Here is a 57,671-nt window from a genome sequence, read left to right as displayed (position 1 = left end):
ACCGCACTCGGATATGGACCATTCGATAAAAACATCTATGAATTGTCTGACGCCGAGAAGAAAGAAATCCGCAGCGTACCGGGTTCCCTGGATGAAGCTTTGGATGCACTTCAAGCAGACTATGAATTCTTGACAGAAGGCGGCGTATTTACGCAAGAATTCCTCGAGAACTTCATCGAGTTCAAGCGTGCCGAAGCCAAAGCGGTTAATATCCGCGTTCATCCGCACGAGTACTCCCTGTACTACGATCTGTAATAAACAACGTTAAAAAGCCCAGGGCATGATGCCCTGGGCTTTTTTTGTACACATGTAAGTCTGGCTAGGTTTAGGTTTTAGGTGCGGATTACCATGCCAAATGAGATCAAGGGCTATTTTCAAAGGCATTCATTACTAACGCTGCTCTTAGCTAAAACATACTCGTCACTAAAGCTTTACTCTCAAAAGTAACCATAGTTATGCGTATTGCTTCCGCAAGATTCACGGACGATGAGCTCAGGCTCAACGACAAAGGAGCTCACGGGTGATTGCTTATGGATTAGGTCGTAGAGCATGAGCGCTGCCAGGCGGCCGATTTTCTCTTTATTTTGCCGAATCGTCGTTAATTTGGGAGTTGTATATTTGCACGCTTCAATGTCGTCACAACCGATGATCGATACATCGTCAGGGACATTCAGACCGTGTTCCTGAAGCGCTTGGATGGCTCCAATCGCAATCTGGTCGGAGGCAGCAAAGATCGCGCGGGGGAGAGAACCCGCTTGAATCAGCCGCGTCATGGCTTTATATCCGCTTGCCTCATGAAAATCTTCACCGTTCAAGAACCATTCCGCACGGGCCGGAAGTCCAAAGCTTTCCATGGCGTTACGATAACCGGCCTCACGCATGTTGGAGATTTCAGACTCCTTGCTGCCTCCGATGAACCCCAAGTCTCTGAGGCCTTGAAGATAGAAATGCTCCACGACCTTCGAGGACATTTTATAATTATCGGACATGATATGCCCCGACATTTCGCCGAACAGTTCTATATCGACCCCAATGCACGGAATGTCGCTCTCATCAAGCTCCTTAATGGAGGGCTCGATTTCCTCGCCGGATATAATGACACAGCCATCCACCTGATAATGACGGCATCGGCCAAGGTAGTCGGCGTCATCCCCTTGGAATTTCTCATTCGAAAAAAACAGCAGATCGTAACCAAGCACCCCCATTTGCTTCTTAAAGGAATTGAGAACTTCAACAAAAAAAGGATGGGTAAAATCGACATTCAGCTTTCCCGCAAATATGATGCCGATTAAATTGGATTTTTTGGTTGCTAATGTTTTCGCGGAGTTCGAAGGGGTGTATCCCGTCTCTTTCATAATTTCCAACACCCGTGCTTTGGTTTCCTCGGACACATCACTGTAGTTGTTGATAATCTTGGAGACGGTGGATACGGATACCCCGGCCATTTTAGCGATTGTTTTAATGTTTAACGCCATGCGAAACGCCCCTTATTCTGTTTATGATGTCACTTCATAATTTTCGTAAGTTTTCGTTAATCATGATTGCCAATGATTTGTATGTGTAAGGTTAAGGAGAGAAAGAGCCGTTCTATACGTGTTTTCAACTCGAAATATGTTGTTTAAGAACACGATTTTATATGATCCGATAGAGTGATAACGGAAAATATATCGATGAAGCCTACCATTGTGATCAGTATTAACCAATCCGGTTGCAACGTATACAGCACATATCCGAAACTGTTTCGTAAATTAGTGTATCTGCTTTACCTAGGTAAGTCAATGAAGAGAATAGCCGGGATGCCTGTTATAGAAAGGAATTATGCTGAAATATGTTCAATAATGAAATATTGCGACAAAGAGAAAAAAAGCTTTGACAAACAAAAAATTATGAGTAATAATAGGCCTTGCGAAACCGCTTTCGGTATATTTCGCTGAATTACGAAAATTTATAATGAATGTTTCGTAACATCGAGATTGTACTGGACGAGAAAAAGCGAAAATGATGAATCCGGTTTCATAATGAATTGCACTTTAATTTCAGGGGGTAAAGAAATGATTAAGAAATTATCAGCAATACTTTTGGCGGGTGCTCTGACTTTCTCGCTAGCGGCTTGCGGAAGCAGCGATTCGGCCGATAAGGGTACACCTGCGAAAGGCGATAAAAAGGTCATCAAAATTTTACACTGGAAACAAGATAACATCAATAAAGCGGTTGAAGAGATCAACAAGAAATTTGAAGAGAAATATCCCGAGTATAAGATCGAGTATACCACTACGGGTCCTGATGACGAATACAAGCAGGCCCAAAGAGCGAGAATTACCGCTAATGACGTTGACGTTTTGGCTGATTTATCGGGTATGAGACTCTCCCCGCAGGAATGGACACCGGGTGCGAAAGTGCCTGATTGGCAGCAGTGGATCGATACAGGCTTGATCGCTGATTTGTCCGACCAAGCCTTCATTAAGAATTATAACGCCAACGATATCGAAAAAGCCGGAACTTATAACGATAAAGTGTATGCTATCCCAACGGGCAAGGTTGCGATGTCCGGCCTGTTCTACAATAAGGAAATCTTCGAACAGAATGGATTGAGCGTACCGAAAACATGGTCAGAGTTCATCAAGCTGAACGATGACCTGAAAGCCAAAGGCATTACCCCGATTGTTGTTGCTGGTAAAGACGTATGGCCATTGAAACTTCCTGTTTTCGCCCTGCAAGCAAAAATTCTGGGTGGCGGAGATCAGCAGAAATGGATTGAAGGCGTTTGGAAAGGCGAGACGGCTTACAACGATGAAGAGGCAATCGAAGTATTGGAAAAAATGAAGACGCTTCAAGACAATTACATGATTGACGGATTCATGGGGATTGATTACGCAACGGCGCCTTCCTATTTTGCCACAGGAAAAGCAGCGATGCTGGCTGATGGCTCTTGGGATGCTCCAACCGTCGCAGCAGCGAATCCGGAGCTGAAATTCGGTTACTTCCCGCTTCCGGCTACGGAAGATGCAGCCAAGAATTCCTCCTTTGTCGGCAAGTATGACGTAACCTGGTATGCAGCCGAGAAGGGACCGAACAAAGAAGGGGCTCTAAAATGGCTTGAGTTCTTCTCCGAGCCGGAAAATTACACCACCTTCGTGAAAGCTGCCGGCTTCATCCCGACACAGGATAACATTCAGACGGAGAGCGACTTTATTGACAGTGAACTGACTCCATATCTCGGAGAGTTCGAATTGGCGTACGAAATCATGATGATTAACCGTCAAAATATCGGCGAGCATTTGGCTGCAGAAGGCGTTCATACGGAATTCCTGGCACCGGGCGGCCCATACAAAACAGCAAAAGAGCTGGCTGACATTCAACAAAAAGAATGGGAAGCTGCCGCTCCAAAATAAAGCTTCTTCTATTATAAAGAGACCTATATAGAATGAACCATACTGTAGTCGGGGTCTGTGCAGCAGGCCCCGACATTTATTGAAATGGGATTTGCGAGGTGAGAGAGATGTATCCATTTGGAAAAGGATTTAACCGATTCATACCCTTATTGCTGCTGCTGATACCGATGGCGCTTTACATCGTCTTTTATTTTGGACCATCGATCCTGACGGTCATCTATTCCTTTACCGATGTCAAGAACCTCCCGGGCAGCACGTACCAATTTGTCGGGCTGGATAATTATAAGGAATTATTTTTCTCGGGGAACTCAGGAGAGCGGTGGCGTTCCATCGTAAACACCCTGATCTTTATGTTCGTTGTTACGATCGTGCAGAACGGGGTCGCTCTGTTTATCGCCGTCATCATTAACCAGCGCCTGAAAGGCGATTACTTCTATCGTGCCGTATTCTTCCTGCCGGTGGTTCTGGGCGTAGCCGTCGTCGCTTTGATCTGGGGGATGATGTTCGACCCGTTAAACGGACCGGTCAATCGCCTCTACGACGCGCTCTTCGGCTATCAGGACATGTTCTTCGGGAGCTTTACTCATGCGTTCGGCTATATTATCTTCGTCCAGATTTGGATGTACATGGGCTATTCCATGCTGATCTTTCTGGCCGGGCTCCAATCGGTCCCTAAAGATTTATACGAGGCGGGGCATATTGACGGCACCAACAAGTGGCAGTCCTTCCGTCATATTACCTTCCCCCTGATCGCACCGTCCTTTACGGTGAATATGCTGTTATCCATCATTGGCGCCATGTCGACCTTTGATATCATTTTGGCGACAACGGACGGTCGCTTCAATACAAGGACGATGGCGTATGACGTGTACAAAGAGACATTCCGGGGAAGTTTGGAAATGGGCCTTCCTTCGGCGTTATCCGTTGTTCAGTTCCTGATTATTCTCCTCTTTGTTGTGGTGGCGGTCAGACAGACGCGTAAGAGAGAGGTGGAGTATTGATGCGAAATTCCAAAACCACGCAAATTCTTTCTTACGCCGTTGTAGGTTTGCTGCTGATTCTGTATGTCGTTCCGCTGCTGCTTGTATTCAATGTATCGCTCAAATCCTTCAACGAGTATCTGCTCAACCCGATCGGGATCGTTCAGAACATGGAATGGGGCAATTACACGCAAGCATGGTCTGAAGGCAATTTCGCCGGTTATTTTGCGAACAGCTTGATATATACGGTAGCGGCGACGCTGCTGACCATCATCGTGTCGTTGTTTGCGGCGTTTCCGGTAGCGCGCGGATATGTGATGTGGAGCGGCTTTATTTATATGTTCTTTTTGCTGTCCCAGTTTCTTCCGAATCCGATGGTGGCCCAGTATAAACTCATGCTGTCCTTCAAGGAGAGCGTATCGTTCTTCGGGTATGATACCAAGCTCGGTTATATCCTGCTGAAAACGACGGGAACGGGCGTTGTGTTCATGATGTTTGTCGGTTACATCAAGTCGATTAGCCGCGATTTGGATGAGGCGGCAGGCATGGATGGTTCCGGTTATATCCGTTACCTGTTCCAGATCATTCTGCCGCTGATGAAGCCGGTTATCGCAACGGGCGTCATTCTGACCGCGATCGGAATCTGGAATGATTTTGTCGGCCCGATCATGTATCTCCCGAGTCCGTCCAATTATCCCATTACGTTCGGCCTGAAGGAATTCAGGGGGCAATACGGGAATAACTGGCCGCTGCTTGCATGCGGAATTACGATCGTAGCCGCACCGTTGATCATTCTGTACACGTTCATACAGAAATATCTGGTGGACGGGGCGCTGGCGGGAGCCGTCAAATCCTAAGGCATAGAGGGGAAGAAATCGCAATATGAAATCAACAGGATGGAAGTTTGAGGGGGACCAGGGTGTCTTTAAGATAAGTCATCCCGAACATCATAATTATTTATATTTTCCTTTAGTGAATGAGGCCGGCATGATGTCGGCCGTCACGCCGAATCTTCACGGTGAAATGACCAGCAGTCATAATACGTTTTTCATGCCGCCCGTTTCGGTGGAGGATCTTCACAATTCCAAGTCCGCGCGTAACTTTTGGGTGCATGTTGACGGGCATGGCGCATGGTCCGTAACCGGCAATTCAGCCAAGCAGAATGCAAGCCGGTTCATGAACGAGGAAGAAGAAAGCCAGCTGGAAGCCGGGTTTTTATGGCATAAGCTGACGCGGATTAATGGAGAGGCCGGACTGCAAGCGGAAGTAACAAGTTTCGTTCCGGTAACGGATGACCAGGTCGAATTAATGAAAGTGAAGCTGACCAACGTAGGCGAGCAGACGCTAAAACTAACCCCTACCGCGGCGATCCCGCTGTATGGCCGTTCGGCAGACGACCTGCGGGACCATCGCCACGTGACATCCCTTCTTCACCGGATCTTTGTCCATCGTAAAGGGATTGAAGTACAGCCTGCTCTCTCATTTGACGAGCGGGGTCACCGTATCAATCACGTATCCTACAGTGTGTTGGGTGCGGAAGCGGACGGTGCGGAACCGATTGGTTATTTTCCGGTGCTTGAAGAATTTATTGGGGAAGGCGGCGCGCTCGATTGGCCTGAGGCGGTCATTGCCAATAAGCAAGCGGTCGCGCAAGCAGGAGACTCCTTGGCGGGTTACGAGGCCATTGGAGGCCTGCGGTTTGCGGGGGTGCAGCTGCAGCCTGGTGAATCGAAGGCTTATGTTATGGCGATGGTCATTTCGGAAGATCGCGCCGAGATTGGAACACTTGCCGAAACGTATTTATCGGAGAGACGCTTTGATGAGCTGCTTGCGCAGAATGAAGCCTATTGGAATGATAAACTGAATGCCGTTTCCTTCCAGACCGGTGATCAGCAGCAGGACCTGTGGATGAAATGGGTAACCTTGCAGCCGATATTGAGACGTCTTTATGGCAATTCATTCCTTCCTTATCATGACTATGGCCGTGGGGGACGTGGATGGCGTGACCTATGGCAGGACTGCCTGGCATTGATGATCATGGAACCGTCCGAGGTACGGTATCTGCTGCTTAATAATTACGCGGGTGTACGGATTGACGGAAGCAATGCAACGATTATCGGAACGAAGCCCGGTGAGTTCATCGCTGACCGGAACAACATACCGCGCGTATGGATGGATCATGGTGCATGGCCATTCATGACCACGCTGCTTTATATGGATCAGAGCGGGGATTTGGATTTCCTGAATCAGCCGCAGACCTATTTCCGCGATGTATTCGTGAAACGCTGCAAGGAGAAGGACATAGGATGGCTGCCTGAGCACGGGAATCAGCTCTTAACCGTGGACGGTGAGGTATACGAAGGTACGATACTGGAGCATATGCTGCTGCAGAATCTGGTTCCGTTCTTTAATGTAGGGGAGCACAATAACATCAAGCTTGAGGGGGCAGATTGGAATGATGGTCTTGACCTTGCCCCGGATCGAGGCGAGAGCGTAGCCTTTACTGCGTTCTATGCAAGCAATTTGATGCAGCTTGGCGATCTGCTGCTGGCATGGCGGGACAGCGAAGGCGTGGAGTTAATTGAAATAGCAGAGGAAATGGCCGTGCTGCTCGATTCGCTAACGGCTCCCGTCTCATACGACGATGTGCAGGAGAAGCTGGGGCTGCTTGATCAGTATTATGAGTCAGTTAAAGTCTCCGTGACCGGAAACAAACGAAAGTTTAGCGTGGCGGATGTTGTTCAGGATTTGAAACGGAAAGCCGACTGGATCATCCAGCATTTGCGCGGCAAAGAATGGATGACGAGCCAAGAAGGATATTCGTGGTTTAACGGTTACTACAATAACGATGGAGAGCGCGTGGAAGGTGATCATCCCCTTGGCGTCCGGATGACGCTCACTGGTCAGGTCTTTGCTATTATGGGCGGAATAGCGGACAATGAACAGGTAGGGCAAATAACGAAGGCAGTTGATCGGTATTTAAAAGATCCGAACATCGGCTATCGCCTGAATTCGAACTTTGGCGAGATTCAGCAAAATCTCGGGAGGGCTTTCGGATTCGCTTTCGGCCATAAAGAGAATGGAGCCATGTTCAGTCATATGAGCGTCATGTACGCTAACGCTCTCTATAAGAGAGGTTTTGTCCGAGAGGGATACGAGGTATTGCAATCGATTTACGATTTAAGCAATGACTTTGAACGCAGCCGCATGTATCCGGGTATTCCCGAGTACATCAACGAGAAGGGGAGAGGGATGTATCCCTATCTTACCGGGTCGGCAAGCTGGCTTTTGCTGACCATGCTGACCGAGGTTTTTGGAGTAAAAGGAAATTGGGGACATCTGCTCCTGGAGCCGAAGCTCAGGCCTTCGCAGTTCGGAGCCGACGGTACTGCCGTTGTTCATACGCGGTTTGCGGGTAAAGAGCTTCAGATTGTATATAGCAATCCGAAGCGGCTGGATTACGGAAGCTATACGATTCAATCGGTTACGCTGAACGGCGAGAAGATTCAGCTGCGCAGTCAGAAGCAGGAGTCTGCCGAACTGGATCGCAGCTTGCTGTCCGCGTTATCCGATGACGAGTGTCAGCGGATTCTTGTCGAGCTTGCCTGACACACGAGCATACAATATTTCGGAAGCCCTGGCAGGCAATTCGGCCGGGGCTTCTTCATCATGAATGGAGCGATTGTTTTGGGACATCAATTAGCAAACGGACAATTGGAAGTTGATATTGCGGAAATCGGCCGTTATCAAGGCACGCGTTTTGACCGGACCGGTTTCATTACCCAGGTCAAATTAACCAAGAGCGGTCACACCTTCTGTGTACACGAGTTTGCGGAGGGTTTTAACGCCCAGGGCGGGTCTGGATTGTGTAACGAGTTTGGACTGCATGAGGGGATGGGGTATGCAGAGGCCGAAGTAGGAGGGTGGTTTCCTAAATTAGGGGTAGGGCTTCTTAAACGGGTCAGCGAGGACCCGTATCACTTTCAGTATACGTATCCGGTGGAACCGTTCGATGTGGATATCACTTCGGATGATGTGAGCATTTCCTATACGATTCATCCTAAGAACGTCAAGGGGTATGCGGCAAAACTCGTTAAGAAAATCTCGATTCAGGACACGGCAATGACGATAGATTATGAGCTCTGCAATGAAGGAAGCCAGAGGATCGATACGGAGGAGTATATTCATAATTTCATAGGGATTAACGAGGAGCTGGTAGGACCAGAGTATAAGCTGAAGTTACCGGTCCCTGTCCGTTTTACGGAGGTCGAATCGGATTATACATCGGATCTGCTATCCGTTCAGGAATGCGAGATAGGCTGGAACGCCAGACCGAACAAGCCTTTTTACGGAAGAATACAAGGCTTCAACGGCAGCGATTATTCCTATTCATGGGAGCTAACGCACACTGCCAGCAGGGCGGGAGTAAGGGAGATCAGTGATTTTCCGGTCGCGTATATGGCTCTGTGGGGGATGGGCCATGTCATCTCGCCGGAAGTGTTTATTCAACTGAGCCTGGCTCCCGGAGAAAAGAGAACCTGGAGCAGAAAGTATCAATTCTTCTGTTGGTAGCCGGACAATTTAATGTGAATAATTACACTTGAAGGTCTATGGGATTGTTGCTATGATTAGCGTTAATTAGCATTCATAGTAGAGAAAGGGTGGAGAGTCTTTTGAGCAAGAGAGCATACAATTTTAACGCAGGACCTGCTGCATTGCCGCTTGAAGTGTTGGAGCGCGCCCAGGCCGAATTCGTCAATTACGGGGATACCGGCATGTCGATCATGGAAATGTCGCATCGCGGTGCTGTGTATGAAGCCGTTCATAACGAAGCGCAGGAGCGCCTGCTGTCCCTGCTGGGGAATCCATCCGGCTATAAGGTGTTGTTCATCCAGGGCGGTGCAAGCACACAATTTGCGATGATACCGATGAACTTCCTGGGACAAGATCAGGTTGCGAACTATGTAATGACGGGAAGCTGGTCTGACAAGGCGATTAAAGAAGCCAAGCTGATCGGCGAAACTCATGTGGCGGCCTCTTCCGAGGAGAGCAAGTATATGGCTCTGCCTAGCCTTAAGGACATCCAGCTGTCGGATCGTGCAGCTTATCTCCATCTTACGTCCAATGAAACGATTGAAGGTACGCAGTTTAAGGAATTCCCGGATACCGGCTCGGTGCCGCTTATTTGTGATATGTCGAGCGATATTCTCAGCCGTCCGTTCGATTTGAACCAATTCGCCATGGTTTATGCGGGTGCCCAGAAGAACCTGGGGCCGTCCGGCGTAGCGGTTGTGATCGTTAGAGAGGATATGATTACAGATTCTCCTAAACATCTGCCAACTATGCTCCGCTACAATACGTATTTGAAAAATAACTCGCTGTACAATACGCCGCCGTCATTCGGCATCTATATGATCAACGAAGTGCTGAAGTGGATTGAGGAGAAGGGCGGCCTGCAAGGCGTTCAAGAGATGAACCGCAAGAAAGCCGCACTCATTTACGATGCCATCGATCACAGCGAAGGCTTCTACCGCGGCTGCGTGAATGCAGAGGTACGTTCCGATATGAACATTACCTTCCGTCTTGCTTCCGAGGAGCTGGAGAAGGAATTCGTGAAGGCTTCGGAGCAAGCAGGCTTTGTCGGCCTGAAGGGTCATCGCAGCGTTGGCGGTTTGCGCGCTTCGGTCTATAACGCCGTTCCGTACGAGAGCGCTCAGGCGCTCGTAGAATTCATGCAGCAGTTTAAGAACAGTCACAACTAATATCATATAAGATTACACCATGATAACCTTCCGCCGTTCGGCGGAAGGTTATTTCTGGATATCCCGGGAAATCGGGAAGGAATCGGTTATAATAAAAATAAAACAGAAGAAAAGGTGGACTTATCAACATGGCATTACACATCGTACTAGTCGAACCGGAAATTCCAGCCAATACGGGCAATATCGCCAGAACTTGCGCCGCAACGGGCACACATCTGCACCTGGTCCGTCCGCTCGGCTTTAATACAGATGACAAAACCTTGAAACGGGCCGGGCTGGATTACTGGTATGCCGTACATATTGAATATCATGATTCCTTTGAGGAGCTGCAGGCACTCTATCCGGAAGGACGCTATTTCTACGCCACGACGAAGGCAACCAAGCGTTATATGGACATTGATTATCAAGACGGGGATTTTTTGGTGTTTGGCAAAGAAACCAAGGGATTGCCGCCGGAGCTGCTAGCCGCGAATCGTGAGCATTGTATTCGCATGCCGATGACCGATAAGGTGCGTTCTTTGAATTTATCCAACTCTGCAGCGATTATGGTATATGAAGCATTGCGTCAATTGGATTTCCCGGGTATGGAATAAGTTATGCAAAACTTTGAGTTTTTTGGGGAATATCATCCAGTATACCTAGTTGATATTGAAAAAAACTAAGAAATTCTTAATTTCCAGCAGGATTCGACAACTTTTTATCGAACTATTATACTAGGCCCTTGTTATCAGTTCTGAACTGTGGTGTCAGAAATCACTTGTTGAAAATGAAAGAGGTGTACAATCGTTATGAAACCTGCTGGTGTTGTTCGTAAAGTGGATCAGCTGGGAAGAATCGTTCTGCCTAAGTCTCTACGCAAGAGATATCAAATGAACGAGGGGGATCCCGTAGAAATTCTTGTACAGGGGGACCATATCATATTGGAGCGCTATCGTCCGAAATGCGTCTTCTGTGGTTCTATGGACGGAGTAAGCGAGTTTAAAGAACGCTATATCTGTTCACAATGCATGTCCGAAATGCAGCAGCTTCCGAAACATGCCTAGGACCTTAAATGAATCACCTTTTGCGCATCGCTAATGAGCGGTGCCTTTTTTGTCCCTCAAAAAAATAAAACTCCCCCGATATACGAGGGAGACGCCTTACAGGCCTTTGGTTTTATCATCATTGTATGCCGCGGTCCAAATGCCAACCATGTAAAGGGCGAATACGAGCATGACGATCCAAAATGTTAATGAGAACGACATTCTTGCCACCTCCTGCTAAGCTAACCTTATTATAACCACCTTGAGCCAAAAAATAAACGAGAATATGAGGGCCGATTCTATCATTTGAAAAATAAGAAGTGCGTAGGTACCGGACGCAGACTTCCGTCCGATGGTTTGTTCACGACGCGGCCGTTTAGGATGAGGGATGCGGACCCGCCGCCATCCAGATTATACGCATCGATCACGCCCAGCTTTTTAAGCTTGTTTTGCAGCTCTTGCAGCGTGGCTCCCGATTTGCCCTTCTCATCATATCCTTCGGTAACCAGGATGAGCAGCTGATCGTCCTTGTAGTTGCCGATGACGGTACGCGGTGCGCGGCCGGGGGTCGTTCTCCATTTCTCGGGAATTGTCGTCTTGCTGCCGTTTTGGAGCAGCACGGGGACAAAGGTAGCACCGAACATGGGATCGAGCCGGTCAAGCTCGCTCTGGCTGTAGAACTTGCCACCGATCAGCTTGCCGGATTTGCTCATGCCGACAAAGGCAAGATCCTTAAAGCTCGGTTGAAACCCCGAGACGTATTTGCCATCATAATAGGTCGTGCTCAGTGGATGTCTGCCCCCGTTCCCGTCAGCGTATCCACCGGCATTAATCCCCGCGACCGCACCATGCCGGCTTACGGCGCGCATGGTGGTTTCGACGGACCCGGGTCTGCCGCTTTCGCTGCCAAGCGACATCTTCATCGCGGAAGGATCCTTCAGTTTGACCTTCATCGCATAGCCGTGATAGGTGCCCGGATTGATCTTGTACAATTCGATTCGAATCCGGTCACTGTTGACCGTTTCAATAGGGACACCCAATTTGGTTGTGATCCGTCGATTATAGATTTGCTCCGGGCGCGCGGCTTGCGATTCCGCTGTTTGCAGAATGGTTCCCACTGTGGCCGTCGTCTGCCGATAGAGCTTGGCCGTTTTTTCAATGGAGGATATCGTCTGTTCCGCAGAGACGGCGGCTTGATCCAAATCCTGTTTGATCACGGCTGATTGTTCCGATATGCTGCCGGATGGTATGTACTCGGCGGTGTCGTGCGACAGACGCGGCGGTTCCGTGATGAACCACATACACAGCAGCATTCCGATAAAAGGTGCAATGGCCAGCATAAACGTACGGTTTAACTGCTTGGGACGGATATACTTCAGTTTTCTCACTTCAGCAGCTCCATCTTGCGTTCCAGCTCTTTCAGCTGTTTCTCAACTTGGCTTAGTTGACTGTACAGCTTGTTGCTGTTGTCCGTTTTGCCGCTAGCCTGATCCTTGGTAAAGGTAAGCAGCTCATTAAACGACTGAACCTTGCTCTGCATTTCGTCCATTTCCTGAACCAGCTCGTTAAACCTTTGGTCGTACTCTGCTTTGAATGCCGCCATTTCCTGGCGCGTATCCTGCTGCAGCTGCACCACAACTTGCTCCTTCAAGTGATTGCTATATAGGTAGGCTGCGGTGGTACCCAGCCCGATGAGAACAATCCAAAATACCCAGAACCATTTGGTGGATGGCCCCTTTTGCTGCACTTCCTCACGGGATTTATAGGGGGTATTGTGTTCCTGGTCCAACATTGGCATTTCATCACCCCTCAAAAACTATCATTTTTTCCAAATTTCATTCTAACATGTCAGAATTACTTTCGCAAAGACGAACCAATAGCACTTGTTTTTATGAAAAATAGATTGCCTAGAAAGATAGAGTGGGATACAATCTGTATAGATTTGATTATCAAATAGGATACATATAAGACATTCGCCATGCATACCGTCAAAGGCCCTGCGCCTATAGGATTAATTAACCTAATTTCTATACGTATAACGGCTCTAAATTGCGTCTATCCATATCTGCAAACAACGAAGATTCGCAATACCGGATATGTAAGAAATTGACGGCGCTTACTTAATAGAGATACTAGAGATTCAAGTTTGTTGATACAGGAGGTCTATTAGAAAATGAATCAGGTTTGGCGGGTAGTTATCGTCGGCAGTCAACCTACAAGCATGCTGGGAACAAAATTGATTTTGGAAGAGCAGCAGGATCTGCTCGTTGAGGGAATGACATCCTCGGATTCAGAAGGGCTTCGCATGGTCGGGGATTTGCTTCCTGACTTGGTACTATTGGATTATCATTTGTCGGAACATACCTCGGAAGCCGTATTGGAGCAGATGAAGCAGCTGTCCCCGAAGACCCATGTCGTCATTATGACCGACAATGATGGCCTTCCTTTGCTGCAATCCTTGATCAGCCGCGGGGCAAGCGGCCTATTGTCCAAGCAGGCATCCACATTTCAGCTCATACATATGATTACCGGACTCCGGGAAGGCGTTGCCTCGCTGCCGCTCGACTGGGTAAGGCAAGGTATCTGGCCGTTAACGGCCTCTGCAATGAACGAGGGCGGACTCCAGCTCTCCGAGACGGAGGCTTTTATAATGGAACGGATTGTCCAGGGCATTACATACGACAAAATCGCCATGGAAATTCAGGTGAGCCGCCGCTCGATTGACAATTACCTTCGTAAAATCTATGTGAAACTCGGGGTATCCACCCGTGCACAGGCGATCGAGAAGTATGCGCTGTATACCCGTCAAGGCAGGCAAATATATGCCTAAGGCAGGATTAAGGTATAATATATACATATCAGGAATACCTTTTAGAGGTTGTTAAGAGGCTCCTGAATACAAAACCGAGGTTTTGATAACGGTTAGAGGAGGGACTTCCATGCAGTATTCCTTTGCTTCCCGTGCACAGACCCTTTTGTCATCCCCGCTGCGCGATATCAGGGAACTTGCGAAGCGGGATTCTTTTATTTCCTTGGCAGAAGAGCTGCCGGCCGAAGAGTTATTTCCTTTGCATTCACTGGCAGAAGCGGCGACCTCGGTGCTCTCCGAGGACCCGCTCGCCTTGCAGTACGGTGAGGCCGAAGGCTATGGACCGCTGCGCGAGTGGCTGAGCGAGGACTTTTCCCGCCGTAAAGGCCTGAGCATTCAGCCGCAGCATATTCTGCTGACTACGGGGACGCAGCAGGCCATCGATTTGCTGGTCAGGGTGTACGTGGACCCGGGCGATCCGGTGCTGGTGGAGAACCCCACCTCACCGGGACTGCTCCAGGTGCTGCGTCTCCAAGGTGCCGCCATCGTGCCTGTGGAGGGAGATCAAGACGGGATGCTGCCGGAGCACCTGGAGGCCATGATCCGGCAGCACAAGCCGAAGCTGCTTATGGCTGCGCCCAATTTTACCAATCCGACAGGCGTGATGTGGAGCTTGGAGCGGCGTCAGCAGGTGCTGGAGCTGTGTATCTCGCATGGACTTCTTATCGTGGAGGATGATTCTTACGGCGATCTTTATTTTGCGGACGCCAAGAATCCGAAACCCCGAATTCCTTCCATCTTCTCACTAGAGGAGCCGCAGGGAGGACATGTTCTGTATGTGGGCTCGTTCAGTAAAACGGTAGCGCCGGCGCTGCGTACGGGATGGGCTGCCGGGAACCGGCGCTTGATTGAGATGATGACGGCCGTGAAGCAGATGGCCGACTGGCAATCCAGCATGCTGAACCAGCGGATGCTGCACCATCTGCTGGAATCGAAGCATTTCAAGCTGGAGGACCATATCGGCATGCTTAATCGGGAATACGCAACGAGGCTCAAGCTGATGGTGGAGCTGCTGAAACGCAGCGCGTGGAAGGATTCGAAGTATGCGGTGCCTCCCGGGGGAATGTTTCTCTGGGTACAGCTGCCTCCGGGATTGAATGGGGATGCGCTCCTAAGAGCCGCTCTATTAAAAGGAGCCGCTTTCCTGCCAGGCTCGATGTGCTCGGCGGCAGATCGTACCCGTGAGTGTATCCGGCTGAATTTTACGCACCCGGGGCGGGATGAGCTGCTGCTCGGCATGAATCTCATCAGCGAAGCCGTGATGGAATTTACAGCCCGGAATTAGACATGGAAGGTTTCTTTATGCGAATCGTGTATAACATAGCAAAGCTGCTGATTGAGCCTGATTTCAGGTTCGGAATAGAATCAGCGGCTTTTTTTCATGGGCGAATATGTACTTGTTCGGAGTTCTACATGCAGAATCTATGATTTCAATACGGAAGCATAGTCTGCCAGAGCTTGTACGCCGGCCGGTGTCAACACGTAGCGACCGCGACTTACCCGACGGAACCAGCCGTAGTAATTGCGCTGCAGAATGTCAGCCGCCGATCCCACGCCGCTTCGATCCCGCACGGCCGCGGGAGAAATACCGGACAGCACCGCGGGTGTAACTTCTTGAAGCTCATGCCCCTCCTGCAGTTCGCGCGAGCTTCGCTGCTCCACTTCCGCCGCATTCATGGCAGCAGCAACGCGCAGCGTCTTCTCGCGATAAGCGGTAACCAGCTTGGCTCTCGTCACCCCGCCCGTGTTGTAATCGCCGCTGCGCTCCCGAAATTCATACAATAGGCGTTCCTTGCGCCTGATGGCGGTTCGTCCCTTCTGCACGGCGATCTCCGGCTCACAGAGCACCTCGACGAAGGGCGCTTTGGTTTTGTAGAAGGTGACCGTAATGAGTCCTAGTCCCAAACGTCCGCAGAGCCCCGTCAGCTCCGCCCAGCGCTGATTGACGGCTCCTTTCTTCGCCCGGCTCTTCTCGACGGCAAGGTAAACGTAGGGGGTCAGCTTTAACCGCTCGATGCCCTGGAGCAGAAGGGCCAGATTGAAGGTTTTTTTCAGCTCCACGATCAGCGGTTCATCGGCGCCCTCTTTCATGCCGACAAGGTCACAATTGTGTACTTCACCCTTCACTTCATAACCGTTTAGTTCAAAAAAGGCCTTCAGGGGAGCGTACAGCTCGGCTTCATGCTTTATCGCCATGATGACTCTCCTTTATTCGAAAGATGCTTTAATGTCAAGTTAATGTAATTTCAGTATAGCATGGGGACGGCTCGCATGGCGTACCCGAGTGTAGAATGGACCGGTGGTTAGATAAAATTGCATGCGCATGACTTCGAAAATAAGGTCAACTATTCCAAGCAAGTCGCATAGGTATGTAATACACTTTTTCGAAAATGGAATGTTTTCTAATGACGCTGTGGAATGGAAGCCAATCCCCATAAACAGACTCATAGGAGGTAGCGAAATGGATATTTTCGAACGCATAGCATCGTATCGGGCAGAAGGCGACCGTTTGGCGTGGAGCGGCACATTCAGGGAATACATTGAAATACTTAAGAAGGATCCCTCTCCAGCCATGACGGCACATGCCCGTGTATATGACATGATCGAATCCTACGGTTTCGAAGAGAGCGGGGGCCAGAAAAAATATAAGTTTTTTGAACAGGAAATCTTCGGTCTCGACCGGGCTGTCGAGAAACTCGTTGAAGAATATTTCCATTCCGCGGCCCGCAGGCTGGATGTGCGCAAACGCATACTGCTGCTTATGGGGCCTGTCAGCGGCGGGAAATCCACGCTGGTCACGCTGCTGAAGCGCGGCCTGGAGAAGCATTCCCGTACCGACCGCGGAGCGGTATACGCGATCGCCGGCTGCCCGATGCAGGAAGAGCCGCTGCATTTGATTCCGATGGAGCTAAGACCGGAGATCGAGAAGGAGCTCGGCGTCCGGATCGAGGGGAATTTGTGCCCGGCCTGCCAGCTTCGGCTTAAAACCGAGTACGGCGGCGATATCGAAAAGGTTGAAGTTGAACGGATATTAATCTCCGAGGAGAACCGGGTCGGCATCGGCACGTTCAGTCCGTCGGATCCCAAGTCGCAGGACATTGCCGATTTGACCGGCAGCATCGATTTCTCCACCATCACGGAATACGGCTCCGAATCGGATCCGCGCGCCTATCGCTTTGACGGTGAGTTAAACAAAGCGAACCGCGGCTTGATGGAATTCCAGGAGATGCTGAAATGCGACGAAAAATTTCTATGGAACTTGCTCTCCCTGACCCAGGAAGGGAACTTTAAAGCGGGCCGGTTCGCGCTGATAAGCGCGGATGAGCTGATCGTGGCTCACACCAACGAATCCGAGTACAAAGCATTTATCGCCAATAAGAAAAACGAGGCGCTGCAATCCCGGATGATTGTTATGCCGATTCCGTATAACCTGCGAGTCAGCGACGAGGAGAAAATCTACTCGAAGCTGATCGGCCAAAGCGATATGAAGCATATCCATATCGCGCCGCACGCGCTTCGATCTGCCGCGATATTCTCCGTCTTGACGCGTCTGAAGGAAACGAAGAAGCAGGGCATGGATCTGATCAAGAAGATGCGCATGTACGACGGTGTGGAAGTCGAAGGGTATAAAGAAGCGGACCTGAAGGAGATGCAGAATGAATATCTGGAAGAAGGCATGTCCGGGATTGATCCGCGGTATGTCATTAACCGGATATCCAGTGCTTTGATTAAGCAGGATCTTCAATGCATTAACGCGCTGGATATGCTGCGGGCGATCAAGGATGGGCTGGATCAGCATGCCTCGATTGCCAAGGAGGAGCGGGAGCGCTATCTGAATTTTATTGCCGCTGCACGCAAGGAGTATGATGATCTGGCGAAGAAGGAAGTCCAGAAGGCCTTTGTGTATTCCTTCGAGGAGTCTGCCAAGACGCTGTTCGAGAATTATTTGGATAACATCGAAGCATTCTGCAACTGGACGAAAATCCGCGATCCGTTAACCGATGAGGAGATGGATCCGGACGAAAGACTGATGCGTTCGATCGAGGAGCAGATCGGCGTCTCGGAAAACGCAAAGAAGGCTTTCCGGGAGGAGATCATGATTCGCATCTCGGCTTATTCCCGAAAGGGCAAAAAGTTCGAATATCACAATCATGAGCGCCTGCGCGAGGCGATTGAGAAGAAGCTGTTCACCGACCTGAAGGATATCGTCAAGATTACAACCTCGACGAAAACGCCGGATGCCGTGCAGTTAAAACGGATCAACGAGGTGAGCTCCAGACTGATCGAGGAGCATGGGTACTGCCCGGTATGCGCGAACGAGCTGCTGCGTTATGTGGGCAGTCTGTTGAATCGGTAATATCGAATAGAATAACGGAATGCCATGAGAAACCACTTGTGAAGTGAACTGACCCCATAAAGTTAGACATATTATTTTATTAGGCAATTTGTTGGGCATGAGTTCGGTACTGTACCGGACTCATGCCTTTTAGTTTTGCTTTAATTCGCTTGTGATTGTAATAATCGATATATGTAGAAAGTTCTTGTTTAAACTGCTCAATACTTTCAAATTCATTAATATATAGAAACTCAGATTTTATGATTCCAAAAAAGTTCTCAATGACCGCGTTGTCGTAACAGTTACCTTTACGGGACATACTTTGCTTAACACCGCGTTGTTCGAGGGCATGACGATACTGTTTCATCTGGTAATGCCAGCCTTGGTCAGAATGAATCAGAAGAGTATCTTCATCCGTTAGTCGATCGAATGCTTGATCTAGCATGGTTGAAACAAGGGAATAGACGGGTCTTGAACCGATCGTATACGTAATAATCTCCCCATTAAAAAGATCTAACACGGGGGATAAGTACAGTTTTTCTCCAAATAATTTAATCTCTGTTATATCCGTTACCCACTTCTCATTTGGCTTTTCAGCGGAGAAGTTACGCTCTAGAATGTTTGATGCAATCTTGCCAACCAAACCTTTATATGAACGATATTTCTTCATGCGTACTAGACACTTCAATCCCAACACGTTCATCAAACGCTGCACCTTTTTGTGATTCACATGGTGACCGCGATTCATTAACTCGTCTCGAATACGGCGATAACCATAACGCCCCTGATGCTCCTCATAAATCGCTTGAATAACGTCCTTTAACTCAGAATCTTTGTCCGGCATACCGAATGTATTCACCCAGTAGTAATACGTGCTACGTGGGATATCTGCGAGCTGGAGGAGTGCTTTCACCGAAAATTCGTTCCTTAGTTCATAGACTACTTGCGCTTTGTCTTGTTTGGTGATTTTTCCTTGTTTTGAACTAAGGTATTCAACTTTTTTAAATAAGCATTCTCCATACGCAAAAGTTCTATCTCTTTCTGTAAAGCCTCTACCGACCCCTTTACAGACTTTTGATCATTCAGTTGTTTTGGATCCTTTTTCATGGATGAACGCCCCTTTTTCTTTGGTTGTAGGGCATCTATTCCATGTAACTCTAAGCTTCTTTGCCAGCTTAGAATGGTACTATGACTCGCAATATTAAATACTGCAGCTGCCTCTCTAATAGACGTCCCATGTTCTTTTATATAATGAAGTACGTCTAGTTTATCCTGTACAGAATACGGTGTATAGCGCTTTTTAAAGACTTCTTCACCATGATGCTCATATTGTCTAATCCAATGTAAAAGGACAGTATGATGGAGTCCTAGTGATTTCGCAATCGATTTCATGCTTTCTGATCCATTTTGATAACGCATAACTGCTTGTAATTTTTCGTCCGAACTAAAATTAGCCATAGAAAAAACTGCACCTCCAATGTTAGATGGTGTCTAACAATTGGGGTGCAGTTCAAAGTTAGGGTGGTTTCTCATGTTTTGGGATGAAATGGCCCGGTTGGGTGGTGCAAATATATACACAATTAGGACTTTAGGATTATGTCTGTATGGTAAATATAGTCTATAATGGACCCTAAGTACTTGAACCTGTGATATGGATCACGCTATTTAGGAGTGGAGTTATCGAAATGATTGATGTTTCCCCGAAAAGACGCCAACAGTTGGAGTATATCGGATTGGATGAACAAGGGCTGGAGCTGCTGGCCAATCATCGCGACGTGTTTGCGAAGGTGGTTGAAGAGGTTGTTAACCGGTTTTACGCACAGATCGGGACGCATCCGCAGCTGATGCAGATTATCGAGCGCACCTCGACCGTGGAACGGCTTAAGGAGACCCAGCGGGTATACTGGATGTCCCTTGCGGCAGGAAGAGTGGATGACGCTTATATTGCCGAACGGATTAAAATCGGACAAGTTCACTCCAGAATCGGACTGAAAACGGACTATTACCTTGGAAGTTACATGGTTTATCTGGATATCGCTACCGACTTACTGAAGCAAATCGTACCGGATCAGTGGATCCAAGTGGTGCATGCCCTGAGCAAGATGTTTAATCTGGATTCCCAGCTCGTTCTGGAAGCTTACGAAATGAAAGAGAAAGAGAAAATCAACAATTTGGTATCGGATCAACAAAGAATGTTGGAAGCGATTACAAATGCGGTTCAAGAATTGACGGCCATGATCGTGGAGCTGGATCAAAGCGCGGCGTTAATGGCAGACAATGCGATCAAAACAGCGGAAGCACAGGATAAAGCGCATACGCTGACTTCCGAGCTGGGCGAAGAAATTCTGCATATTGAGCAGATGGGAAGTTTGATCAGGGAAATCTCGGATCAGAGCCACTTGCTCGGTCTGAATGCGGCGATTGAGGCTGCTCATGCCGGGGAATTAGGCAGAGGCTTCGAGGTGGTTGCCGGGGAAGTTCGAAAGCTGGCCACCCATTCCAAGAAGGCGATGGACGAGATTCAGGACAAGGTCAGCGGCATTATTCGCAAGCTGGGGCTTGTGGAGCAGGAATCAGAGAAAACATCCTTGAACGCACGAAATCAGGCGGCAAGCTCGCAGGAATTGGCTGCTTTTGTGAAAATGATGGAAAAGCTGGCCGATGATTTGGAATCACTTCAGCATGAATATGATGTTCAGAAGCATGATGTCCAAGAGGGAGCCATATCCCAGAAGGTAAGTGTATAACAGGGATCCAAGAAGCAAACGGATGAAGGATATCCCTAAACAACAGCAGCACCCCGCACATGGAGGAATCCCCCAGCGCGGGTGCTGCTGCTCTATGGCGCCATATTGTCTATCAAGGGCTGCGCTGTTAAATAAATCGCCGATGAAGCTTCTTGCCGTCGTAGGAGAACAGGATCGGTTTGCCCTCGATCATGCTGTGCAGATGCACGGGTTTGCCCCAGAGGCGGTAAACATAAGGGATGGTACGCTCCATATATTTCAGGTCAAGCTCTATGCCCTCATACAGATGCTTGATCATCAGCTCACCGGAGCGAAGATGATCGCCGTCGGTTACCACGAGAAACGGCGAGCCGCCGTTTACGCGGGAGACGACCAGCTGGTCGCGGATATTTTCCCACGCCTTGTCGGTGATTTTCCATTCCGGCCCTTTTTTCTCGAAGACATAGAGGTCCAGGTCCTCCACGAGTTCCTTCGTTAAATAATTGCGCAGGAAGGAAATATCGGAGTCGTATTCGCGCACATCAAACATCTTCTCCCGATCCCAGCGGCGTTCGATATCCTCGAAGATTTTCAGACCCAGGTAGTAGGGGTTCAGGCTGTGGCGCGACGGCTGCACGACCGAGGCGTTGAGCTTGGCGAATTCCACCGTTTCCTCGCTGGTCAGGTCCATCTCCCGCAGAATGCGCTGATGCCAGTACGAAGCCCAGCCCTCGTTCATGATTTTGGTTTCCATCTGCGGCCAGAAGTACAGCATTTCCTCCCGCAGCATACTCATAATGTCCCGCTGCCAATCCTCCAGAATGTCGGAGTGCTCCTGAATGAACCACATGATGTCTTTCTCCGGCTCGGGCGGGAAGCGTTTGGGTGCTGCCGGTGATTTATCGGCTTTGTCTTCGCCGTTTTCGTCCATATCCCATAAATCGTCATACCGGCCGGGAGGTTTCTGTCGCTTGGCTTCCTCCTTCTGCTCCTGCATCCGCCGTGCGGTGTATCGCTGCTTATCGAGTTTATCCGGCCTTACGATATGCGGGTCCACATGCTCTTGAATCGCCAGCACAGCGTCGATAAACTGCTCCACAGCCTCCGTGCCGTGCTCAATCTCGTAACGGGAGATACGCTCGGCAGTAGCCGACATGCTCTCAACCATATTACGGTTAGAGACGGAGAAGCGGGCGTTGTTTTTAAAGAAATCGCAGTGTGCAAGGACATGGGCCACAATGAGTTTATTTTGAATCAGGGAGTTGCCGTCCAGAAGAAACGCATAACATGGATTGGAGTTGATCACGAGCTCGTAGATTTTGCTAAGGCCGAAGTCGTACTGCATCTTCATTTTATTGAAGGTTTTTCCGAAGCTCCAGTGGCTGAACCGGGTAGGCATGCCGTATGCGCCGAAGGTATATATGATGTCTGCCGGGCAGATTTCATATCGCATAGGGTAAAAATCAAGGCCAAAGCCTGTAGCGATCTCGGTAATCTCCGCAATGGAACGTTCCAGTTCCGCGATCTCGTCTTGGTGCACGAGAATCCCCCTTCGTTATTAAAAACATGGTTCTTATCATTTATATGGAATCTTGCTGCAGATATGCGGGCTGACGAGGGGATGCCGGGAATATGTACGGGCTTCTGCGAAAAAAGAGTCCCGTCTCGTTCCACAGACGTAGCGAGCTGCCAGACCATGTAACGATGCCCCTCGGAAAGCTTTGCGTTATAATGGGATTAATCCAGCGGTTTGGCAGACTTCACCATTTATTAACCGATGGATAATAAGATGAGGTCAGGGAGGCAAATGAATGATCGAATTTCCTAAACCCGATGTGGAGCAATTTTTTCAAACTTATGGCATTCGTACCTTTGGAATCAGTGCAGACGAGTCACGGCTTGTATTCAGCAGCAGTCTAAACGGAAAGTTCAATTTATGGGCCATGGAGTTAGAAGGGGAGACGTCCTACCCTTATCCGCTTACATACAATGACCAGATCGCAAGCTTTATCAAGCTGGACCCGGAAGGGCGACATATCTTAACGGCGTTTGACCGTGACGGGAATGAAAATTATCAGTTTCATGCGCTGCGCTGGAACGGCGGCGAGCCGATGCCTTTGTTCGAAGGGGCCGATGCGGATGACAAACATTATTTCGTGCATTTGTCGGAGGATGGCAAGCGATTGTATTACGTCACATCGAAGGGGAATCCGTCCTTCCTGAATTCGCGCGTATATCATCTGGACACCAAGGAGGATCATTTGCTGCATGAAGGCGAGGTGACGTCGACCGAAATGTGTGCCGTGAGCCCCGACGAGAAAACCATCGCATATACGAAAATGTATGCCAACACCTACTATGTCAGTTACGTGAAGCGTGAAGGCGGCCAGCCGCTCTGCTTGACACCTTCCCCTGATCAGGTTCACATCTCGGGCGATGTGCTGTTCGCCAGCAATGACCAGGTCATTTTCGCAACGGATTACGAATCGGAATTTTCATATGTAGCCACTTACGACATTCCTCAGCAGAAGTTTGAACCGCTGTGCCGTTTCGACCGGGAGAGCATCCAGCTCTTGCGCTACCATAAGGATTCACGGACTCTCTATATCGTCACGGAAAAAGGGGTGGAGGATCGACTGTATGCCTATTCGCTCGACAGCGGGGCGTTAACCGCCATTCCTCTTCCATCGGATATCGTGGAGCAGCTCAACGTGACAAAGTCCGGCAATCTGTACCTGCTCGCCCGCGGCGCCGTGAAGCCGCTTAACATTTACCGTTACGCAGGCGGCTCATGGAGTATGATTACGAAGAACGTTTTGACAGGATTAACCGACGAGGACATGGTGACGCCGGAGGTTGTGACGTATCCTTCTTTTGACGGTATGGAGATCGAAGCGCTCCTGTTCCGAGCCAAAGACCATGTGGCGAACGGTTATACGGTTTTTTGGCCGCATGGCGGCCCGCAAGCCTCGGAACGCAAGCAGTTCCGTTCCATGTTCCAGTATATTCTGGCCAAAGGGTATCACATCTTCTGTCCGAACTTCCGGGGAAGCACGGGTTACGGCAGTTCCTTCGTGAAATTGGTGGAGCAGGATTGGGGCGAGGGACCGCGAAAGGATTGTTTGGCAGGCATGGATTGGCTGTTTGAGCAAGGCATTTCGAGCCGTGAGAAGCTCTTTGTGATGGGCGGAAGCTACGGCGGTTATATGACTCTGCTGCTGGCAGGACGTAATCCGGAGTATTTCAAAGCGGCGATTGATATCGTCGGGGTCAGCAACCTGTTTACCTTCTACAATTCGGTACCCGAGCACTGGAAGCCGATTATGGAGCGCTGGATAGGCGATCCGGAACGGGATAAAGAACGCTTTATCAAGGATTCGCCGATTACGTACCTGGATGATATGGTGAACCCGATGCTGATCATCCAAGGGGCTAACGATCCGCGTGTCGTCAAAGAGGAATCTGACCAAATCGTCGAAGCCTTGAGGGCGAAAGGCCGTGATGTGGAGTATCTCGTGTTCGATGACGAGGGGCATGGCATTACGAAGAAGGCCAACGAAAAAATCGCTTATGCGCGGATGGTCGAATTCCTGAAGCGCAATCAGTAAGAGACCGTATGAAAAAAGAGGCGTACCCAAGGTCCATTCGGACTCTGAGGTGCGCCTCTTCCCTTTAGCTATCTATAGTCTCGCTCGGATTCCAGAGCTTGATTCCATCGTCCTCCAGGATGCCTAAGGTCACATCCGAAATGTTCGGATCCTGGGTGAGCAGGGCGTTGATTCTCATTTTGGAATGGCCGGCCTCGGCCAGGGTCATTCCTTTCTTCAGTTCAATGTAGGCCTCCACATGATAGTTGCGGCCTTCCTGCAGGATGCGAAGACGATTGATGTCGCGGACATCCGGATCGCCGAGAATGATCTCGGAGATCTTCTCTTCCACTTCATTCGGTGCGGCGACGCCGATTAAGCCGACCATATTGTCATATCCGACCTTAAAGGCTACGCCCACCATCAGACAGCCGATCAGGATCGTGGCGATTCCGTCCAGGATGAGGAAATTGAAGAAATGCGCGAACACAATGGCAATCAACGCGAAGAGGGCGCCAAGCGTAGCCACGATGTCTTCATAGAACACAAGCCGTGTAGGCGGGGCAGCGCGGCCGGCATTTTTGAAAGCGGCGGGCAGCAGGGCAAATCCGGATGCTTGAACACGGGTTTCCTTCATAATCTCTTTCATAGCTTTCATCAGGATAGAGCCATCAATGATAACGGCAATGGCCAGCACAATGAAATTAAGCCAGAAATTCGTGGCTTCTTCCGGATGCTTTAACAGCTTGAAACCTTTCAGTATCGTTTCGTAGGCCATGATGGTGACCACGATCACCGCGACCATGCAGACCAGATTAATGACCCTGCCGAATCCGGTGGGGAACTTCTTGGTCGGCTTTCGCTCGGCCAGCACGCTGCCTACGAATACAAACCCCTGGTTTACGGCATCGGCCACCGAGTGCATGGCGGATGCAAACATCGTACCGCTCCCGCTAACGGACGCCGCTATCCCCTTGATTATGGCCAATCCCGTGTTGCCCAGTGCTGCAATGGCGGATGAGGTGTTTCCTTTTTTAATAAGCTGCCATGTGTTCTTCAATCCGAACCCTCCGTCTATTTTGTCGATTTCGATTTAAATCCGAAGTATATATTATCATATCATGCCAAATTAAGGGTATCCCCTATCCTCACGTGAAACATGATGTCATACATATTACTTAACATGTTTTTTGTTACATTAATCATTATTTACTCATATCTTCATTTCTTACCCAATACATTAAGAATATAGTGGAAAATAAAGGGATGTATGTAGTGAACACGGTTGGTAAGTGGTCTTTAGGAGGATGTGGCGAATCGAGTTACCGCTTGATGACAAAGCGTAAACTGCCTTGCAGCAAAGTGAAAAAACATAAGGAGGAAATGTTATGAAAGCGTTAACAAGTCCAGAGGCAGCGAAAGGCAAGGCGAATGAGGAATGGGGCCTGATTATATGCTCCAGATGTGATAAAATGGTGGACACGATTCCAACCGACGGAGTGAAGATCATTTATGGATATTGCGGAAAAGGGGAATGCAAAGGCACAGACCCTCAAAATTAATGGATGATCGTTAGCGGAATGTAAACAAAGCATGCTTTTTTGGGAGGAATCTTCCAGAAAGCATGCTTTTTTATGGATTTATAACCTTTTTTGATGGGTATTAAAAAAATGATTGATACCTAATTATGCATTTTTTAGACGAAAATATGTTGCATATATATTATATATGACGTATTATATCGGCAAGTAGAGGAAATGCACGCAGGAGGGATCACTATCGAACTGACGACAAGGCAGCAGGATATCGTCGATATCGTAAAAAAACATGCACCCATTACAGGAGATCAGATTGCGGAGATGCTGAATGTCAGCCGAGCCACCCTTCGTACCGATTTATCCAAACTGGTGGTTCTGGATTATATTGATGCCAAGCCAAAGGTCGGGTACTTTCTGGGAAAGCGGGGAACGCGCGACCGGGAGGAGAAGTTCCGCCTTCTCAAAATGAAGGTAGGCGATCTGCACGGTGTTCCGGTTATTGTGCGTGAGACCACGACGATTCATGAAGCCGTTGTATCCTTGTTTCTGGAGAACGTGGGGAATCTGATCGTTACCGATGCCGATGGTCATCTGGCCGGGATTGTGTCCCGCAAGGATCTGCTTAAGGTAACGCTTGGCAACCCGACGGCATCCTCCATGCCGGTAAGCCTGATCATGACCCGCCGGGCTAACGTGACAACCGTGCAGCCGGAAGATACGGTGCTGGATGCCGCCCGGAAAATCATCAACCATCAAATCGATAGCCTGCCGGTTGTCGTTCCGTCCGCTACGGGGAACCCGGGGGAACACTGGAAGGTTGTCGGTCGGATCACAAAAACGAATATTATCAAAATGCTGCTCGACATGGTAGCCGAGGAATAATGGGAGGAATCGGATGAATCAGGCATTAACTCATTTCATAGCAATCTGTTCGGACTCCATCGGGGAGACGGCTGAAGCAGTTGTGCAAGCTACCCTGCGCCAATTCGAGCTTCCGAATACAGAGATTAAACGTTATATGAACGTTCGCGACGAGGATGAATTGACCGAATTGATGGAGGAGGTGGCGCGGCGCGGAGGCTTTGTGGCCTACACGCTTGTGCAGCCGGAGCTTCGCGAGGTCATACGGGAGGAAGCCGTTCGGCTCAACATTCGTACGGTGGATATTATGGGGCCGATGATGCAGGCCTTTGCCGATACGTTCAACGACTATCCCAAACGGCTGCCGGGGCTGCTGCATCGCCTGGACGACAGCTATTTCCGGAGGGTCGACGCGATGGAATTCGCTGTCCAATATGACGATGGCAAGGACGTTAGCGCTATTTTGAAGGCGGACATCATATTGTTGGGCGTATCTCGAATCTCCAAGACGCCGCTATCGATGTTCCTCGCTCATAAAGGCTACAAAACGGTCAATTTCCCGATCGTGCCGGAGATGTCGCCGCCGTCGCAGCTCAGAGAAGTCACGAACGGGACGATCATCGGGCTTACGATCGAGCCGGAGCATCTTCTCAAAATCCGCAGCGAGCGCTTAAAGGTCATGGGACTGCCGCATCAGGTGCAGTATGCAGCCCTTGAGCGGATACAAGAGGAACTGGATTATGCCCTGTCGCTGTATGCGGAGCTTGGATGCCCCGTCATTGATGTTACCGATAAGGCGATTGAGGAATCCGCAGGACTGATTATGAATTATCTGAAATAAGGTGCATCGGTAAGGAAAAAAGCTGAAGGAGGGATTCATTCATGGAGAGTTCATTAGCATTGGAGCTTGTAAGAGTGACGGAGGAAGCGGCGCTGCAATCCGCCCGGTGGACAGGAAGAGGGGACAAGAACAGTGCTGATGAAGCCGCGACGGTTGCCATGCGCAAGCATTTTGATTCCGCAGCGATGGATGGTGTCGTTGTTATAGGGGAAGGCGAGATGGATGAAGCGCCCATGCTGTATATTGGAGAGCGCGTAGGGAACCGCAAAGGTCCGAAGATGGACGTGGCGGTAGATCCGCTCGAAGGAACGGAAACGGTGGCCAGCGGGCTGAACAACGCGTTATCCGTAATCGCCGCAGCTCCTCGAGGCACCCTTCTGCATGCGCCCGATATCTATATGCATAAGCTCGCGGTTGGACCCGAGCTTGCGGGCAAGCTGAGTTTGAATGATTCGATTGAGGTCACCCTTCGAAAAGCATCGGAGATCTTATCCAAGCCGCTGTCGGAGATGACGGTATCCATTCTCGATCGCGACCGACACAGCGCGATGATCAAGGCTTTGCGAGAGTCCGGGGTAAGAATCAAGCTGCTGAGCCATGGGGATGTTATGGGAGCAATCGAGACCTGCACGGACAGCGAGGTCGATCTCTATGTGGGCTCAGGAGGAGCTCCGGAAGGCGTTCTCGCTGCCGCTGCTTTGAAATGCCTGGGCGGGGAAATCCAGGGACGGCTCATACCGGAGACACCGGAGGATTTCATCAGATGCCAGGACATGGGGTTGAAGCATCCCGAGCAGCTGCTGACGATGGAGGATATGGTAGGCGGCGAAGGCGTATTATTCGTGGCTACGGGCGTGACGGCTGGCGATTTCCTGCGCGGCGTGAAGTTTATGCCGGGTCAGCGGGCCGAAACGCATTCCGTCATGATGTATTCCGGCACTAGAACCGTCCGGTATATCCGGAGCGTTCATCATCTGTTTCAAAGCAGTGAGACTTTAGCTGCCGCTGCATCTTCTTAATGCATAAGCAGGGTATCCATAATATAAAGGCACTCCAAAGGTTAGCTAACCTTCGGAGTGCCTTTATGCGTTGTTAACGGATTGGCGCTGCCGGATGCTTAACCGTGTCTCTTCCGTCCGAGCATCAGCCAAGCTCCGCCAAGCACAAGCAGCACAGCGATGACAGGCTGCACGACGGACAGATAATTCAGTACCGGTCCGATTGAGAATACCACGAAGAACAGCAGCGACAATACGGTCAGAATGTTAATCGGGATGAGCAGCCACTTGTTACGCGATCCGAACCAGTAGAACTCGAACAGCCCTGCCGCAACGGCCAGAATAAAGCCGGGCCACATGGAACCCCACGAGTCAAACAAGGAAGCGATTTGGCTGACAATACCGGCTGTGAGCAGAATGCCGCCCGGTATCAACAGTCCGATACCCTGTCGTCCAACCAGCGAGAAGTACATCCAGTGAAAAAACAGACCTAACGGGATCACGAACATCGTAGGCCAGAATGTGGCGAAGATGGAACCGGCGCCAACTGTTCCGCCTTGGTTTAAGAGCAAGTATGCGCCGAGCAGGATGAGCAGCGGTGCCAAGATTGTACGTTTCGTCATACAAACTTCGTTCCTTTCCTTTTGTAGATTGATTAATCCAAGAATACCATGCAATGAATGGGGATGTCCTCGGTCCTGCGGGGAATGTTTCACCTAGACTTTAGTCTAGGATGGCATGTTTAGCCAATAGGCAGGCCGTTTAATAAGGTGCTAAGCGGCTGTTAGGCAAGCCTGAATAAAGAAAAAACAGTCCTGCAGCAAAAGGGTTTCATAGCAGGACTGTCTTTTCCCATTGAAGGATATTATGAAGGCTTCTTGGTATACATGAGTCCAACGGTTTGAGGACCGCAGTGGCTGCATATGACGCAGCCAGCCGTAGAAATGCTAACCTGCCGTGCGCCTGTTTTCTCCTGCAGTTGCTTTTGCAGGAAGCGGGCTTCCTCCTCGGCCATGGTATGTACAACAACGATCAGATCATTGTCCATCTTATCCACTTGAGCCAGCGCATTCTGGATCATCTGATCCAGTGCTTTCTCTTTTTTGCCGCGTACCTTGTAAGCGGGGATCATACCGCCGTCCACGACTTTGATAACCGGACGGATTTTCAGCAGGCTGCCGATGATGTTTTGCATGCCCGAACAGCGTCCGCCTTTATACAAGTAATCCAGCGTATCGACAACGAATTCGCACTCCACTTCATTTACGGTGCGGCTTAATAACTCCACAATTTGCGGTATGGATGAACCTTCATTGGCTGCATGAACAGCCTTCATAACAAGCAGGCCGATACCGGAGGAAAGATTGCGTGAATCAAACACGGTAACCCGGCCCTCGGGCAGATCACCTGCGGCGATCAACGCATTTTGGTAGGTGGAAGAAAGCTCTGATGAAATGCTTAGGAACAGGATATCCTCGCCTTGCTCAATGGATGGCGTGAAGGCCGAAATAAAGTCGGACGGAGAAGGTGCCGCTGTTTTGGGCAGGCTGCCGATCTGGTCAACTTTGGCGTATAGCTGTTCCGGCGTGATGTCGACTCCGTCGCGCAAGGATTGTTCTCCGAATACGACGTAGAGCGGAACGATGCCGATATTATATTCTTCTATCCATGAAGGTGGTAAGTCGCAAGTACTGTCAGCAAAAATTCTAATTTTACCAGACATGAACATCTCCCTTTATCAACTAATTGAATCTTGTACTACTAGAATACCTTGTTTGATGAGAAAAGGGAATGCTCTTGTCGTTTTGGGTCGAGAGCTGAGCATACTCCAAAAAAGGCTGTAATTGTGCAACATATTCCATAAGTTTCCCGTTAATTCTAATGGAGGTGGTTTTATGGCTAAGCGTAAGCATTTGAGCAAAATGATCGCATTAACGACCGCTGCAATGCTGCTGATGGCAATAACGGCATGTGGAGGTGAAAACCCAACTTCTCAGCCGCCGGCTAATCCGAATCCCATAGTGGATGATGTCAAGGAACCGGCTGAACCCGTCGAAGAGCCGAAGATCGAGATCAAGCAGGGTACCGGTACCTATGTAGGTCAAATCGATAACAATTCCATTGAAATTGAAACAGCAGACGGTCCTACCGCGTTCCGGCTGGACGAAGGTATGGACCAAGTCATATCCAAACTACAGGGAGATGAATCCGTCTCGTATGAGTATTGGGAGCAGCCCATTGAGGGTGAAGAAGAATTGAAACAGCTGATTCTCACCAAGCTGACGGTGGAAGAGGAAGGCGGGGGCAAGGGTTCGGAGACCGCGCAGCTGCCTGCAACCAAAGAGTTTGAGCTTGAGCTGGAGGGCATGAAAGAGACCAAAACAGCTAAACTGGCAGAGGGCGACGGCTACGCGCTGTATATTTTTGATATCTTTTCCTTTGATGCAAAGACCAATAAGCTGACCATGAATGTGGATCAAGATTATTATGTTGAGATTACGAAGCTGCCTTCGGATTATAACGAGGATGAACTCAGGCTGGAAGCGAAGAAGGAGCTTGCCGATGCCGGTAAGGTTCGTGAAGCTGGCGACAATGAGAAGCATAAGGTCATGGAGGGTGCATCCGTGTATATGATAGGCGAAGGTGAGAGCCTGACCAAGATGTACATTGTGGATGAGATTGACGGACAGGGTTATATCTTCCGCGTCAATAACCCTCACCGCGAACCTTCCGAAGGATTTGCTACGCATGCTTTTACATCCTTGAGCTCGATTATGAATCAATAATACTCGCAAAAACAGCCTCTGCTGTTTGGCCATAAGGCTGAGCAGCGAGGCTGTTTTGTTATTCATATCGGATGGATGCATTCATTATTGCTTGGAGGTCTCCAAATATTGCTTAATAAAGCGCAGTGCATTTGCGTCACGTTCCGTGCCTTCACGAATGCCCGCAAACATTTCTTTCTTAAGGACAGGCAGTTGTTCGCCTAGCGGGCTGCCCATAATATCCACGGCATACACATGCTCCGAACCGTCTTCCTCATTTTTCCCCTTTACCAGCATCTCCGGCGTGAGCAGTTCCTTCAGCTCGCCTTCAACCTCGGCTTCGAGGGGGCGCACCATCCCTTGATTGCCAACCCAATCAAAGGCGGTCTGATCCATAATGTACAGGTCCGGGCGCTCGGTGGACAGTACAAGCAGTGCCTTTTGCAGCATGGCTGCATCCTGCGGATTGTTGGAATCCAGAGGCGGTACATAGTTAATGTTAACGGTTACGCGTTTCCAATCGGGGAATTGCGCCAGAATCGCATCCTCGATTGGTTTGAGGTCCTGTCCACCATCCTGATTCATATAAGATCCGAGGAACATGACTTCCAGATCAACCGGGGGCAGATTGGCCAACCGTTCTTTTTCGGCCTGATGGTTGAAAATACTAATCACGATATAAATGAGGACGCCGACTAGAGCAATACCGCCGAGCACATGAAATTTATAATAACGGAAGAAATGATCGGTTTTCTCCGCTGTCCCGGCAAACCTTTTATATTTGCCGTACCGTTTCTGATTCATCTCTTCCAAAGCTTTACGGTTCTCTTCTTCAAGGATGAATTTATAGGCTTTGGTGATGTCGGCAAACTCGGCTTCGATCTCCTCCGCCCGGTCCGGCTCCCGCCTTTGATGTGAGCGGGTTTGGCGCATGAGCAGCGTATACCGGTCGTCTAGCTGTTCCTTGGTTGCATCCTCCGGCAGACCCATTCGCTCATAGGCTTCTTTCAATTGGTCCATTCATGTCACCTCTTCTATACTGTGAGAGTTTCCTATTTACCAGTATATAGTGTAGAGGCGGCAGGTTACAAACGTTTATGTGATGTTTCGACACTAGTTGTCTTGATAATGGGTAAACTGTCAGGAATAAGGAAGAAACGCGAAAATGGATATCATGGGATATGGTAAATGATTCATTGTCTCCCTGAATGATTATGAATGTTTTTGAAAGTTTTAGATTGTTTTTTGGTATGTTTATGTTACTATATGCTTTGAGGGGGGATTCACATTATGCTGACGGAAGAAAGATACCGAATCATATTAGAGCGCTTGCAAGAACGTGGCGTCGTGAAGCTGCAGGAATTGGTTGAACTCCTTGAAGCTTCGGAATCAACGGTACGGCGTGATTTGATCGACCTTGAAGAACGTCAATTATTAAAGCGCATTCATGGCGGAGCCGCGTTGCCGAGCCCAAAGATACAGGAACCTGGAATTGAGGAAAAAACGTTCAAAAACATTCAACAGAAAAATACCGTTGCCCGGTTAGCGGCAGCACAGGTGGAGAATGGAGAAAGCATCTACCTCGATGCGGGAACGACCACGCTGGCGATGATACCGTTCATCGACGCGAAGGACGTTACGGTGGTAACGAACGGTTTATCCCATATCGAAGCGCTGGTAAGCAAACGAATCAAAAGTTATCTACTGGGCGGCATGATGAAAATTCATACCAAAGCCGTCATCGGAAGCATAGCGCTTCAAAATATGGACAACTTCCGCTTTGACCGCTGCTTTCTCGGCACGAACGGTGTGGATGTAGAGATGGGCTACACCACGCCCGATCCGGAAGAAGCCTTGATCAAGCGGCGAGCCCACCAGCTGTCCGCCTCCAGTTATGTCCTTGCGGATTCAAGCAAAATAGGAGAGGTTTCCTTTGCCAAATTACTGGATCTGAACGAAGCGACGCTGATTACGGAGTCCTTATCGGAATCCTGGAAGAAGGCTATTTCACAGAAAACCAAAATAATTGAGGGATCATGATGATATATACGGTAACACTGAATCCTTCCATCGATTTCATCGTGGAAGTTGAACATATCGAGCTCGGCGGTTTGAACAGAATGACACGGGACTTGAAATTTCCGGGCGGCAAAGGAATTAATGTATCGCGGGTGTTGAACCAGCTTGGAGCTGATAATACGGCCATTGGTTTCCTGGGCGGATTCACCGGTCGTTATATAGACGAGATGCTGGGCAAGGAAGGAATCCGCACCCATTTCGTGAATATCGCGGACGATACCCGCATCAACGTCAAACTTAAGCATGGCGACGAGACCGAGATTAACGGCCTGGGTCCTATCATCCGCGAGGAAGAAACGAAAGAACTGCTTCATAAGTTGTCACAGCTTCAAGCAGGGGACATCGTTGTGCTGTCCGGCAGCGTTCCGCCTTCGCTGGGACCTGATTTTTATGGCCTTCTTATCGAAACGTGCCGGAAGTGCGGTGCCGAATTCGTGATGGACACCACTGGAGAGGCGCTGATGAAGGCATTGGCCTGGAAGCCGCTCCTCGTAAAGCCGAATCATCACGAACTGGCCGAATTATTCGGCGTTGTTATCGATTCAAGCGAGAAGCTTGTAGAGTACGGCCGAAAGCTGCTAGAGGAAGGAGCGCAGCATGTTCTTATCTCCATGGCCGGCGAAGGGGCACTGTTCATCACGGCCGATCGGGTATATCACGCGAGCGTACCGTCAGGTACAGTCCGTAATTCCGTCGGGGCCGGTGATTCGATGATTGCCGGATTCGTCGGTACGCTAGCGATGGGCAAGGATCCGATCGAGGCATTCCGGACAGGGGTCGCCTCGGGTAGCGCGACGGCGTTCTCGGACGATTTGGCTGTGCGGGAAACGATTGATCGACTTCTTCCGCAGGTTAGGATCACGGAGTGGTAAGCCGCTTTACATCGATTACGCGGTTATGATGCGGCCGGCCGGCTATGGCGTGGCAGTCATCACGAGGATATCAAGGGAGTGTGAACCAGCATGAAAATTACGGATTTAATGATACAAGAAACGATGATCATGGACCTGAAGGCGGTCACGAAGGAGGCAGCCATTGATGAACTGATCGCAAGCCTGGCTGCAAGCGGGCGGATCAACGATCCGGTCTTGTTCAAAGAGATGATTCTGAAGCGTGAAGCCGAATCCAGTACGGGAATCGGAGGCGGCATCGCGATGCCGCACGCGAAGACGAAAGCGGTTAATGAACCGACCGTCGTGTTTGCCAAGAGCAGTCAGGGCGTGGATTTCGAAGCGCTGGACGGAGAGGCGGCGTATGTGTTTTTTATGATCGCAGCTCCGGAAGGAGCCGGAAATACCCATCTCCGTACGCTTGCCGCACTATCGCGGCTGTTGATCGATACCGAATTTATCGCACAATTGATGAATACGAAGACGCCCGGGGAAGTAACGGCGTTATTTGATTCGAAACAGGCAGTGGAAGAAGCTGCCAAGGCGGAGAAGGAAGCGGCCAAGAGAAGGGAAGCGGCAAAAAAGGAATCGGAGAAGGCTCCGGAATCCGATGTCACTTCCGAATCTGACCCCAAGAAAGTTGCTGACGGAACCTCGGATGCTTTTGTTGTTGCCGTAACGGCGTGTCCGACCGGTATTGCCCATACGTTTATGGCTGAAGATGCCCTGAAGAAGAAAGCTCAGGAAATGGGCGTCGAGATCCGGGTGGAGACCAATGGCTCGGAGGGTGCGCAGAACGTGTTGACGGAAGAGGAAATCCGCAGGGCGGCAGGCGTCATCATTGCCGCCGACAAAAACGTGGAAATGGCCCGCTTTAACGGAAAGCCTGTGCTCCAGCGACCGGTCAGCGACGGTATCCGCAAATCGGAGGAGCTGATTCGCAAAGCGATGAGCGGTGATGCCCCCATCTACCGGAGCGAAGGCGGAGGTGAGTCGCAGGCGAAGGACGCGGAGAAGGGCAGCATAGGCACGAAAGTGTATAAGGACCTGATGAATGGTATTTCGCATATGCTGCCATTCGTCGTGGGAGGCGGTATTCTTCTGGCTATCTCCTTCCTGATCGAGCAGCTTGCAGGAGACAATCATCCCCTCTTCCAGCTGCTGCAGACGATTGGCGGGGGAGACGGCGCCTTCCACTTCCTCATTCCGGTTCTGGCGGGATTCATTGCGCTCAGCATAGGTGATCGTCCGGCGTTGATGCCCGGTATGGTCGGAGGGCTAATGGCCCTGAATTCTAATTCGGGATTTCTTGGCGGGCTAGCGGCAGGTTTCTTGGCGGGTTATGTGGTGATTCTGCTGCGCAAAGTCTTTGCTGGTCTGCCCAAAGCGCTTGATGGCTTAAAGCCGATTCTGTTGTACCCGGTTGTCGGCCTCCTTGTAACCGGAACGATCATGTTCTACCTGTTTGATCCGTTCTTCAGCTGGATCAATCTCGGCCTGATTGATATTCTGAACAATCTGGGTACTGGAAACGCGGTGATTCTTGGTCTTATTCTGGGCGGAATGATGTCGATTGACATGGGTGGACCCTTCAATAAAGCGGCATATGCATTTGCGATCGGCGTCTTTACATCCAGCGGCAATACGAACGGAGCCATGATGGCTGCGGTTATGGCCGGCGGTATGGTTCCTCCGCTTGCTATTGCGCTGGCGACGACGTTTTTCAAGCATAAGTTTACGGAGCAGGAACGAAAGTCCGGTGTGACCAACTATGTGATGGGACTTTCCTTCATTACGGAGGGCGCGATCCCGTTCGCCGCTGCCGATCCGCTGCGCGTGCTGACATCTTGCATCCTCGGCTCGGCGGTTGCCGGCGGGTTGACGCAGCTGTGGAGCATCAACGTCCCTGCTCCTCACGGGGGGGTTTTTGTTGCCGCTCTGGCCAACCATGCGCTTCTGTTCTTGCTGGCCGTCCTGATTGGCGCGGTGCTATCAGGCCTGCTGCTTGGTCTGTGGAAGAAGCCGCTTGAGCGTAAATAGATTCATACAGATGAGACAATACGAGTTTGGAGTAGGCGTTTCTGCTTACTTCGGACTCGTTTTTTTCATAGTCGGTTGGTCATTTCTGCAGTTGACCGCATGTTATAATCTAGTCATGATCGAAAATGGAAGGAGAGAGAATAGAGATGATGGAACAGAACAGCAAGGGTCGAGGTCCCGAGGAGCTTATCGAAGAAATCAACCGGACGTCCACAGCTGAAGGAATGGCGGCGGTATGGTTTCTGGGACAGGAGAGCGTTGTCCTTAAGGGCGGGGAGGTTGTCATCTATATCGATCCTTATATGTCTGATGATCTGGAACGCAAAGCGGGATTCAAGCGCGCATTTCCTGCACCGTTGACCCCGGAGCATATCACGAATGCGAACATGGTGCTGATCACCCATGAGCATGACGATCATATGGATCTGGGAACGATTGCGGTCATAGCCAAACAGAATCCAGAGACAATTTTTGTCGCACCGGCTTGCTGCCATGAAGCGATGAGAGAGGCCGGTGTCGCTCCGGAGCGTTTGTACGCGGCGATGTGCGATGAATGGCAGCAGTTTGAGGGCTTCCGACTGATGGCGATTCCGGCTGCCCATGAAACATTGGATGAGCATGAACAGTTCGGGCACCGATATGTCGGATATTTGGTGGATATCCAGGGCGTGTTGATCTACCATGCGGGAGATACCGTCGTTTATCCTGGTTTGGTTGAAAGGTTACAAGCGTATGCGATTGATATCGGGATGGTGCCGATCAACGGGGGAGATGCCTTCCGCCGGAAAGACGGAATCGTTGGAAATATGGGCTTTCGGGAGGCAGCAGAGCTTGCCGCAGCATCGGGATTCGATCTGACCATTCCCATGCACTATGATATTTTCCCTTGGAATGGAGAGAAGCCGGGGTATTTTGTAGATTATTGTTATGAGAACTATCCCTATATGAAGACCAAGGTGATGGCACGGACCGAGCGTTTGATTTATGTAAAAGATTAGTAGCAAAAGGTATCCGAATCGAGCTCGGTGGAATTTTTTTCAAATGCGGGACAGCAAGTCCGCAATTTTTCGAAATGGCAAGCATATAAATGAGACATGCCCTTATAAATGGAGATGGGGAAATGGTGTCATTTCGAAAACATGTCATTATCGTGATCGGCAGTTTTCTGATCGCGATGGGGACCAATTTTTTTCTTGTCCCGCATAAAGTTTTGGATGGTGGAGTTATCGGCATCGCCCTGATAGCTAACTATGTGTTTGATCTACATATCGGATTCGTCATCATTTTGTGCAGCATTCCCATGTTTATCGCAGCCTGGATATTAAATCGCGAAATTTTTTACAATAGTCTGTCAGGCATGCTGATATCTTCATTTATTATCGATTTGCTTTCACCGCTGCAACCGGATTTTTTGCGATTTTTTGCCCCGAATGTCATCCTGAGCGCGCTCCTGGGCGGGGCTTTGATCGGAGCCGGACTTGGATTTATGCTAAGACACAATGCAAGCACGGGCGGAACGGATCTGCTGGCGCATTTCCTGGCTAAATATTTGCCGTTAAATGTAGGCGTCATTATTTTGCTGATGGATGCCGTGATCATTGGTTTCGGAGGTTTCCTGTTGTCGGAAAGCACCTTCATGTATTCTGTTCTGACGATCGTAGCGGGCGGCTTTACGACAGGAATGTTCACCCAGAAGCGTTGGTTCAAAAAGAGACGGATTAAATAAACAGACAAGCCTATCAAGTCGACTCTTGATAGGCTTGTCTGTTTATGAAAAGAGCGATATTCGGAGGAATCCTATACGAAAACCGTACAGCATTTTTTATCTTTGCGATTGAGCTTCCTTAAAGGCGTTGATATATGCGCGTGCCTTCTCTGTAATCAGATTGAAGTCACCGCTCTTCAATGCGTCCTTGGTCAGATCCGATCCGATCCCGACCGCAAACGCGCCGGCCTTGATCCATTCATGCAGATTGTCCAGATTTACGCCGCCGGTTGGCATGATGTTGGCCTGCGGGAGCGGACCTTTCAGAGATGGAATGACGGATGGAGAGTACAGATTGCCCGGGAAGAGCTTGATGACGTCGACGCCAAGCTCAAGAGCGGCAACGATATCATGAACGGTTACGGCGCCCGGCATAACCGGGATGCGGTAACGATTGCTGAGCATAATGGTATCGCGGTCGAAGCCCGGCGAGACTACAAACTCGGCACCGGCAAGAATGGTGATTCGAGCTGTTTCAGCATCGAGAACCGTGCCTGCGCCAATGATGGCATAGTTATCCGCTTGCGGGTCTTTAGAGGAGTACATTTTGGCCAGCGTCGTAATGGCTTCGGTAGCGAACGGTACGGTCATGGTTACTTCGATAACCTTGATACCGCCTTCAATCGCACGTTTGGCAATCTCGACAACCTCTTCGGGGGAATCTCCGCGAAGGACAGCGACGACACCCGCATGATGAATTTGTTCGATCAGTCTTAGCTTTTTCATGTTACACACTCCTTCTCGTCTATGAATGGATTAGAAAGATGGCTCGTTTAATGAACAGGAGCTAACGCTCGATATGAGCAGCATTTCCGCGCCGCTGTTGTACCTCTTCCCAGGTCGGAAGTGCTTCCCAATCACCGGGCGCTTGGATCACCAGCGAACCGGTTAAGCCGCCCAGCGAGAGAGCCTCTTCGGGTGTCCAGCCCTTGGCGATACCGGCAAGGAAACCAGCACAGAAGCCGTCGCCTGCTCCCACGGTGTCCACCACTTGATCCACCTGTTCAAAGGGAAGGGAGTAGGTGTGGCTCTTGTGGACAATGACATTGCTCCCATTGAAACTTTTGATAACGGACATTCCGGGAAGCTGTCGCAGTCGGTCCAGGATCGCCTGCTCGTCCTCAGTTTCGAACAGCAGCTTGCATTCATCATAGCCCGGAAGAAAATAATCACAGGCTTCCGCAAGTTCCAGCAATACAGGGCGAGCTTCCTCGATATTCCATAGCTTGAGCCTGAGGTTAGGGTCAAAGCTGATCAGGACGCCATGCGCTTTGCATACGGAAATGACATGCCGTATCGTCTCCAGGCAGCTGCTGCTTAGAGCTGCGGTGATGCCTGTAAAATGAAGGATGCGGGCATTGGCTATGTATTCGGAGTCTACATGGTCCGGCGTCATGTGACTGGCGGCGGAGCCTTTGCGGTAGTAATAGACGGAGGATTGACCGCGAACGTTCTCGCGCAGCATAAGGCCGGTCGGTGCAATATCCGTTTGTCTGGCGGCGGAAATGTCGACACCTTCTCCTCGAAGCGTTTTCAAAATACCGGTTCCGATCGGATCGTTACCGAGTTGACCGAACCATCCGCTGCTGCAGCCAAGCCTGGACAGTCCGATGGCGAGATTGCTTTCGGCACCGCCGAAGGATTGTGCCATGCTTCCTCCTTGTCCTATGCCCCGTGTACCTTCCGGATATAATAATCCCATCGATTCACCGAACGTGATGACATCGATAGGACGCGTTTCATTCTTCATCGAATCTACCCCCTTGAATTCAGTCGCCGTTATTAACACTTTACCCTGATGGGGAGGATAACTCAATAATAAATAACACAATATAAAGTACCTCCTATCAGGGGAAGATAGGAGGTAGGCTTAGGCTTACATGTGATGGAGCAAACTAAAAACTTATGTTTAGAAACCTTTATACTGAGGCTCTTCCTGTTCAAGCTGCTGAACCCGCTGGGCCACTTGGTCCACGACTTGCTGTGTCTGTTGAGCTGCAGCCGTGAACAAATCCTTGGCATTTTGATCTTGCGTGGACAGTGCAAATTGCTCAAGGCTGGCCTGAGCGCTTTTTAAGGATGAGAGACATGTTTTAACATCGGAAGCTACGGTCATTGGTTTTTATCACTCCTTTCATGCGTAATAATGTACGCATTTTGCAGAAGAACATGCATGGAGCATATTTTGGAAAATAATGGTGTGATTTCTAAAGGGATATTTGACAATAATCTAAAGTGTGATTATTTAGTCAAGACATGAAATGAGGAGGCTTTATTGTGGCCGAGTGGTTGGAAATTGTACTTAGAACCTTATGTGCTGTGGTCGTGTTGTTTCTGATGACGAAACTGCTGGGCAAGCGGCAAATTACGCAGCTATCTTTTTTTGAATATTTAACGGGGATTACGATCGGCAGCTTGGCCGCCTACATCTCCCTGGATCTTGATGCGAACTGGTATTTGGGATTAGTAGCGCTGGGCGTATGGGTAGCCTGTTCATTACTTATTGAATTCCTGACAATCAAGAGCAAGAAGGCCAGGGACTTTATCGATTTTAAGTCGACCGTGCTCATTAAAGACGGCAAGATATTGGAAGATAATTTAAAGAAAGAAAAACTGTCTTCCGATGAGTTAATGCAGCAGCTGCGGAAAAAAGACGTGTTTCAGATCGCTGACGTGGAATTTGCCATTATGGAGTCCAGCGGGGAAATTAATGTTCTGCTGACGCGTGAGAATCTGCCTTTAACTCCTAAAGATCTTGGTGTCCAGGTAGCGCCGGAAAAGCCCGGACAGGTTGTCGTCATGGATGGTGAAGTCATGGATGAACCGCTGCGCGTCGCAGGCTTCAATCATGGATGGCTGGTGGAAGAACTGGACAAGCAGGGCGCTAAGATCAAGGATGTATTTCTCGCACAGGTAGACACTTATGGACAACTAACCGTCGATTTGTATGATGATCAGATTCAGGTTCCCCAAAATGAGGAGCGGAAACTGCTCTATGCGAATTTGAAAAAATGTCAGGCGGATCTGGAGTTATTCAGCCTCAGTACAAAGAGTAAGAAGGCAAAAAAAATGTATGAAGAAAGCTCCAAACAGATCGAGAAGATTATAGCCGAGGTAAAGCCAATCCTAAATACTTAATTCGGGAGCCACCGAGTCATAATTCCGTAAAAATCGGAATAGGATATTTTTGTGTATTACAAAAGGAGCCGGTTGCCGCCGACTCCCCGCACAGCAGATCATTACCTGCAAGGTGGATATTTGCTTGCTACCAGACGTAAGAAATAGATTCATCTGTACAAGGGACGGGTCTATTTCTTATTATGGAAGGCAAGGATCGAGACGACCAGAGTGGCGAACGATATCATTAAAGCCAAAGCTTCATTCACGCCCATGCCTATCACCTCCTGCTGCCACCCTTGCCAGCTGGTCTACTGTACTATATAATATGCCAATTGCTTACAATAAAAGAACCTTTTTGTAGGAAGCGCTTACGTAATAATTTCATCATTATGCACAGAGATTTTCAAATTTTCTATTTTTCCAAGTTCTCATATCGTAAGGCTGTTGCACTTTTGATCCTAAATGAAGGACCTTTCGGGCTTTTAGGTCATCGCAACTTTCCTCAGAACTTTTCAGTTGAATTAAAAAGAGTATCCTAATGCAGGATACTCTTTTTAATTTTCTCACGTCTAAACAAGCTTCATTCATTTCCGATACCGCGCTGCTAGGCTGTCCGCCGTTTTCTCTTTCGCGGGCGCAGAAGTATGGCTAACCAGTACAATAGGGGAATCGCTTCAATGGTCAGGAAAAAAGCAATCATAGGCACAGAGTCGTAATTCTCCTGAAACAGCGTAGGATTCCGCGAATATTGGTAGGCGATAACGACCGAAGTACCACCAACCAAGGAAATCAGGGGATTGTCCATTTTTTTTAGGTTCAATACCTTTCCCAGGCATTTTACGCTGACATGGAGCAAAAACGCACTGTGCATAAACATGGAGCTGCTCCATAACCCTATCATTAAGGGATCGGATTTACCGAGGAAGCCGCCGGTAGAACGCATAAGCTCCACGAGCGGATATTGAAGTTCTCGCCCGAAGTATGGACCGAAATTGAGCAGGGCAGCCAACCATTGAAGCAAAACCGCCAAGGCGACCAAGAGCCCTGAACAGGCCAGATTGCGAAACGCTCTCCGATCGATTTGTATGTAGGGTGCAATAAACAGGAATACGACCCATTCGGCAAAGAAAGAGAGACAATACACGGCATCTGTTGCCGCGGAACCATAATTATGATGCGTAATCAAAGCAGGCAGCATCTCAAATTCCGAGTTTTTGAAAAAGAATATATTGACCAGCACGATAGAGAGCACGGAAAGTATAAATAATCCGTCTGACATATAAATCATCGTTTCCAGTCCCCATCTGGCCGTGATGATCACAACCAATCCAATGATAATCTGGATAATCCACTGCGGGGATTCCCGCATATAGTTCGTATTAAAAAACAAGGTAAAACCTTCGATATCCAAGGCAATGTAATTGATGCTCCAAAACAAGAGCAAAAGGATGATCATGGTATGAACCCATTTCCCGACCAGGCGTTCTCCAAAATCCACCCAGGAGGTATTCGGGCTCCACATGCCGAGCCTGATCGTGAACCACAGAAGGATCAGACTCATAGCACTTCCGGCAAGAATGGACATCCATCCTAGATATTCTGAATTCCATAGCAGAGGCGTGATCAGAAACCCAGTGGGCTGGGCAGATAGATAAACAAACGCAAACCGGAACAGCTGCCAGGGAGTTTTACGCATCCTATATCGCCTCCTCTCCTTTCTAATTTCAGCCTAACCAACCGAATCCCCAGTGGATCCATTGATTGGGTGTGGGCCACCAATGGATGAAAGCGGCAAGCATATTCCATATGGCAGCCAGTACAATGAGGGAAAGCACCATCCATTTTTCCCGTCGCGATTTTTGTCTGACAAGGTACCACTCCAGCAGTGCAATCGCCGAAAAAAATATGGCTATCATTCGATTTTCTCCTCCTTATTCTGATTTGGCATTAAAACTTGCTCCCAGGTTTCGTATGGTAATATGAGTCGAAACTTGAATTTCTGCTTCATTTCTGTAAAAATCTTCCCATCTTGAACGCAGTTTATGCCAAGCATCGGGGTAGTGCCAGTCGAGGACCATGCCTAATTGCAATATATCCGCACCAGCCCTTTGGGATGTACGCAGAGCACGGTTCATTTGAGTGCTGACCTGGTCATTCAATTCACGTTCAATCATTTTGTTGATAGCAGCCGAATCCGGTAAGTGTGTGTCTTTTTTGTATATGATGTCTGCCCTTCCCTTGAGCATAACCGTGAAAACGGGGCCGTCGGGTGTCATTTTCACCTTCTTCTGGGATCTGATGTTGATGAGTAACAGGCTGGCCTTACCTTTGTTCTTGCCATCGTCCCAAGACACGGTGTAAAGCGCGTCTCTTAGCTCCTTAAGAGCCCAGCTGACGGCCATGGATTCCTTTAGTGGCAGGGTGGCCCTTAGCTTGTGACCTTGAAATATCGCCGTCCCTTGAACTCCGGCCCAATCATCCTTTTTAGCTGGATCGGCTACCAACGGCTTTTTGCCTGCAGATAAGTATGTCAGGGCGTACCCTTGGTTGGCTTTGCTTGCATATAAAATATCTCTCGCCGTAGTTGCCACCATATTATGATGTTCGGCGAATTTGATGAGAACCTCCGAAGGCATTTGCTCAAAGACCGGCGTTAATCTGGCGATTTGCTTGGCGTCGCCTGGTGCAACCATCAAGTAGCATCTGAAATCGATCGTGGGTTCCCTTTCAAACCAATCCATTAAATCCTCAATACCGTCTTCAGCGTAGCTTCGGCCCAATACAAGGACCCGGGTATGACTGAAGTCAAGCCGCCGAGACAGATCTTTTTGAATAAGATGCAAGGCATCCTGAATTGTGGCGGAATCCTTGGAGACCATGGCATAAGGATCGCCGCCGCTCCCGCTGCCGGCCTGCTGCCCGGACATTAAGCGATTCGGCAGGGGAGCGCTAATGGTAACCTCTACATTTCCCGGCTGCTTGCCTTTATTAATATACATAGCGAAGACGAACGTCTGTTCATTAACCTCCACCTTGGTTGCGCAACCGGTAAGAATGATTAAAGGCAGCAGAAATCGAATGATTGTTGAACATTTCATTTTGGTTTCTGCCTCCTATTATTCGAGGTCTGAGCAGCATAGGAAGTTGGACGTTTATTCAGCAGGGGAGAGGGAGCACGGAGAAACGTATCCCTCCACTCGGAGAATACCAGCGGAGCTACCGGTTCCAGATACGGAGTCCCGAAGGATTTAAGCGAAGCCAAATGTCCAAGCACTACAAAAGTTCCTGCAAACAAACCGATTAGACCGAGTGTTCCTCCCAAGAGAAGCAGGGGGAAGCGTAGGAGTCGAAATGTCAGCCCAAGCTCAAAATGCGGAATGATGTACGAAGCAATCCCTGTTATGGATACCACGATTACCATCGGGTTAGACACGATCCCTGCTTCCACCGCGGCTTGTCCGATGACAATGGCGCCGATAATCGATATAGTCTGACCGACCGGTTTTGGAATTCGGGTTCCGGCTTCCCTGAGCGCTTCAAAGGTTAGTTCCATAATGAGGGCTTCCGTTAATGCCGAGAAAGGGATGTTCTCACGAGTTGATGTAATCGTGAGCAGCAGATCCGTCGGAATGATAGAAGGCTGGAACGTGGTAATGGCAACATACATGGATGGCATCAGCAGCGAAATGACAGCGAACATAAAGCGAATAAGACGGATCCAGCTGGAGGAAAAAAAGCTGTGATAATAATCCTCGGAAGATTGCAGCAGAGACAAGAGCGTAACCGGCACGATAAGAGCAGACGGTGTACCGTCCATCATCATCCCGACTCTCCCCTCAAGCAGTGAAGCTGCAACAGAGTCGGGTCGCTCTGTGTATTGAAACTGAGGAAACGGCGATTTCACGCCTTCTTTCATTTGTTCAGATAAGGTACTGATGCCAAAGGCCCCGTCGATAGATATGGCCTTGATATTTTTTTCGATCTTAGCCACCACATCCTTATCGGCCAGTCCGTCAATATATACCATGTATATAAGGGTCTTCGAATAACGCCCGATTTGGTAACGGCGCGTCTTTAATGCGGGATGTTTGATTTTGTGACGCAGCAAGGACAGGTTGGTGAAGATGTCCTCGATAAAAGCCTCCTGGGGGCCATTTACCACAAGCTCATTTTGGGATTCCGAGACGGCTCTCTTTTCATACTTCGTTAGATCAAAGGTATAGACGTTAACCAATGAATCAATATACAGAACGACATAGCCCTCTACAATCAGGTTCGCAATATCGTGAGCTGATGATGAGCGGTTGAATGGAATCGAGAGTAAATCGCCACGATCCAGCTCATTAATAAAGTCATCTAAATTAAATTGTAAGGCAGAGGCCTCTTTGAGGAGCGGGGTAATGATACGCTCATGCAAAGAGCTGGTATCAATAATAGATTGGATATAAATCAGGGTGCAGGATTTGCCATGGGCCCGAAATGATTGGTAGACGACATCTTCACAGTTCTCAAGATTTTGTTTTATATTCTCAACCAGTTCATGATGAGTTTGTTCCTTCAAAACCGATCCCCCCTCACGCTCATATGTGTCTTTTTTTATAGAATGCCGTACTCTTGGCAAGTTATTCAAAATGACCAGAGAAGTTAACTTGTCGAGAGGGGGACTGAGCTAGGGATCATTCGATATGCAGAAAAAAAATACGCCTGATTCATAACGGCATGAAGCTGTTACGAAACGGGCGATTATAAGGTGTACCGTTAATTGCGATTTAAACCGCTACTTCTTGGTTTTTCCTCTTTTGATGGATTTCTTTATTCGTTGTAGCAATGGTTTTCGGTAGAACGTTAAAACGAAGCGCAGCAAAATATAGAGTATCAATGTAGACAGGACACTGTTGATGAGACCACCGACAAGAAAATTGACGCCCATATCGCCTAATCTGCCAAAATGGTTCGTCTCAATCCTATAATCCGTCTCCGGGACAGGTACCGAGAGAGCATCTTCGATTTCAAAGGTTTTGGGAAATGTGGTGAACAGATGCACAAATACCCCGATTCTATAGTTTAAATAGAACAGGATCGGCCACAAGACGGAGCCTGCCGAAGCTGCAAGGAAGGCGGAAGGGATGTTAGCCCGAACCATGCGAGCGAGCAGCGGAGCCAGCAGCAGATCAATGCCGAAGGTTGGATACCAGCAAGGGAAGAAGCCGACGGCAAAACCGAGCGCAATTCGATGATCGCTATTTTGCATGCGGAGAGTCCGGAGAATATAGTATTTCAGTCGTCGAATGTATTTATGAAGCAAAACCGTCTCCTCCTGCACGTACTAAATACAATAATGAAGGGATTGGAACCGCATTTTGTATCGTAGGGTTTCCATTTATAATAGAAAGAACTTTCAAGAATTATATAGTAGCGGTTGTAAACCGTCAATCGATGAAAGAAGAAATAAATGCGTGAAGTATTACTTTGACATGAATAGTAATATGCGTTATATTATACCCATTCGTTTCGTTAAGGAGGTCCGGGTATTTGATTGAATCCATACATAACAGCGATTTGATACGTGGAAATATTGATACCTTTATTTTGCGCGTGTTATCGGACGGAGATAATTACGGCTATCAGATCATTAAAGAAATCTCGCTGCGAAGCGGGAATCGATTTGAGCTGAAGGAGCCTACACTGTATTCCAGTCTGAGAAGGTTGGAGAAGCAGGGATTCATCCGTTCCTACTGGGGTGAAGAAACCCAGGGCGGAAGGCGCAAATATTACACCCTCAGCCAGGAGGGACAGGGACGCTTGCGGCACAATCAGGAGGAATGGAAGGCTGCGCGCGAGATTATTGATATTTTGATCGGAAACGGAAAGGAGCTGACAGACAATGACCAACAGGCATGACTTAGAGATTTTTGTGGACCGTCTATTTGCGAATAACGCAAAACCAAGGAAGTGGTAGAGCTAAAGAATGAGGTTCTCAGCAATTTGGAGGCTCGGGTTACGGATTATATGGAGAATGGGATGGAATATCAATCGGCCATTAGTCTGGCCATCGATAACATTGAAGATATCGAAGCCCTCATTGACGATAATCAAAAAGTTTACAGCTACCGTTTCCGCTATGAATTGGTTCAGAGCGCGCTTATTTATTCCTTGCTGGCGTGGATCGTGACCATACCGGCCCGATTTTTGCCAAGCGGTATAGGGGTGAACACCCTTCTGCTATGTCTCGTTGTCTTATCCGGTGCGGTGTATCTTTCCATGTCACGGCATCTGAAACGGTATGAGAAGCAGACAGCTGTGATCAACGCAGGCAAATTGGCCAAATGGAGCAAAGGGGCATGGTGGCTGTGGTCGATATTTATCGTAGTTGTATCCATGTACACCTTCCTGATTCAATACGGCAGCGATCTGTGGTTTGGGCGAGAATTGCGGATCGATGGGCCCTATTCGTTCTACGTGACCGTCATGCGATATGCCATCCCGATGACGTCGGTCATCATTCCGCTGCTTGTCCAAAAAGCTAGTAAATTAACTCTTCAACTTGAGGTGAATGAACCATGAGCAAAAAAAATTGGCTGATCGTTATACTGCTGCTTATCGGCGTAGTGGGTATGGCTGCACTGGAGGGATTCATCAAGCCCAAAGCAGACGAACAGGCCGTTCAATATGAAGCGGAGCAGAATGATCCGTTGACGCATGATATCCGGAATTCGTTAAGCTTTGCGAGCCCGTATATGGGGAATGCCGGGAACCTGATCAATTTGAATGCTTCGCTTCCCATGCGTGACATCGAACGTACATTTCAGCTGTATCCGGAGGAATTGACGGCCGAGATCCGATTCCAGGCCAGGGCCGGCGATCTGCAAGAGGAAAAGCTGAAGCAGCTGCTAGTTTATAACTCCACTGCTAATTTTGCCATGATTGATAATTTGGAAAAACTGATTTTCGCCTTTGAAGACCAAATCTTCACCATCCGGCGGGATGAGGTGGAGTCGTGGTTTGGCAATCAGGTCACACTTGCTTCATTACGGGATGCCGGGATATGGGAGAAGGAAGTTCAATCCCGTCTTGATGATAGGAAGTTTGTCGGTGATTACGTAGAGAACCTGGTTGAGCGTAAGTTTCTGTAGAGGTAAAGCTTTAGAAGTGATAAAGCGAAGGGGAGTATAGAGATGGGTACGGAGCGACGCCAATTAAGTCTGGGTGCTTTTCTAATGAATTACGGTCATCATATTGCCGCTTGGCGGCATCCCGGTTCGGCGGGGGTCGGAGCCGTGGTTTACGATTTCTATAAGCGCTGCGCTCAAGCAGCCGAACGCGGGAAATTCGATATGGTATTCCTTGCGGACAATAACTCGATTCCTTTGATCGAGGATTTGCGGACGAATGTCAGCTTTCTTCAGCCTGAAGCGCTGACCATGCTCAGCAGTCTGGCCGGCGTCACGGCGTATGTTGGATTAGCCGGCACGGCATCTACCACATTCAACGAGCCCTACGCATTGGCAAGGCGTCTGTCCACGCTGGATCATATCAGTGGCGGCAGAGCTGCATGGAATGTGGTGACTTCCACGAAGGATGCCGAGGCGCGCAATTTCGGCTCGGTGGAATTAATGGAGCATGGAAAGCGGTATGAACGGGCGGAGGAGTTTCTGCGGGCTGTGATGGAATGTTGGGACAGCTGGGAGGACGATGCCCTTGTGTTGGATCGGCAGAGAGCTGTTTTTGCGGATACCACACGGATTCATCGGGTTCATCATGAAGGAGCATTTTTCAGGGTGGAAGGTCCGTTGAACATGCCCAGATCTCCGCAAGGCAGGCCCGTTATCATTGAAGCGGGAACCTCGGCAGCGGGAAGGAGGCTGGCCGCCCAAACAGCCGATGTTGTGTTCACGGCCTGTGAGAGTAAAGAAGATGCGATAAGGTATTACCGCGAGTTTAAGGACTTGCTTAAGGAGTATGGACGGGAAGGGGGAGAGGTGAAGGTTCTCCCGGGATTGCTGATCTTCCTCGGAGAGAGCGAAGCCGAAGCTTTGGCGTATCACCGGGCATTCAGCGAGCTCATCTTGCCGGAAGCAGGGGTGAAATATTTGTCTCAATTGCTGAATGCCGACTTGACCGAATATCCGGTAGACGGTCCGCTGCCTGATCTGCCGAGGGAAGGGAACAGCAGCCGGGCGATCATGATTATGGATATGGCCGCGAAATCGGGCATGAGCATTCTGGAGCTTGGCAGGCATTACGCGGTCGCCAGAGGTCATATGACGATGATCGGAACCCCGCTGCAGATTGCCGATCGGATCGAGGATTGGTTTCGAAGCGGGGCTTGCGACGGATTCAACATTATGGCCCCTTTGCTTCCGAGTGGTCTCGAACAGTTTGTGGAGGGCGTAGTGCCGCTGCTCCAGCAGCGCGGACTGTTTCGCGAGGACTATACAGGCAGAACGTTACGGGACCATCTTGGTCTCAACCGGCCGGAAACCCAACATGAAAAATAATTGACGACAAAATTAGACGGTGCTATAATCCTACTTAACATATCGGAAATAATAGAATTTATGCGTATTCTACCGGACAGCCGGAGATGCATCCTTGGATCAACTAGTGATCCGAGGTGTGTCTTCGGCTGTTTTTTAGATATCAGACTTCAAGGCAGGGTCTTGCTGATATCGCAAGAAAACCTACCCTTGAATCGGCTCGCTCATCCTTTGAAAAAGCCTCGATAGAGGTTTTCTTATATGAATCTTATGAGGAGGCTCCAATGTATGAAGTATAGACCACTGGGCAGAACGGGAGTTCAAGTGTCGGAGGTGAGTCTCGGGACCATGGCTTTCGGGCGTTGGATCGATGAGAGGGCTTCGGCCGCCGTATTGGATGTGGCGCTTGCTTCTGGAATCAATCTGATTGACACGGCTGACGTATACGGCACGGGTATGGATAACGGGAACGTAAATCAGCTTGGGGAGTCAGAAGAAATTTTGGGCAGGCTGCTGAAGGAGCGAAGACAAGGCATTCTCCTGGCTACGAAGCTGCATAACCGGATCGGGCCCGGCATTAATGACCAAGGCCAAAGCCGTTATCATATTTATCGCGCGCTGGAGAACAGCCTTGTTCGGCTCCAAACGGATTATATCGATTTTTATCAAGTGCACCGGTTTGATGAGTTTACTCCGCTGGAAGAGACGCTGGAGGCGCTGACGGATCTTGTGCGACAAGGCAAAGTCCGCTATATCGGCTGCTCGAACTACGCGGCCTGGCAGCTGGCCAAAGCTCATGGCATCAGTGCGCTCCACGGTCTTCGCAGTTCGAAAGCGTACAGCCGGAATACAGTCTCATTACAAGGGATATCGAACGTGAATTAATTCCCTTTGCCCAGTCCGAGCATGTTGGGGTTATCGTGTACAGCCCTCTGGGCCGGGGCATATTGTCAGGGAAGTACCGGGCGGGGGAAGCTCCCCCATCGGACTCGCGTCTGGCTGCAGGCGAACAGAGACTGCAATTGCTGCTGAACCAGAGGCATGCGCTCTCTATTGTAGAAGCGATCCGGCCGCTGGCTGAGTACCGGGGATGGACGCTTCCGCAGTTCGCCCTGAACTGGGTGCTTAGCCGCCCGGGCATCACATCAGCCATTGTCGGAGCATCCAGGGCGGAGCACATTGCAGATACCTTGAAATACTCGGATGAGCGGCTGACAGAAGAAGAACTGAAGGAAATTGATCGTTTATCGGAGGAAATCCGTGGATAAAGCAGATATAGCGAAATACCTATACGGCACGATAATGATCAATCGTAACCAATATGGATCAGGAAGGTGACACAACGATGAGTTCAAAACGTCGTCAATTGCATCTTGGATTGTTTTTATTCGGGACAGGCTATCATCCCGCGGGCTGGAGACTGCCTGAAGGCAAAACGGACGGGGCTTACGATCCCCAGTTCCTGAAGGAAGTCGCCCGGAAGCTTGAAAAGGCCAAGTTCGATTTCTTCTTCCTGGGGGACCGATTGGCCACGAGCGCGGACATGCAGCATTTATTCCCTTCGCAAATGACGCGGCTGGAGCCGTTTACGATGCTGTCCTATCTGGCGGCGGCAACGGAAAAAATCGGTTTGATCGGCACGGTGAACACCACCTATGCCGAGCCTTACAACATCGCACGCTTCACGGCATCGCTGGATCATCTTAGCCAGGGCCGTGCCTCATGGAATGTCGTGACGGGCTCCGATCCGCGGGCAGCGCTGAATTTCAGCCGGGAGAAGCATTGGGATAACGCCAAGCGGTACGACTACGCCGAGGAATTCATCGAAATCGTCAGCGGGCTGTGGGACACCTGGGAGGACGACTCCCTACCGCGGGATAAAGCAAGCGGCGTGTTCGCCGACGGGAGCAAGGTGCATGCTCTGGATCATGTCGGCGAGCACTTCTCCGTTGCGGGTCCGCTGAACATTCTGCGCCCGATACAGGGGCAGCTTCCGTTGATCACGGCTGGAACCTCCCTGCGCAGCCAAATGCTGGCGGCCAAGTATTCCGACATGGTCTTCACGGGAACGAATGTAAAGGAAGTAGCCGTCAAATTTTACAAGGATGTGAAAGGCCGACTGCCGGAGTATGGAAGGGCAGCTTCGGATTTGAAAGTCCTGCCGGGGCTGGTTCCGATCGTGGGCCGGACGGAGGAAGAAGCACGGGCCAAATATGCGGAGCTGAATGAACTGGTTGTGACCGATTACGATCTGGGTCCGCTGTCGGATAAGATCGGGATCGATCTAAGAGGATTCTCACTGGACGATCCTCTGCCGGATGTATCGGCTTCGGAAACGGCCTTGCACTGGGCCGACTTGGCCAGAGCGGCCAACGGGCGCGCGGATATTACGATCAGGGATCTGTTCTATCTCTTTACCGTCACGGTCCGCGGGCATTTGCTAGTTGTCGGCAGTGCACACCAGGTGGCGGATATCATCGAGGAATGGTTCCGGGATGAAGCGGCCGATGGATTCAATGTGTGCCCGCCTTATATGCCGGGTGGACTGGATCTGTTCCTGGAGCTGGTGGTTCCTGAGCTTCAGCGTCGTGGCTTATTCCGCAACGAATATGAAGGCAGCACCTTCCGGGAGCACTTGGGACTAAGCCGCCCGGGGAACCGATACGATCTGATTGCGAAGGGGTGAGCCTGATGGGAACGAGGCATGCCAGGAAATACCGCGGCATCTGGGCGGGGCAGGCGGCTTTGCTGCTGATCATATTGGGGATTTGCGAGCTCCTGGTTCGCACGGAGATCGTCAGCAGCCTGTATCTGCCTGCGCCATCGCAGGTATTCCGTGAGCTGTTCAAACTGTTCGGTGACGGGGAGATTTGGAAGCACCTGTACGTCACGCTGGCCGAATTCGTTACGGGCTACGGCATTGCTGCCCTTGGCGGTTTGGCCGTCGGCATGGCTCTGGTGCTGATCCCTTGGGCGGAGCAATTCTTCCGGCCGTATCTTTCGGCGCTGATGGCGATTCCGAAGGTTACGATCGTGCCGCTGCTTGCGCTCTGGCTCGGGATCGGGGTTACGCATAAAATATCGATTGTGTTCCTGTTCTGTTTCTTTACGATCACGGTCAATACGATGACCGGGATCAAACAGACGGCGGATAATCACCTGAAGGTCGCCCAAGTGTTCGAAGCCACGCGGAATCAGACCATCATGAAGGTGATTTTGCCATCGGCTGCGCCGACTATTTTTGCGGGTCTTCGTTTATCGGCTGCAACCGGACTGGTTGGGGCTCTGTTCGGGGAGATGCTGGCGTCGAAGGATGGCCTTGGCAATATACTCGTGAAGGCGACATCGCTGTATAATACCGCGCAGGCCTTTGCCATTGTAGCACTGGTTACCGTCGTATCCGTACTTATTATTTCATTGATCGATTTGTTGGAACGCAATGTGTTTTTGAAATGGAAATCATCATAATCCATCAGAAAGAGCGTCACATACAAGGGGAGAGATTCATATGAACAGAAGGAAAATACGTCCATACATCATAGCGCTTGCGGCGTTATGGTTAATCGTCATAACGGCCGGCTGCGCAAGCGGCACGGATAGCGGCAAGGGAGCAACCCCCACAGAGGCCGGAGAAAGCGCTGCGGGAACCAAGCTGGAGAAGATCCGTTACGCGCCGCTTAGCGGCGTCAGCGGATTGGCGGTGTCCTTCGGGGCGGAGAAGGGATTCTTTGAGGAGGAAGGACTCGACGTCGAGTTTATTACCACCAAGGACCCGATAGCCGGTCTGACCAGCAAGGACATTGACGTGGCTGACGTAGCCACGACGACAGCGATTGTGGCAGCGGGCAAGGGCGCTCCCGTCAAAATCGTCTCCTCCATGTTCCGGACCAAAGGCCCGTTCTACCTGATTGCCTCGCCGGAGATCAAGACGGTGGAAGACCTGAAGGGCAAGAAGGTGGGCATCGCCGTGTTTGGCAGCGGACTGGAGGTGTATACACGAGTCATTCTGAAGGAGCATGGCTTGAAGCCGGAGGATGTAACCTTCATTGCTAACAGCACGCATCAGGCGGCTTATGCGAGTTTGGAAACCGGACAGGTAGACGCCACCATCATCCATGAGCCGTTTGCTTCTCTCGCGGAGAAGCAGGGAAAAGGCCATATTATCGCTACAGGTTGGGATTACCTGCCGACCTTCCACACCGGGGTGCTGGCGGCGCGTGACGGCATATTGAACGAGAAACCGGAATTGGTCGAGAAGCTGCTGAGGGCTTATTTCAAATCGCAGGAATATGCGAAGAGCCATCCGGACAAGTATAAGGCGTACTATCTGAACCATATCGAGATTGATCCCGAGGTGCTGGATCTGGCGCTGGAACGTGAAGAGGTGCTGTGGGAGAACAACCCGGACGTGGACATCAACGCGCTGAACGATACCCAGCAGATTCAGAAGGAGTTAGGCTTCCAGGATGAGATTTACAAGGTGGAGGACATTCTGGACCTGAGGTTTATTCCGAAAAAATAAAGTGTGGCAGGAGGCGTTCCTATGTCGGGATTTACGGTAGAAAATGTCTCGAAGGTCTATGACGGCGATCTTCCTACGATCTCGCTTCAACATATAAACTTGCAGGTCCGGGATGGCGAATTCCTGTGCATTCTCGGGCCGAGCGGCTGCGGGAAAAGCACCCTTCTCGAGCTGCTGGCGGGGCTGCAGCTTCCGACGGAAGGCGAAATTTTGCTGGATGGCGCGAAGGTTCAAGGACCCACGCGGAGCTCAGGGGTCGTATTCCAGGATGCATCCCTGTATCCGTGGCGTACCATCTCGCAGAATGTCGGCCTTGGGCTGGAGCTCGCCGGCATGAAAAAAGCGGAGCGGCAAACGCTCGTTGACAAATATCTGAACATGGTCGGTCTGCAGGGATTCGGTTCCAAATATCCCCACCATCTGTCGGGAGGCATGCGGCAGCGGGCAGGGATCGCTAGGGCGCTTGTAAGCAGCCCCAACATCCTCCTGATGGACGAGCCGTTCGGAGCGGTGGACCATTTGACCCGGCTTCAGCTCCAGCAGGATCTGCTCCGCATATGGCAGGAGGAGAAGAAGACGGTGGTGTTTGTGACCCATGACGTATCCGAAGCCGTCTTTCTGGCGGACAGGGTCGTCCTGCTTTCCCCGCGTCCCGGGCGCATCCACCACATTTTCGACGTTCCCCAAGAGCGTCCGCGCAAGCGGGAGGATGTCGGTCTCCTGAAGATTCAGAACGACATCTACTCTGCAATCTATGACGTGAAGACAGAAGAGGATTTGGAATTTACGATTTAACAACAGCTGCTGGAAATCAGAAGGGACGTGGATTTATTGTCAAATCTCGTAAGCAAGGAATGGGTGCTGGAGCAGCTGGAGTTTAACCCGGATCAGCTGGTTATCGCGGATGTCCGATTCAGCCCGGGCAATGAGGGATACGGGCTCGAGGCTTATCAGCGTGAACATGTGCCCGGGGCTGTATTCATCGATTTGAAAAAGGATCTGACGGATCCTCCAGGCGAGCATGGCGGGCGGAGTCCGCTGCCGCATCCGGAGGAGCTGGCCAGGCGACTCGGCAATCTCGGAATCGATGCAAGTACGCCTGTCGTTGTCTATGATGATGACCTCCGCTCGGAGGGGGCGCGGTTATGGTGGATTTTGAAATACCTGGGCCATGAATCGGCATATATATTGGATGGAGGTTTCGCAGGCTGGAAGTCAGCCGGGTATCCGCTCATCTCGGGGAAAATCGAAGTGACGCCGCGTTCTTTCCAGTCAAGCGTGCAGAAGGATTGGCTGGCTGATGTGAACGAGGTGAGGGCGAAGCTTGGCGCAGCCGGCGTGACCCTGCTCGATTCAAGGGATTGGAAGCAGTTCACGGGAGAAACGGCGCCGCTGGATCCGGTAGCCGGACATATTCCGGGGGCGGTGCACGCCTATTGGAAGGACGGTATAGATGAAGACGGAACACTGAAGAGTGCAGAGCGGCAGCTTGAGCGTTTTGCAGGAATAGCTCCAGATCATGAAGTGATTGTGTATTGCGGCTCCGGGCTGTCCGCGTGCCCGAATGTGCTGGCTTTGCAAGAAGCGGGATACCGCAAGGTGAAGCTGTATGCGGGCAGCTGGAGCGACTGGATCAGCTATAAGGATCATCCGGTGGCCATTGGGAACGTGTAAAGCGGGAGAGCCTGCGTCTGACGCGGGGGCATATCAAAATAGATAACATATGGAAGGTTTGTCGACCAGATCACTGGAGGCATGGCAATGAAGCCGTGCCTCTTTGTTGTTTTTATGCCGTGAAGGCAGGAGTATCATGCTCCGCATTTGGCATTTGGCTGGAAGCATTTTATTTGAGGCGGGAGGGATTTCGTGTGAAGGAAATGGTCTTCGAATATGCCGATATGAAGTACTCCATACCTTCGGATATGGAAAAAAGGGGTGGAATCTGGATTCTGCGTACGGGCCGGAGCCGGGTCAAACCCCACTATTTCGTAGGCCCCAAAGTATCCGAAAATTATGCGCTGCATTTTGTTCTGAACGGAATGGTTTCACTGGCTTACGGGGACGAGGAGGTTACGCTGTCGGCAGGGGATGTCTTTTGCCTGTTTCCTCATACGAGGTACAGCTACTGGGAGCCGAACGGCCATCTCGAACCGACGCTGCGCATGCAGTGGGTCGTGTTGGATGGAGGATTGACCGACATGGCTTTGAGCCGGATTGGGCTGCATCCAAGCAAGCCTTATGTGCAGAACGTGATGAAGGGTGAGCTGCAGACGGTGCTCGATCAAATGAATAGGTGTGTTAACAACGATACCATCGGAAACGAGTTTGCACGACAGAAATGGTTATACCGGCTGTTTGAGCTGCTGGCGGGTGCCGCGGTCCAAAAAGGGAGTAAATCGAACTGGCTTGAGCAAAGCGTCCATTATATGGATTCCCATTACATGGAGGGGATCACCGTTACGGATGTGGTCGAGCATGCCGGCGTACACCGGACGCATCTGTACTGTGAATTCATTCGAGTGTACGGCATCAGTCCAAGCCATTATCTCATGAAGCTGCGGATGGAGCGTGCAGCGGTGCTGCTGACTGAAACCGATGTATCCGTCACGGAGGCGGCTTTTTCGCTGGGATACTCCAACCTCCACACGTTCTCGAGAGCATTCGCTAAATATCACCACGTGTCGCCTACCTCGTATCGGCAGCAGCATGTGCCGGTTCCAATTTAGTAGTACATAGGAGAGGATATGCATAACAAGACTGTAACAGGGAGAAGCAAAACCTGCTGCAGTCTTTTCGCTTGGAAAGGCAGCAAGTGCCGTTAAATAGTGTCGTTTTATCCTTAAAATGGCTGAGATTTCCAAAATATTTGTGTGTACGATAGAATGGATCCACCATTCCCGGTGGTTATTACATCCATTTGATGGAGGGAGGTCTTAAAGAGATCAGAGATTACGGAAGCACGGATGTTCTTGCTTGCATTCACTCTACATTTCAAGAAAGAGGTGTTGTTCATGAAAAAGCTAAGTGTGTTCAGAAAGAAAATGACGACTGTACTTATGGCTGGCAGCTTGTTGTGCGGATTGTTGGTACCGATTCAAGCG

At 49.9% G+C, this 57,671-nt stretch carries 55 protein-coding genes and 1 pseudogene (2 of these 56 cut by a window edge); 37 read left to right on the top strand and 19 right to left on the bottom strand.

Annotation, left to right across the window (positions count from 1 at the left end):
- Nucleotides 1-255, top strand: the 3' end of a protein-coding gene (gene glnA / locus BJP58_RS13265) for a type I glutamate--ammonia ligase (RefSeq protein ID WP_113057606.1). Its footprint begins 1,170 nt before the window's first position; 255 of the gene's 1,425 nt are visible here — the last part of the coding sequence; the start codon falls outside the window, past its left edge; it ends in the stop codon at nucleotides 253-255.
- A gap of 182 nt (nucleotides 256-437) precedes the next feature.
- On the opposite strand, the gene BJP58_RS13260 is transcribed toward glnA, so the two are convergent.
- The gene (locus BJP58_RS13260) at nucleotides 438-1,475 is read right to left on the bottom strand and encodes a LacI family DNA-binding transcriptional regulator (RefSeq protein WP_194544298.1); all 1,038 of its coding nucleotides are present in this window, start codon (nucleotides 1,473-1,475) and stop codon (nucleotides 438-440) included.
- 576 nt (nucleotides 1,476-2,051) lie between these two features.
- Here BJP58_RS13260 and BJP58_RS13255 point away from each other — a divergent pair.
- From BJP58_RS13255 to BJP58_RS13220, 8 genes are all read left to right on the top strand, one after another.
- Entirely contained in the window at nucleotides 2,052-3,392 is a 1,341-nt protein-coding gene (locus BJP58_RS13255) for an ABC transporter substrate-binding protein (RefSeq protein ID WP_194544297.1), read from the top strand.
- Nucleotides 3,393-3,499: 107 nt separating this feature from the next.
- A complete protein-coding gene (locus tag BJP58_RS13250; RefSeq protein WP_071217869.1) occupies nucleotides 3,500-4,393 on the top strand; it encodes a carbohydrate ABC transporter permease in 894 nt (297 codons plus the stop codon).
- On the top strand, nucleotides 4,393-5,229 hold the full coding sequence (locus BJP58_RS13245; protein ID WP_071217870.1) for a carbohydrate ABC transporter permease: 837 nt from the start codon (nucleotides 4,393-4,395) through the stop codon (nucleotides 5,227-5,229). The genes BJP58_RS13250 and BJP58_RS13245 overlap by 1 nt, the downstream gene beginning before the upstream one ends.
- 25 nt (nucleotides 5,230-5,254) lie before the next feature.
- Complete coding sequence (locus BJP58_RS13240; RefSeq protein ID WP_194544296.1) at nucleotides 5,255-7,981, top strand: GH36-type glycosyl hydrolase domain-containing protein; 2,727 nt, start codon at nucleotides 5,255-5,257, stop codon at nucleotides 7,979-7,981.
- 60 nt (nucleotides 7,982-8,041) lie between these two features.
- Complete coding sequence (locus tag BJP58_RS13235) at nucleotides 8,042-8,944, top strand: hypothetical protein (protein ID WP_233355064.1); 903 nt, start codon at nucleotides 8,042-8,044, stop codon at nucleotides 8,942-8,944.
- Between the two features lie 101 nt (nucleotides 8,945-9,045).
- The gene (gene serC / locus BJP58_RS13230) at nucleotides 9,046-10,134 is read left to right on the top strand and encodes a 3-phosphoserine/phosphohydroxythreonine transaminase (RefSeq protein WP_194544295.1); all 1,089 of its coding nucleotides are present in this window, start codon (nucleotides 9,046-9,048) and stop codon (nucleotides 10,132-10,134) included.
- A gap of 128 nt (nucleotides 10,135-10,262) precedes the next feature.
- Nucleotides 10,263-10,727: a tRNA (uridine(34)/cytosine(34)/5-carboxymethylaminomethyluridine(34)-2'-O)-methyltransferase TrmL gene (gene trmL / locus BJP58_RS13225; RefSeq protein ID WP_194544294.1), complete on the top strand. Its 465-nt coding sequence runs from the start codon at nucleotides 10,263-10,265 to the stop codon at nucleotides 10,725-10,727.
- Nucleotides 10,728-10,922: 195 nt separating this feature from the next.
- Nucleotides 10,923-11,177 carry an AbrB/MazE/SpoVT family DNA-binding domain-containing protein gene (locus BJP58_RS13220; protein WP_009595823.1) on the top strand — a complete coding sequence of 85 codons (255 nt, stop codon included), beginning with the start codon at nucleotides 10,923-10,925 and terminating at the stop codon, nucleotides 11,175-11,177.
- A gap of 281 nt (nucleotides 11,178-11,458) precedes the next feature.
- Here the strand turns inward: BJP58_RS13220 and BJP58_RS13215 are convergent, their stop codons facing one another.
- Entirely contained in the window at nucleotides 11,459-12,544 is a 1,086-nt protein-coding gene (locus tag BJP58_RS13215) for a phosphodiester glycosidase family protein (protein WP_194544293.1), read from the bottom strand.
- Nucleotides 12,541-12,948 (bottom strand): hypothetical protein, encoded by a 408-nt coding sequence (locus tag BJP58_RS13210; RefSeq protein ID WP_194544292.1) that lies wholly within the window; start codon nucleotides 12,946-12,948, stop codon nucleotides 12,541-12,543. Before BJP58_RS13210 ends, BJP58_RS13215 begins: the two co-directional genes overlap by 4 nt.
- 381 nt (nucleotides 12,949-13,329) lie before the next feature.
- Here BJP58_RS13210 and BJP58_RS13205 point away from each other — a divergent pair, with 381 nt between their 5' ends.
- Nucleotides 13,330-13,986 (top strand): DNA-binding response regulator, encoded by a 657-nt coding sequence (locus tag BJP58_RS13205; RefSeq protein ID WP_076324451.1) that lies wholly within the window; start codon nucleotides 13,330-13,332, stop codon nucleotides 13,984-13,986.
- A gap of 109 nt (nucleotides 13,987-14,095) precedes the next feature.
- The gene (locus tag BJP58_RS13200) at nucleotides 14,096-15,310 is read left to right on the top strand and encodes an aminotransferase-like domain-containing protein (RefSeq protein ID WP_194544291.1); all 1,215 of its coding nucleotides are present in this window, start codon (nucleotides 14,096-14,098) and stop codon (nucleotides 15,308-15,310) included.
- 137 nt (nucleotides 15,311-15,447) lie between these two features.
- On the opposite strand, the gene BJP58_RS13195 is transcribed toward BJP58_RS13200, so the two are convergent.
- Nucleotides 15,448-16,221, bottom strand: a complete 774-nt coding sequence (locus BJP58_RS13195; protein ID WP_194544290.1) for a DUF2161 family putative PD-(D/E)XK-type phosphodiesterase — start codon at nucleotides 16,219-16,221, stop codon at nucleotides 15,448-15,450.
- Between the two features lie 265 nt (nucleotides 16,222-16,486).
- Between BJP58_RS13195 and BJP58_RS13190 the strand changes: the two genes are divergently transcribed.
- Nucleotides 16,487-18,382, top strand: a complete 1,896-nt coding sequence (locus BJP58_RS13190) for a PrkA family serine protein kinase (protein WP_194544289.1) — start codon at nucleotides 16,487-16,489, stop codon at nucleotides 18,380-18,382.
- Between the two features lie 79 nt (nucleotides 18,383-18,461).
- On the opposite strand, the gene BJP58_RS13185 is transcribed toward BJP58_RS13190, so the two are convergent.
- A protein-coding gene (locus tag BJP58_RS13185; protein WP_194543387.1) for an IS3 family transposase occupies nucleotides 18,462-19,819 on the bottom strand; the annotation gives its coding sequence in 2 pieces (ribosomal slippage) (nucleotides 18,462-19,366 and nucleotides 19,366-19,819; 1,359 coding nt in all).
- Nucleotides 19,820-20,046: 227 nt separating this feature from the next.
- Here BJP58_RS13185 and BJP58_RS13180 point away from each other — a divergent pair.
- Entirely contained in the window at nucleotides 20,047-21,108 is a 1,062-nt protein-coding gene (locus BJP58_RS13180; RefSeq protein WP_194544288.1) for a globin-coupled sensor protein, read from the top strand.
- Between the two features lie 127 nt (nucleotides 21,109-21,235).
- Here BJP58_RS13180 and BJP58_RS13175 read toward each other — a convergent pair whose 3' ends face one another.
- Entirely contained in the window at nucleotides 21,236-22,627 is a 1,392-nt protein-coding gene (locus BJP58_RS13175) for a SpoVR family protein (RefSeq protein WP_194544287.1), read from the bottom strand.
- Between the two features lie 271 nt (nucleotides 22,628-22,898).
- Between BJP58_RS13175 and BJP58_RS13170 the strand changes: the two genes are divergently transcribed.
- On the top strand, nucleotides 22,899-24,695 hold the full coding sequence (locus BJP58_RS13170; protein ID WP_194544286.1) for a S9 family peptidase: 1,797 nt from the start codon (nucleotides 22,899-22,901) through the stop codon (nucleotides 24,693-24,695).
- A 64-nt stretch (nucleotides 24,696-24,759) separates the two neighbouring features.
- Here the strand turns inward: BJP58_RS13170 and BJP58_RS13165 are convergent, their stop codons facing one another.
- Entirely contained in the window at nucleotides 24,760-25,734 is a 975-nt protein-coding gene (locus BJP58_RS13165; RefSeq protein ID WP_194544285.1) for a cation diffusion facilitator family transporter, read from the bottom strand.
- A gap of 328 nt (nucleotides 25,735-26,062) precedes the next feature.
- On the opposite strand from BJP58_RS13165, the gene BJP58_RS13160 reads away from it, so the two are divergent.
- The 4 genes from BJP58_RS13160 (at nucleotide 26,063) to glpX (ending at nucleotide 28,933) form a co-directional block, all read left to right on the top strand.
- On the top strand, nucleotides 26,063-26,236 hold the full coding sequence (locus BJP58_RS13160; protein WP_194544284.1) for a GapA-binding peptide SR1P: 174 nt from the start codon (nucleotides 26,063-26,065) through the stop codon (nucleotides 26,234-26,236).
- 195 nt (nucleotides 26,237-26,431) lie between these two features.
- A complete protein-coding gene (locus tag BJP58_RS13155; protein ID WP_194544283.1) occupies nucleotides 26,432-27,094 on the top strand; it encodes a helix-turn-helix transcriptional regulator in 663 nt (220 codons plus the stop codon).
- A gap of 13 nt (nucleotides 27,095-27,107) precedes the next feature.
- A complete protein-coding gene (locus BJP58_RS13150) occupies nucleotides 27,108-27,914 on the top strand; it encodes a pyruvate, water dikinase regulatory protein (RefSeq protein WP_071217883.1) in 807 nt (268 codons plus the stop codon).
- 41 nt (nucleotides 27,915-27,955) lie between these two features.
- Complete coding sequence (gene glpX, locus BJP58_RS13145; protein ID WP_194544282.1) at nucleotides 27,956-28,933, top strand: class II fructose-bisphosphatase; 978 nt, start codon at nucleotides 27,956-27,958, stop codon at nucleotides 28,931-28,933.
- 98 nt (nucleotides 28,934-29,031) lie between these two features.
- Here the strand turns inward: glpX and BJP58_RS13140 are convergent, their stop codons facing one another.
- Both BJP58_RS13140 and BJP58_RS13135 read right to left on the bottom strand, forming a co-directional pair.
- Nucleotides 29,032-29,535, bottom strand: a complete 504-nt coding sequence (locus BJP58_RS13140) for a hypothetical protein (protein ID WP_194544281.1) — start codon at nucleotides 29,533-29,535, stop codon at nucleotides 29,032-29,034.
- Nucleotides 29,536-29,777: 242 nt separating this feature from the next.
- Nucleotides 29,778-30,635 (bottom strand): DegV family protein, encoded by an 858-nt coding sequence (locus tag BJP58_RS13135; protein WP_194544280.1) that lies wholly within the window; start codon nucleotides 30,633-30,635, stop codon nucleotides 29,778-29,780.
- A gap of 172 nt (nucleotides 30,636-30,807) precedes the next feature.
- On the opposite strand from BJP58_RS13135, the gene BJP58_RS13130 reads away from it, so the two are divergent.
- Nucleotides 30,808-31,698 carry a hypothetical protein gene (locus BJP58_RS13130; protein ID WP_194544279.1) on the top strand — a complete coding sequence of 297 codons (891 nt, stop codon included), beginning with the start codon at nucleotides 30,808-30,810 and terminating at the stop codon, nucleotides 31,696-31,698.
- An 84-nt stretch (nucleotides 31,699-31,782) separates the two neighbouring features.
- Here the strand turns inward: BJP58_RS13130 and BJP58_RS13125 are convergent, their stop codons facing one another.
- A complete protein-coding gene (locus BJP58_RS13125; protein ID WP_194544278.1) occupies nucleotides 31,783-32,697 on the bottom strand; it encodes a J domain-containing protein in 915 nt (304 codons plus the stop codon).
- A 270-nt stretch (nucleotides 32,698-32,967) separates the two neighbouring features.
- Here BJP58_RS13125 and BJP58_RS13120 point away from each other — a divergent pair, with 270 nt between their 5' ends.
- The 5 genes from BJP58_RS13120 (at nucleotide 32,968) to BJP58_RS13100 (ending at nucleotide 38,412) form a co-directional block, all read left to right on the top strand.
- Nucleotides 32,968-33,717: a DeoR/GlpR family DNA-binding transcription regulator gene (locus BJP58_RS13120; RefSeq protein ID WP_194544277.1), complete on the top strand. Its 750-nt coding sequence runs from the start codon at nucleotides 32,968-32,970 to the stop codon at nucleotides 33,715-33,717.
- The gene (gene pfkB, locus BJP58_RS13115; protein ID WP_194544926.1) at nucleotides 33,717-34,628 is read left to right on the top strand and encodes a 1-phosphofructokinase; all 912 of its coding nucleotides are present in this window, start codon (nucleotides 33,717-33,719) and stop codon (nucleotides 34,626-34,628) included. Before BJP58_RS13120 ends, pfkB begins: the two co-directional genes overlap by 1 nt.
- A gap of 90 nt (nucleotides 34,629-34,718) precedes the next feature.
- The gene (locus BJP58_RS13110; protein WP_194544276.1) at nucleotides 34,719-36,686 is read left to right on the top strand and encodes a PTS fructose transporter subunit IIABC; all 1,968 of its coding nucleotides are present in this window, start codon (nucleotides 34,719-34,721) and stop codon (nucleotides 36,684-36,686) included.
- A gap of 146 nt (nucleotides 36,687-36,832) precedes the next feature.
- Complete coding sequence (locus BJP58_RS13105; protein ID WP_194544275.1) at nucleotides 36,833-37,684, top strand: MBL fold metallo-hydrolase; 852 nt, start codon at nucleotides 36,833-36,835, stop codon at nucleotides 37,682-37,684.
- Between the two features lie 122 nt (nucleotides 37,685-37,806).
- Nucleotides 37,807-38,412 (top strand): YitT family protein, encoded by a 606-nt coding sequence (locus BJP58_RS13100; RefSeq protein ID WP_194544274.1) that lies wholly within the window; start codon nucleotides 37,807-37,809, stop codon nucleotides 38,410-38,412.
- Nucleotides 38,413-38,508: 96 nt separating this feature from the next.
- Here BJP58_RS13100 and BJP58_RS13095 read toward each other — a convergent pair whose 3' ends face one another.
- From BJP58_RS13095 to BJP58_RS13085, 3 genes are all read right to left on the bottom strand, one after another.
- Entirely contained in the window at nucleotides 38,509-39,177 is a 669-nt protein-coding gene (locus BJP58_RS13095) for a bifunctional 2-keto-4-hydroxyglutarate aldolase/2-keto-3-deoxy-6-phosphogluconate aldolase (protein ID WP_194544273.1), read from the bottom strand.
- Nucleotides 39,178-39,238: 61 nt separating this feature from the next.
- Nucleotides 39,239-40,201 (bottom strand): sugar kinase, encoded by a 963-nt coding sequence (locus BJP58_RS13090; RefSeq protein ID WP_194544272.1) that lies wholly within the window; start codon nucleotides 40,199-40,201, stop codon nucleotides 39,239-39,241.
- 159 nt (nucleotides 40,202-40,360) lie between these two features.
- On the bottom strand, nucleotides 40,361-40,567 hold the full coding sequence (locus BJP58_RS13085; protein WP_053491912.1) for a DUF1657 domain-containing protein: 207 nt from the start codon (nucleotides 40,565-40,567) through the stop codon (nucleotides 40,361-40,363).
- A gap of 161 nt (nucleotides 40,568-40,728) precedes the next feature.
- Here BJP58_RS13085 and BJP58_RS13080 point away from each other — a divergent pair, with 161 nt between their 5' ends.
- Nucleotides 40,729-41,589 carry a DUF421 domain-containing protein gene (locus BJP58_RS13080; RefSeq protein ID WP_194544271.1) on the top strand — a complete coding sequence of 287 codons (861 nt, stop codon included), beginning with the start codon at nucleotides 40,729-40,731 and terminating at the stop codon, nucleotides 41,587-41,589.
- Nucleotides 41,590-41,759: 170 nt separating this feature from the next.
- Here BJP58_RS13080 and BJP58_RS34250 read toward each other — a convergent pair whose 3' ends face one another.
- The 6 genes from BJP58_RS34250 to BJP58_RS13055 all read right to left on the bottom strand — a co-directional run bounded on the left by BJP58_RS34250 (nucleotide 41,760) and on the right by BJP58_RS13055 (nucleotide 46,876).
- Complete coding sequence (locus BJP58_RS34250) at nucleotides 41,760-41,843, bottom strand: putative holin-like toxin (RefSeq protein WP_223260591.1); 84 nt, start codon at nucleotides 41,841-41,843, stop codon at nucleotides 41,760-41,762.
- A 332-nt stretch (nucleotides 41,844-42,175) separates the two neighbouring features.
- Nucleotides 42,176-43,267: a GerAB/ArcD/ProY family transporter gene (locus BJP58_RS13075; protein ID WP_194544270.1), complete on the bottom strand. Its 1,092-nt coding sequence runs from the start codon at nucleotides 43,265-43,267 to the stop codon at nucleotides 42,176-42,178.
- A 28-nt stretch (nucleotides 43,268-43,295) separates the two neighbouring features.
- Nucleotides 43,296-43,487: a hypothetical protein gene (locus BJP58_RS13070; RefSeq protein ID WP_194544269.1), complete on the bottom strand. Its 192-nt coding sequence runs from the start codon at nucleotides 43,485-43,487 to the stop codon at nucleotides 43,296-43,298.
- A 15-nt stretch (nucleotides 43,488-43,502) separates the two neighbouring features.
- Complete coding sequence (locus BJP58_RS13065; protein ID WP_194544268.1) at nucleotides 43,503-44,669, bottom strand: Ger(x)C family spore germination protein; 1,167 nt, start codon at nucleotides 44,667-44,669, stop codon at nucleotides 43,503-43,505.
- Complete coding sequence (locus BJP58_RS13060) at nucleotides 44,666-46,132, bottom strand: spore germination protein (protein WP_194544267.1); 1,467 nt, start codon at nucleotides 46,130-46,132, stop codon at nucleotides 44,666-44,668. Before BJP58_RS13060 ends, BJP58_RS13065 begins: the two co-directional genes overlap by 4 nt.
- A 216-nt stretch (nucleotides 46,133-46,348) precedes the next feature.
- Nucleotides 46,349-46,876 (bottom strand): DUF2062 domain-containing protein, encoded by a 528-nt coding sequence (locus BJP58_RS13055; RefSeq protein ID WP_194544266.1) that lies wholly within the window; start codon nucleotides 46,874-46,876, stop codon nucleotides 46,349-46,351.
- Nucleotides 46,877-47,103: 227 nt separating this feature from the next.
- Between BJP58_RS13055 and BJP58_RS13050 the strand changes: the two genes are divergently transcribed.
- The 12 genes and pseudogenes from BJP58_RS13050 to bglS all read left to right on the top strand — a co-directional run.
- Entirely contained in the window at nucleotides 47,104-47,472 is a 369-nt protein-coding gene (locus BJP58_RS13050) for a PadR family transcriptional regulator (protein WP_194544265.1), read from the top strand.
- Between the two features lie 84 nt (nucleotides 47,473-47,556).
- Complete coding sequence (locus BJP58_RS13045; RefSeq protein WP_233355063.1) at nucleotides 47,557-48,135, top strand: hypothetical protein; 579 nt, start codon at nucleotides 47,557-47,559, stop codon at nucleotides 48,133-48,135.
- Nucleotides 48,132-48,704, top strand: a complete 573-nt coding sequence (locus BJP58_RS13040) for a DUF4825 domain-containing protein (RefSeq protein ID WP_194544264.1) — start codon at nucleotides 48,132-48,134, stop codon at nucleotides 48,702-48,704. Before BJP58_RS13045 ends, BJP58_RS13040 begins: the two co-directional genes overlap by 4 nt.
- Nucleotides 48,705-48,746: 42 nt before the next feature.
- Nucleotides 48,747-50,069: an LLM class flavin-dependent oxidoreductase gene (locus tag BJP58_RS13035; RefSeq protein WP_194544263.1), complete on the top strand. Its 1,323-nt coding sequence runs from the start codon at nucleotides 48,747-48,749 to the stop codon at nucleotides 50,067-50,069.
- Between the two features lie 267 nt (nucleotides 50,070-50,336).
- A pseudogene (locus tag BJP58_RS13030) lies at nucleotides 50,337-51,316 on the top strand (aldo/keto reductase).
- Nucleotides 51,317-51,393: 77 nt separating this feature from the next.
- Nucleotides 51,394-52,734, top strand: a complete 1,341-nt coding sequence (locus BJP58_RS13025) for an LLM class flavin-dependent oxidoreductase (RefSeq protein ID WP_194544262.1) — start codon at nucleotides 51,394-51,396, stop codon at nucleotides 52,732-52,734.
- A 5-nt stretch (nucleotides 52,735-52,739) separates the two neighbouring features.
- On the top strand, nucleotides 52,740-53,516 hold the full coding sequence (locus tag BJP58_RS13020) for an ABC transporter permease (protein WP_194544261.1): 777 nt from the start codon (nucleotides 52,740-52,742) through the stop codon (nucleotides 53,514-53,516).
- A gap of 40 nt (nucleotides 53,517-53,556) precedes the next feature.
- On the top strand, nucleotides 53,557-54,570 hold the full coding sequence (locus BJP58_RS13015) for an ABC transporter substrate-binding protein (protein ID WP_194544260.1): 1,014 nt from the start codon (nucleotides 53,557-53,559) through the stop codon (nucleotides 54,568-54,570).
- A 21-nt stretch (nucleotides 54,571-54,591) separates the two neighbouring features.
- Entirely contained in the window at nucleotides 54,592-55,365 is a 774-nt protein-coding gene (locus BJP58_RS13010; protein WP_194544259.1) for an ABC transporter ATP-binding protein, read from the top strand.
- 36 nt (nucleotides 55,366-55,401) lie between these two features.
- Complete coding sequence (locus tag BJP58_RS13005) at nucleotides 55,402-56,244, top strand: sulfurtransferase (protein WP_194544258.1); 843 nt, start codon at nucleotides 55,402-55,404, stop codon at nucleotides 56,242-56,244.
- A 203-nt stretch (nucleotides 56,245-56,447) separates the two neighbouring features.
- A complete protein-coding gene (locus BJP58_RS13000) occupies nucleotides 56,448-57,296 on the top strand; it encodes an AraC family transcriptional regulator (RefSeq protein ID WP_233355137.1) in 849 nt (282 codons plus the stop codon).
- 285 nt (nucleotides 57,297-57,581) lie between these two features.
- Nucleotides 57,582-57,671: the beginning of a beta-glucanase gene (bglS, locus tag BJP58_RS12995; RefSeq protein WP_194544256.1), read on the top strand. Its footprint extends 681 nt past the window's final position; 90 of the gene's 771 nt are visible here — the first part of the coding sequence; the start codon lies at nucleotides 57,582-57,584; its stop codon lies beyond the right edge, outside the window.

This window comes from Paenibacillus sp. JZ16 (genome assembly GCF_015326965.1).
In the GTDB taxonomy this organism is placed as follows: Bacteria; Bacillota; Bacilli; order Paenibacillales; family Paenibacillaceae; genus Paenibacillus_AQ.
The sequence above is the reverse complement of the archived record's forward strand: the minus strand, read 5'-3'. Positions and strand labels throughout refer to the sequence as shown.

What these genes read in the sequence shown, in the direction of transcription:
- BJP58_RS13260 (WP_194544298.1), bottom strand. Translation starts at nt 1,475, where the DNA reads ATGGCGTTAAACATTAAAACAATCGCTAAAATGGCCGGGGTATCCGTA.
- BJP58_RS13255 (WP_194544297.1), top strand. Translation starts at nt 2,052, where the DNA reads ATGATTAAGAAATTATCAGCAATACTTTTGGCGGGTGCTCTGACTTTC.
- BJP58_RS13250 (WP_071217869.1), top strand. Translation starts at nt 3,500, where the DNA reads ATGTATCCATTTGGAAAAGGATTTAACCGATTCATACCCTTATTGCTG.
- BJP58_RS13245 (WP_071217870.1), top strand. Translation starts at nt 4,393, where the DNA reads ATGCGAAATTCCAAAACCACGCAAATTCTTTCTTACGCCGTTGTAGGT.
- BJP58_RS13240 (WP_194544296.1), top strand. Translation starts at nt 5,255, where the DNA reads ATGAAATCAACAGGATGGAAGTTTGAGGGGGACCAGGGTGTCTTTAAG.
- BJP58_RS13235 (WP_233355064.1), top strand. Translation starts at nt 8,042, where the DNA reads ATGAATGGAGCGATTGTTTTGGGACATCAATTAGCAAACGGACAATTG.
- trmL (WP_194544294.1), top strand. Translation starts at nt 10,263, where the DNA reads ATGGCATTACACATCGTACTAGTCGAACCGGAAATTCCAGCCAATACG.
- BJP58_RS13220 (WP_009595823.1), top strand. Translation starts at nt 10,923, where the DNA reads ATGAAACCTGCTGGTGTTGTTCGTAAAGTGGATCAGCTGGGAAGAATC.
- BJP58_RS13210 (WP_194544292.1), bottom strand. Translation starts at nt 12,948, where the DNA reads ATGTTGGACCAGGAACACAATACCCCCTATAAATCCCGTGAGGAAGTG.
- BJP58_RS13205 (WP_076324451.1), top strand. Translation starts at nt 13,330, where the DNA reads ATGAATCAGGTTTGGCGGGTAGTTATCGTCGGCAGTCAACCTACAAGC.
- BJP58_RS13200 (WP_194544291.1), top strand. Translation starts at nt 14,096, where the DNA reads ATGCAGTATTCCTTTGCTTCCCGTGCACAGACCCTTTTGTCATCCCCG.
- BJP58_RS13195 (WP_194544290.1), bottom strand. Translation starts at nt 16,221, where the DNA reads ATGGCGATAAAGCATGAAGCCGAGCTGTACGCTCCCCTGAAGGCCTTT.
- BJP58_RS13190 (WP_194544289.1), top strand. Translation starts at nt 16,487, where the DNA reads ATGGATATTTTCGAACGCATAGCATCGTATCGGGCAGAAGGCGACCGT.
- BJP58_RS13180 (WP_194544288.1), top strand. Translation starts at nt 20,047, where the DNA reads ATGATTGATGTTTCCCCGAAAAGACGCCAACAGTTGGAGTATATCGGA.
- BJP58_RS13170 (WP_194544286.1), top strand. Translation starts at nt 22,899, where the DNA reads ATGATCGAATTTCCTAAACCCGATGTGGAGCAATTTTTTCAAACTTAT.
- BJP58_RS13160 (WP_194544284.1), top strand. Translation starts at nt 26,063, where the DNA reads ATGAAAGCGTTAACAAGTCCAGAGGCAGCGAAAGGCAAGGCGAATGAG.
- BJP58_RS13155 (WP_194544283.1), top strand. Translation starts at nt 26,432, where the DNA reads ATGCACGCAGGAGGGATCACTATCGAACTGACGACAAGGCAGCAGGAT.
- BJP58_RS13150 (WP_071217883.1), top strand. Translation starts at nt 27,108, where the DNA reads ATGAATCAGGCATTAACTCATTTCATAGCAATCTGTTCGGACTCCATC.
- glpX (WP_194544282.1), top strand. Translation starts at nt 27,956, where the DNA reads ATGGAGAGTTCATTAGCATTGGAGCTTGTAAGAGTGACGGAGGAAGCG.
- BJP58_RS13140 (WP_194544281.1), bottom strand. Translation starts at nt 29,535, where the DNA reads ATGACGAAACGTACAATCTTGGCACCGCTGCTCATCCTGCTCGGCGCA.
- BJP58_RS13135 (WP_194544280.1), bottom strand. Translation starts at nt 30,635, where the DNA reads ATGTCTGGTAAAATTAGAATTTTTGCTGACAGTACTTGCGACTTACCA.
- BJP58_RS13130 (WP_194544279.1), top strand. Translation starts at nt 30,808, where the DNA reads ATGGCTAAGCGTAAGCATTTGAGCAAAATGATCGCATTAACGACCGCT.
- BJP58_RS13125 (WP_194544278.1), bottom strand. Translation starts at nt 32,697, where the DNA reads ATGGACCAATTGAAAGAAGCCTATGAGCGAATGGGTCTGCCGGAGGAT.
- BJP58_RS13120 (WP_194544277.1), top strand. Translation starts at nt 32,968, where the DNA reads ATGCTGACGGAAGAAAGATACCGAATCATATTAGAGCGCTTGCAAGAA.
- pfkB (WP_194544926.1), top strand. Translation starts at nt 33,717, where the DNA reads ATGATATATACGGTAACACTGAATCCTTCCATCGATTTCATCGTGGAA.
- BJP58_RS13110 (WP_194544276.1), top strand. Translation starts at nt 34,719, where the DNA reads ATGAAAATTACGGATTTAATGATACAAGAAACGATGATCATGGACCTG.
- BJP58_RS13105 (WP_194544275.1), top strand. Translation starts at nt 36,833, where the DNA reads ATGATGGAACAGAACAGCAAGGGTCGAGGTCCCGAGGAGCTTATCGAA.
- BJP58_RS13100 (WP_194544274.1), top strand. Translation starts at nt 37,807, where the DNA reads ATGGTGTCATTTCGAAAACATGTCATTATCGTGATCGGCAGTTTTCTG.
- BJP58_RS13095 (WP_194544273.1), bottom strand. Translation starts at nt 39,177, where the DNA reads ATGAAAAAGCTAAGACTGATCGAACAAATTCATCATGCGGGTGTCGTC.
- BJP58_RS13090 (WP_194544272.1), bottom strand. Translation starts at nt 40,201, where the DNA reads ATGAAGAATGAAACGCGTCCTATCGATGTCATCACGTTCGGTGAATCG.
- BJP58_RS13085 (WP_053491912.1), bottom strand. Translation starts at nt 40,567, where the DNA reads ATGACCGTAGCTTCCGATGTTAAAACATGTCTCTCATCCTTAAAAAGC.
- BJP58_RS34250 (WP_223260591.1), bottom strand. Translation starts at nt 41,843, where the DNA reads ATGGGCGTGAATGAAGCTTTGGCTTTAATGATATCGTTCGCCACTCTG.
- BJP58_RS13075 (WP_194544270.1), bottom strand. Translation starts at nt 43,267, where the DNA reads ATGCGTAAAACTCCCTGGCAGCTGTTCCGGTTTGCGTTTGTTTATCTA.
- BJP58_RS13070 (WP_194544269.1), bottom strand. Translation starts at nt 43,487, where the DNA reads ATGATAGCCATATTTTTTTCGGCGATTGCACTGCTGGAGTGGTACCTT.
- BJP58_RS13065 (WP_194544268.1), bottom strand. Translation starts at nt 44,669, where the DNA reads ATGAAATGTTCAACAATCATTCGATTTCTGCTGCCTTTAATCATTCTT.
- BJP58_RS13040 (WP_194544264.1), top strand. Translation starts at nt 48,132, where the DNA reads ATGAGCAAAAAAAATTGGCTGATCGTTATACTGCTGCTTATCGGCGTA.
- BJP58_RS13035 (WP_194544263.1), top strand. Translation starts at nt 48,747, where the DNA reads ATGGGTACGGAGCGACGCCAATTAAGTCTGGGTGCTTTTCTAATGAAT.
- BJP58_RS13025 (WP_194544262.1), top strand. Translation starts at nt 51,394, where the DNA reads ATGAGTTCAAAACGTCGTCAATTGCATCTTGGATTGTTTTTATTCGGG.
- BJP58_RS13020 (WP_194544261.1), top strand. Translation starts at nt 52,740, where the DNA reads ATGGGAACGAGGCATGCCAGGAAATACCGCGGCATCTGGGCGGGGCAG.
- BJP58_RS13015 (WP_194544260.1), top strand. Translation starts at nt 53,557, where the DNA reads ATGAACAGAAGGAAAATACGTCCATACATCATAGCGCTTGCGGCGTTA.
- BJP58_RS13010 (WP_194544259.1), top strand. Translation starts at nt 54,592, where the DNA reads ATGTCGGGATTTACGGTAGAAAATGTCTCGAAGGTCTATGACGGCGAT.
- BJP58_RS13000 (WP_233355137.1), top strand. Translation starts at nt 56,448, where the DNA reads ATGGTCTTCGAATATGCCGATATGAAGTACTCCATACCTTCGGATATG.